This is a genomic window from Ruminococcoides bili, assembly GCF_040093295.1.
Taxonomy (GTDB): Bacteria; Bacillota; Clostridia; order Oscillospirales; family Acutalibacteraceae; genus Ruminococcoides; species Ruminococcoides intestinale_A.
The window spans coordinates 1-57,671 of record NZ_JBBNJY010000012.1 but is presented as its reverse complement, the minus strand read 5'-3'; the positions used below and the strand labels follow the sequence as shown (position 1 = coordinate 57,671).

General features: G+C 32.5%; 48 protein-coding genes, 4 tRNA genes and 1 riboswitch. Of the genes, 2 read left to right on the top strand and 50 right to left on the bottom strand.

From position 1 onward, the window contains the following. Nucleotides 1–104: 104 nt before the first annotated feature. The 50 genes from AAAY30_RS05795 to AAAY30_RS05550 form a co-directional block, all read right to left on the bottom strand. Nucleotides 105–1,100: an RNA-binding domain-containing protein gene (locus AAAY30_RS05795; RefSeq protein WP_499215770.1), complete on the bottom strand. Its 996-nt coding sequence runs from the start codon at nt 1,098–1,100 to the stop codon at nt 105–107. Between the two features lie 5 nt (nt 1,101–1,105). Beyond that, the gene (locus tag AAAY30_RS05790; RefSeq protein ID WP_499215771.1) at nt 1,106–4,189 is read right to left on the bottom strand and encodes an ATP-binding protein; all 3,084 of its coding nucleotides are present in this window, start codon (nt 4,187–4,189) and stop codon (nt 1,106–1,108) included. A gap of 863 nt (nt 4,190–5,052) precedes the next feature. Beyond that, a tRNA-Gln gene (locus AAAY30_RS05785) sits at nt 5,053–5,127 on the bottom strand. A gap of 64 nt (nt 5,128–5,191) precedes the next feature. Further along, nucleotides 5,192–5,267, bottom strand: a tRNA-Lys gene (locus tag AAAY30_RS05780). Between the two features lie 3 nt (nt 5,268–5,270). Continuing rightward, nucleotides 5,271–5,347: transfer RNA gene (locus tag AAAY30_RS05775), tRNA-His, on the bottom strand. Nucleotides 5,348–5,351: 4 nt separating this feature from the next. Beyond that, nucleotides 5,352–5,428: transfer RNA gene (locus AAAY30_RS05770), tRNA-Arg, on the bottom strand. Nucleotides 5,429–5,646: 218 nt separating this feature from the next. Further along, nucleotides 5,647–6,756 carry an AAA family ATPase gene (locus tag AAAY30_RS05765; protein ID WP_337781590.1) on the bottom strand — a complete coding sequence of 370 codons (1,110 nt, stop codon included), beginning with the start codon at nt 6,754–6,756 and terminating at the stop codon, nt 5,647–5,649. A 103-nt stretch (nt 6,757–6,859) separates the two neighbouring features. Then, the gene (locus tag AAAY30_RS05760; RefSeq protein ID WP_499215772.1) at nt 6,860–10,627 is read right to left on the bottom strand and encodes an InlB B-repeat-containing protein; all 3,768 of its coding nucleotides are present in this window, start codon (nt 10,625–10,627) and stop codon (nt 6,860–6,862) included. An 88-nt stretch (nt 10,628–10,715) separates the two neighbouring features. Further along, complete coding sequence (locus AAAY30_RS05755; protein WP_295026880.1) at nt 10,716–11,399, bottom strand: ECF transporter S component; 684 nt, start codon at nt 11,397–11,399, stop codon at nt 10,716–10,718. Between the two features lies 1 nt (nt 11,400). Then, a complete protein-coding gene (locus AAAY30_RS05750) occupies nt 11,401–12,999 on the bottom strand; it encodes an ABC transporter ATP-binding protein (RefSeq protein WP_295026878.1) in 1,599 nt (532 codons plus the stop codon). Further along, nucleotides 12,972–13,835: an energy-coupling factor transporter transmembrane component T gene (locus AAAY30_RS05745; RefSeq protein WP_249376480.1), complete on the bottom strand. Its 864-nt coding sequence runs from the start codon at nt 13,833–13,835 to the stop codon at nt 12,972–12,974. Before AAAY30_RS05745 ends, AAAY30_RS05750 begins: the two co-directional genes overlap by 28 nt. Beyond that, the gene (locus AAAY30_RS05740; RefSeq protein ID WP_022235100.1) at nt 13,835–14,347 is read right to left on the bottom strand and encodes a DUF4430 domain-containing protein; all 513 of its coding nucleotides are present in this window, start codon (nt 14,345–14,347) and stop codon (nt 13,835–13,837) included. Before AAAY30_RS05740 ends, AAAY30_RS05745 begins: the two co-directional genes overlap by 1 nt. After that, nucleotides 14,347–15,759 (bottom strand): prenyltransferase/squalene oxidase repeat-containing protein, encoded by a 1,413-nt coding sequence (locus tag AAAY30_RS05735; RefSeq protein ID WP_295026875.1) that lies wholly within the window; start codon nt 15,757–15,759, stop codon nt 14,347–14,349. The genes AAAY30_RS05740 and AAAY30_RS05735 overlap by 1 nt, the downstream gene beginning before the upstream one ends. A gap of 21 nt (nt 15,760–15,780) precedes the next feature. Beyond that, a complete protein-coding gene (locus AAAY30_RS05730) occupies nt 15,781–17,247 on the bottom strand; it encodes a DUF4430 domain-containing protein (protein WP_302191301.1) in 1,467 nt (488 codons plus the stop codon). 100 nt (nt 17,248–17,347) lie between these two features. After that, nucleotides 17,348–17,530: riboswitch (cobalamin riboswitch) on the bottom strand. Between the two features lie 37 nt (nt 17,531–17,567). Further along, a complete protein-coding gene (locus AAAY30_RS05725) occupies nt 17,568–18,290 on the bottom strand; it encodes a cohesin domain-containing protein (protein WP_252559500.1) in 723 nt (240 codons plus the stop codon). A 17-nt stretch (nt 18,291–18,307) separates the two neighbouring features. Beyond that, on the bottom strand, nt 18,308–19,111 hold the full coding sequence (locus tag AAAY30_RS05720; protein ID WP_499215773.1) for an SDR family NAD(P)-dependent oxidoreductase: 804 nt from the start codon (nt 19,109–19,111) through the stop codon (nt 18,308–18,310). Between the two features lie 18 nt (nt 19,112–19,129). Next, nucleotides 19,130–19,759, bottom strand: coding sequence for a class I SAM-dependent methyltransferase (locus tag AAAY30_RS05715; protein ID WP_022235095.1), 630 nt, complete (start codon nt 19,757–19,759; stop codon nt 19,130–19,132). A gap of 306 nt (nt 19,760–20,065) precedes the next feature. Then, nucleotides 20,066–20,305: a hypothetical protein gene (locus AAAY30_RS05710; RefSeq protein ID WP_295026869.1), complete on the bottom strand. Its 240-nt coding sequence runs from the start codon at nt 20,303–20,305 to the stop codon at nt 20,066–20,068. A gap of 80 nt (nt 20,306–20,385) precedes the next feature. Further along, on the bottom strand, nt 20,386–20,574 hold the full coding sequence (locus tag AAAY30_RS05705; protein ID WP_302484584.1) for a hypothetical protein: 189 nt from the start codon (nt 20,572–20,574) through the stop codon (nt 20,386–20,388). A 699-nt stretch (nt 20,575–21,273) separates the two neighbouring features. Continuing rightward, nucleotides 21,274–21,912, bottom strand: a complete 639-nt coding sequence (locus AAAY30_RS05700) for a zinc ribbon domain-containing protein (RefSeq protein ID WP_499215774.1) — start codon at nt 21,910–21,912, stop codon at nt 21,274–21,276. A gap of 41 nt (nt 21,913–21,953) precedes the next feature. Continuing rightward, nucleotides 21,954–22,475 (bottom strand): hypothetical protein, encoded by a 522-nt coding sequence (locus AAAY30_RS05695; RefSeq protein ID WP_302484586.1) that lies wholly within the window; start codon nt 22,473–22,475, stop codon nt 21,954–21,956. A 15-nt stretch (nt 22,476–22,490) separates the two neighbouring features. Beyond that, entirely contained in the window at nt 22,491–23,681 is a 1,191-nt protein-coding gene (locus AAAY30_RS05690; protein ID WP_302484587.1) for a hypothetical protein, read from the bottom strand. Nucleotides 23,682–23,734: 53 nt separating this feature from the next. After that, nucleotides 23,735–24,010 (bottom strand): DUF4176 domain-containing protein, encoded by a 276-nt coding sequence (locus AAAY30_RS05685; RefSeq protein ID WP_294663650.1) that lies wholly within the window; start codon nt 24,008–24,010, stop codon nt 23,735–23,737. A 38-nt stretch (nt 24,011–24,048) separates the two neighbouring features. Beyond that, nucleotides 24,049–25,173: a hypothetical protein gene (locus AAAY30_RS05680; protein WP_302484588.1), complete on the bottom strand. Its 1,125-nt coding sequence runs from the start codon at nt 25,171–25,173 to the stop codon at nt 24,049–24,051. A gap of 17 nt (nt 25,174–25,190) precedes the next feature. Continuing rightward, the gene (locus AAAY30_RS05675; RefSeq protein WP_302484589.1) at nt 25,191–25,502 is read right to left on the bottom strand and encodes a WXG100 family type VII secretion target; all 312 of its coding nucleotides are present in this window, start codon (nt 25,500–25,502) and stop codon (nt 25,191–25,193) included. 10 nt (nt 25,503–25,512) lie between these two features. Then, nucleotides 25,513–25,857: a WXG100 family type VII secretion target gene (locus AAAY30_RS05670; protein WP_294663644.1), complete on the bottom strand. Its 345-nt coding sequence runs from the start codon at nt 25,855–25,857 to the stop codon at nt 25,513–25,515. An 11-nt stretch (nt 25,858–25,868) separates the two neighbouring features. Then, nucleotides 25,869–26,192, bottom strand: coding sequence for a WXG100 family type VII secretion target (locus AAAY30_RS05665; RefSeq protein ID WP_302484590.1), 324 nt, complete (start codon nt 26,190–26,192; stop codon nt 25,869–25,871). Between the two features lie 11 nt (nt 26,193–26,203). Continuing rightward, on the bottom strand, nt 26,204–26,725 hold the full coding sequence (locus AAAY30_RS05660) for an FHA domain-containing protein (protein ID WP_294667016.1): 522 nt from the start codon (nt 26,723–26,725) through the stop codon (nt 26,204–26,206). Continuing rightward, nucleotides 26,726–27,037 (bottom strand): hypothetical protein, encoded by a 312-nt coding sequence (locus AAAY30_RS05655; protein WP_302484591.1) that lies wholly within the window; start codon nt 27,035–27,037, stop codon nt 26,726–26,728. Nucleotides 27,038–27,049: 12 nt separating this feature from the next. Continuing rightward, the gene (locus AAAY30_RS05650; protein ID WP_302484592.1) at nt 27,050–27,388 is read right to left on the bottom strand and encodes a hypothetical protein; all 339 of its coding nucleotides are present in this window, start codon (nt 27,386–27,388) and stop codon (nt 27,050–27,052) included. A 10-nt stretch (nt 27,389–27,398) separates the two neighbouring features. Then, a complete protein-coding gene (locus tag AAAY30_RS05645) occupies nt 27,399–27,695 on the bottom strand; it encodes an RNA-binding protein (protein WP_337781598.1) in 297 nt (98 codons plus the stop codon). Then, nucleotides 27,679–28,050 (bottom strand): hypothetical protein, encoded by a 372-nt coding sequence (locus tag AAAY30_RS05640; protein ID WP_294663631.1) that lies wholly within the window; start codon nt 28,048–28,050, stop codon nt 27,679–27,681. The genes AAAY30_RS05645 and AAAY30_RS05640 overlap by 17 nt, the downstream gene beginning before the upstream one ends. Before the next feature lie 149 nt (nt 28,051–28,199). Beyond that, complete coding sequence (locus tag AAAY30_RS05635; protein ID WP_294663629.1) at nt 28,200–28,514, bottom strand: WXG100 family type VII secretion target; 315 nt, start codon at nt 28,512–28,514, stop codon at nt 28,200–28,202. A 29-nt stretch (nt 28,515–28,543) separates the two neighbouring features. Continuing rightward, entirely contained in the window at nt 28,544–28,843 is a 300-nt protein-coding gene (locus AAAY30_RS05630; RefSeq protein ID WP_294663628.1) for a WXG100 family type VII secretion target, read from the bottom strand. Nucleotides 28,844–28,981: 138 nt separating this feature from the next. After that, nucleotides 28,982–29,230, bottom strand: a complete 249-nt coding sequence (locus AAAY30_RS05625; RefSeq protein ID WP_302484594.1) for a ubiquitin family protein — start codon at nt 29,228–29,230, stop codon at nt 28,982–28,984. Further along, complete coding sequence (locus AAAY30_RS05620) at nt 29,227–29,904, bottom strand: hypothetical protein (RefSeq protein ID WP_294663624.1); 678 nt, start codon at nt 29,902–29,904, stop codon at nt 29,227–29,229. Before AAAY30_RS05620 ends, AAAY30_RS05625 begins: the two co-directional genes overlap by 4 nt. Continuing rightward, nucleotides 29,901–30,614, bottom strand: a complete 714-nt coding sequence (locus AAAY30_RS05615; protein ID WP_294667006.1) for a LytR/AlgR family response regulator transcription factor — start codon at nt 30,612–30,614, stop codon at nt 29,901–29,903. Before AAAY30_RS05615 ends, AAAY30_RS05620 begins: the two co-directional genes overlap by 4 nt. Continuing rightward, on the bottom strand, nt 30,611–35,584 hold the full coding sequence (locus tag AAAY30_RS05610) for a type VII secretion EssC family protein (RefSeq protein ID WP_499215775.1): 4,974 nt from the start codon (nt 35,582–35,584) through the stop codon (nt 30,611–30,613). Before AAAY30_RS05610 ends, AAAY30_RS05615 begins: the two co-directional genes overlap by 4 nt. Nucleotides 35,585–35,597: 13 nt before the next feature. Further along, complete coding sequence (locus AAAY30_RS05605) at nt 35,598–36,137, bottom strand: FHA domain-containing protein (protein WP_302484596.1); 540 nt, start codon at nt 36,135–36,137, stop codon at nt 35,598–35,600. Then, entirely contained in the window at nt 36,134–37,654 is a 1,521-nt protein-coding gene (locus AAAY30_RS05600; protein ID WP_302484597.1) for a carboxypeptidase regulatory-like domain-containing protein, read from the bottom strand. Before AAAY30_RS05600 ends, AAAY30_RS05605 begins: the two co-directional genes overlap by 4 nt. Nucleotides 37,655–37,671: 17 nt before the next feature. Beyond that, nucleotides 37,672–38,142, bottom strand: coding sequence for a hypothetical protein (locus tag AAAY30_RS05595; RefSeq protein ID WP_499222350.1), 471 nt, complete (start codon nt 38,140–38,142; stop codon nt 37,672–37,674). Nucleotides 38,143–38,151: 9 nt separating this feature from the next. Beyond that, nucleotides 38,152–40,041: a protein kinase domain-containing protein gene (locus AAAY30_RS05590; RefSeq protein WP_302484598.1), complete on the bottom strand. Its 1,890-nt coding sequence runs from the start codon at nt 40,039–40,041 to the stop codon at nt 38,152–38,154. Between the two features lie 62 nt (nt 40,042–40,103). Then, nucleotides 40,104–48,722, bottom strand: a complete 8,619-nt coding sequence (locus AAAY30_RS05585) for an autotransporter outer membrane beta-barrel domain-containing protein (protein WP_499215776.1) — start codon at nt 48,720–48,722, stop codon at nt 40,104–40,106. A 4-nt stretch (nt 48,723–48,726) separates the two neighbouring features. Further along, nucleotides 48,727–49,218: a hypothetical protein gene (locus AAAY30_RS05580; RefSeq protein WP_302484684.1), complete on the bottom strand. Its 492-nt coding sequence runs from the start codon at nt 49,216–49,218 to the stop codon at nt 48,727–48,729. A gap of 20 nt (nt 49,219–49,238) precedes the next feature. Further along, a complete protein-coding gene (locus AAAY30_RS05575) occupies nt 49,239–49,751 on the bottom strand; it encodes a hypothetical protein (protein WP_302484685.1) in 513 nt (170 codons plus the stop codon). A gap of 8 nt (nt 49,752–49,759) precedes the next feature. Next, nucleotides 49,760–51,478 (bottom strand): serine/threonine protein kinase, encoded by a 1,719-nt coding sequence (locus AAAY30_RS05570; protein WP_337781602.1) that lies wholly within the window; start codon nt 51,476–51,478, stop codon nt 49,760–49,762. Nucleotides 51,479–51,502: 24 nt separating this feature from the next. Beyond that, nucleotides 51,503–52,270 (bottom strand): PP2C family protein-serine/threonine phosphatase, encoded by a 768-nt coding sequence (locus tag AAAY30_RS05565; RefSeq protein WP_302484687.1) that lies wholly within the window; start codon nt 52,268–52,270, stop codon nt 51,503–51,505. A 12-nt stretch (nt 52,271–52,282) separates the two neighbouring features. Continuing rightward, nucleotides 52,283–53,836, bottom strand: coding sequence for a trypsin-like peptidase domain-containing protein (locus AAAY30_RS05560; RefSeq protein ID WP_294666987.1), 1,554 nt, complete (start codon nt 53,834–53,836; stop codon nt 52,283–52,285). Nucleotides 53,837–53,878: 42 nt separating this feature from the next. Next, nucleotides 53,879–54,094, bottom strand: a complete 216-nt coding sequence (locus AAAY30_RS05555) for a hypothetical protein (protein WP_337781603.1) — start codon at nt 54,092–54,094, stop codon at nt 53,879–53,881. A 518-nt stretch (nt 54,095–54,612) separates the two neighbouring features. Next, nucleotides 54,613–54,954 (bottom strand): helix-turn-helix domain-containing protein, encoded by a 342-nt coding sequence (locus AAAY30_RS05550; RefSeq protein WP_302484688.1) that lies wholly within the window; start codon nt 54,952–54,954, stop codon nt 54,613–54,615. Between the two features lie 483 nt (nt 54,955–55,437). On the opposite strand from AAAY30_RS05550, the gene AAAY30_RS05545 reads away from it, so the two are divergent. Then, entirely contained in the window at nt 55,438–56,865 is a 1,428-nt protein-coding gene (locus AAAY30_RS05545; RefSeq protein WP_337781604.1) for a hypothetical protein, read from the top strand. A gap of 166 nt (nt 56,866–57,031) precedes the next feature. Then, complete coding sequence (locus tag AAAY30_RS05540; protein ID WP_186935064.1) at nt 57,032–57,574, top strand: stage V sporulation T C-terminal domain-containing protein; 543 nt, start codon at nt 57,032–57,034, stop codon at nt 57,572–57,574. Nucleotides 57,575–57,671: the final 97 nt, after the last annotated feature.

The window sequence follows — 57,671 nt, the reverse complement described above, 5'->3', positions numbered from 1 at the left end:
AAACATCTTTACCACATGTAATTAATTCTAATTTATCTCCAATATTAGTATAATATCTATTCGTTTTCATTGCATTATTTGTTGCAGGGCTCCCTACTATATTTCTATTTCAACCACGCTATAACTTCATCAAAATTGTTTACATATAACTTCTCGAAACTCTTACCATTTTCATCAGACAGAAAGTCCAAAAACTCACTCATATCTTTACGGAATATCTGCCCTATTATTGTTAAATCCACGGAAGCTTTACTAACCGCCTCAAGATCATTGATTTCTCTCATTCTCTTTTTTAAATTATCATAGCGTCTCTTCCAATAATCTACATATTCCAATCGTTCTTCTGGTCCTTTATAAATAGCTGGTCCTATCTTTTCTGGTGCATCCTCACCATAATATTTTCGTTCTTTTTCACTCAGCACAACAAATAATAGCCTGTCTTTATAATGACGGTCCTTAATAATCTCTCCAACTTCATACATACATGCCTGACGTCTCAAATATGTATCACTAACAACAGTCAATACAAAGTCATGATCCTGTATCGTGTTCATAAATGCCATAAAACTGTCTTTGTACTGCAACTCTGTATATCTAGATATCTTAATCCTATCTTTCAGCCTTTCCTTTATTTTATCTTCAATAATATCCACAATTGGTGCATCACACTCCGTATAAGAGATAAATAATGTTATAGGCTCATCATTCTGATTGACAACCTTTTCCTCAACATCATTGTTTTCATATACAAAGCACTTTCCTTCCAGCCAAATCTTTTTGTCACTTTGCGCAACTTCAATAGCAAATATATCAGCACCACCTACCGATACAAAGCCATAATTCATGGATATTTCATTATCTAGCTGAGCTTTTACCATTTCTATTACACCAGCCACATTAAAAGTTTTTTGACACCCAACCTTCTTCATGCATCCATTTTGTTTTTCAACTCCAAGGAATATGTATCCTCCAGTATTATTGGCCAGACCACAAATATATTTTGCAAGCTCTGTCGGACGAAGCTCCAAAGCTCTGCATATCACATTATCCAGCACATTATTCTCAACTATATAGGATACTCTATCCTCATTAACACTCATATTTATCACATTCCTTTCAATGGTATTCTGTTAAGACCAGTAAGTTTAATCATTTTACCGAAAGTAATCTTTTGTGGTTCCTTTTTTCCATCTTCTACCCAAAGTTCCCAGTCCATAGAATAGTCTAAAATATCCATTTCTGTTCGGTAATAAATTCTGACTTCTCCACCATCGGATGGTCTCGCCAAAACATATATCTGCTTTCCATTCTTTTTAACAACATATATTGTGTCCGCAATCTTCTGTTTATCCGAAAGATCATATTCTTCCTGCTTATCTAGAAATGAAAGTATATTTTTCTGTGCTCTATCTAGAATTTTCTTTACATACTCATATGTGCTTATTTCATGCTTAGATTTTCTAATGAATCGGCTTGCAAAATCAGCATTAGAAAAAGCTCTATCTAATGCTTCTTTTGAATCAATTCCATATTGCAACAGAACTTCCTCCGTGACAGCTTCCTTTGACAAAGCCGTATCGACCACAGCACCCTTAGTGCCTTGCATGATAATTGCTTCCAACTGTTCAGGGGAATCAATATCATACTTACTCATTATATTTGTAAATGTTTCTGCCTGCCTAATATTATTGGCTATATCGTCATCATCATACAAATAATGTTTATTTGCATAAATAATTGGCAAAATATCTTCTGCTTCACTTTGATTATCCTTTATCCAAAGTAAAAGTTTATTAAAAGCACTACGTATTTCCGGTTCCTTTGTATTTCTATTCTCTTGCACAAATTTGGTAATGTAACCGGCTATATCCTTATTTGTTTTCTGACGATTTTCCGGAAGTTCCAAATATATATCTTTCATCAACAAATCTTCTCTAATATCATGCCCTGCAATACAAGCTATATCCTTTAAAGTTTCATCCATTTCATTATCAAGAAAAATATTTTCTTTAATTGTAAAATTACCATTCTGATTTGGAAGTATTGGTTTTGTGCTCTTATCAATTAGGTTATCCCATCCCTGCTTGACTACAAATTCTATAAAACCAGTCAAATACTCATCCGCCTCTTCCTTGGAAGTATCCATATATTCTGTAAATCCTTCCAAAGAGTTACATTTGCTTATTCTATCCGCAACCATTGTTGTCATATATTTTAAAGATTCACGTAACAATTTCTCTGATATCGCTTTAACCTCATGCAACTCCAACCCCAATTTCAATATGCTGTTCACATAATGACATATCTTTTTCTGTGAATCTATATCAGCAAAAGAATCGTTATACATAAAAGTTATTTTTTGATAAACCGTTTCTTTTTCTTCTTTTCCCCCCTGTTCTAACTGCGTTTCAATCAGTTCCAGAATTTGACCATTATTAATCTTCCCGCAACAAAACCATTTCCTACGTTCAAACTCCAAATGTAATAGCCTTGCTTTTATATCATTTCCTAAATCCGTTAGAATCTCTTTATATTCTTCCAGAATGTCAATGTCATAATACAAACTATCAACACAGCAGAATTTTTCTCTTTGATTTGGCAGGATATTCAGCTGTTTATGTTGTACAAATGTCTGCCATTTTTCATTTTCATCTATAATTTCATAATATTTATTTAACCAGTCCCTCCAATCAATATGATCCAATTTGGTCACTAATGTATCTACATTTTCGAAATTACTCACTTGTTCCGATAATGTTTCAAATGTATAACTGTTGCATCCTGACCATAAGGACTGATACCACTCATGCAAATCTTCTTTCTGTGGAATCATATCTGGAGTCATATAACTTAATAATGTCCATATTTTTTCACGTGTAGCTACATTTCTATCGGAAATAATATACAACAACTCTTTCTTATTCCAACTGTCAAGCAATGCTTTCATATCTCCACATGCGTTGCGAATAATAGGCGTATGTAATATTACATCTTTATACTTATCAATTATTTCGTCCAACCATTTTTCGTCATACCACTCTTTCTTACTATAAGCATTCACTTTGGTAATATTATAAATGCCATCACACTTTTTCTTTGCTACATATTCCAACAGATGCTCATATAATCCACATGCCTTTTCTATAATACTCCGATTGGCTTCTATTTCTTCATCAATTCTCGCCGTATTTTTACATGTCAAAAACACCCCATCTCTTGGTTCTGTGGGATTAAAATCTGGAGAACTAATTAAAACTGGAAAAGGGAAATCCTCTGTTCCAATCAAAGGGAAATCACAAAACAATTTGGATTGATTCTCAGAAAATGGAAGAATCTTCATATTATCATCCATATGCTCCAATGCTATATAAATAGAAACATTGTCCTCTGTCATTCCTAATACATATTTATTACAACAATGACCTTGCTGCTCCACTTCAATTTCAGATACAGTTGCATTTTCTAATCCACATTTCACTTCTCTCTTATACCGAAACTTCTCTCCAGTATTTTCAACAGTAATTTCCTCAATATCAGGAAGCATAGCAAGAACATATGCTGCTGATACTCTCAAACTCTCCAATCCATCTCGTGCCGTCTTCATCCCGTACTCGTCTAGCTCATACCCGAATACAGTATTATATTCGTCCTCATCAAAATCTAAGGAATCAACAGGTGTACAACTTTCCAAATCACTAACAGCCTTCTCCATAGCAGCTATAATTTCATTTTTTTCCTTTCCTGTGCGGTCTAAAGAAATAGTAAACTTAGAATGTTCGCCACCAATTTCTAGAAGTCCGGAAATATTAACTACTTCTGATAACAGATGTGTAGTAATAAATCCCGTTCCAAACTTTCCGCTTTTTCTCTCACTACCATCATTACGATCCTTAGAAGAAGCCTGATTAATAAGCGATAATATGTTATCCATTGAAAAAGCCTTACCATTGTGTCGAAAAAACACTTTTCTCTGCATTTCATCATAATTAATACTTATTTTCACTTTTCCCGTGGAGTTACAAACATCTTTTGCATTCTGGCATAATTCCCACACCCATCTTTTCGCACTATTCTCATTATTGCTGTAACGCAGCTTCTGCAAGAGCTGTAAGATTCTGTTCGCCGCACCAATTCTCAAAGAATTATTGTCTGCGGCTTGTATATTCATATCAAATTGTTGCTTATTCATCTGTATCTTCCCCCATTCTTTTTATCAAATTTCTTTAATAATTATTTTAGTATATTAACATGTGTTTTTATATAATCAGCCACATCATCTATTTTCGGATAAATCTTTACATTATTTATTCCCATTTTTCCAGTTCATTTAGTAACTCAGTTTTTATCAATAGTGCGAATGTAATTGTAATATTTTTATTATCCAACTTTAAGCATAAATTTGATAATGTATTATAATTTGTACAACTATATGTTTTATCAAGCACTCCAAAATTTAATTTAGATTATCAATAATTTTTCTATTCTTAATTTTTTAAAAGCGCAAACAGTAATATCTCTTATATCAGCTTATTAATACCTCCATCTGTCCCACGGTGGGACACTTAATTAAATAGTAAAACTAAATTTCACTATATTTTCTATTATATATTGACATTTTTCTCTTTAAATGGTAAAATGTGAGTGCAAATAAAATAAGCCCCTCAGCTTATCAGTGACTGCAATCATTGATAAGCGTGCGCCCCGAGTATGACCGTACTCAGAACTTGAGAAGCTAAACAAGCGTATTGTTCTATTTTATGCGCTTTTAGATACTTTGTCAAGACCTGTACTATTTATCCGGTGGTGCAGGTCTTACTTTTTTGCAAATAAAAGTTAATAAAGGACAGATAGGGGTATTTCTTTCCACTGCGGAATCGGTGTGCAACCACCTATCCCTTTGTGTAGTTACCTCGTGGTTGTTATCGGCTTGAACTGATGTTAGCTAATGCGACAATCCAACGAGAGGAAGCGACTATCTGAAACCTATTACTGTTAAATAAACAGCAAAGCGATTTAAGTAGTTTTGCTTAACTATTTAAATCACTTTACTTTTGGCTGGGCTGGCGGGATTCGAACCCACGGGTGACGGAGTCAAAGTCCGTTGCCTTACCGCTTGGCGACAGCCCACCGTTTAAACCCAACTTGTGGTTTTTAAATCAAAAGCCGCACAAAAGTAAAATGTGCGGCTTTATGGTGACCCATCGGAGATTCGAACTCCGGACACCTTGATTAAAAGTCAAGTGCTCTGCCAACTGAGCTAATGAGTCAAATGGGGTGGAATGACGGATTCGAACCGTCGGTCTCCAGTGCCACAAACTGGCGCGTTAACCAACTACGCTAATCCCACCATGTGGCGCGGCAAAAGGGACTCGAACCCCTGACCTACTGCTTAGAAGGCAGTTGCTCTATCCAGCTGAGCTATTGCCGCATACTTAACTTAAAAATTTGTTTTTCCCTTAAGTCAGCTTCATTATTATACATCAGCAAACTCCATTTGTCAACACTTTTTTTAATTTTTTATAATTATTTTCCTGTTTTAATTTGATGATGAAGTTAATGATATTGGCATTTTAACACATTGCAGATAATAATGTCAATATCGCTTGGTATTAATATAGAAGAAATGTTGTTATCAATTAAGTTATCTTAATCAGTCCCTTTATTATGAACCATTCTTTGCGCAAGTGCAATGTTTCTGTATTCGGGTTCGTGACTTACTTCTCTTATAAGTTTAATAAAAGGAGGAAGTTTGTAAGGCTGATCTTCTGACAGCAATTCTATCTCAAGCGTTGCTCTGTCATTCCAAAACGGATATACATCAAGTTCAAAATATTCGTCATCATACACTATGCAATATCTGTCCTTTGAAATAATACCCGTTATACATTCTTTTCTTGAAAGATAATTATTGTATTCGGCTTGTGTCAAATAAGATTCTTTTTCTATCCTTTTCAAATCATTAATCTTGATTTTTACCGTTTTAATATATACTGCGTCTTTGCCGTAACCACGCTTCCGTATTCTGAACATACCTTCCTCGGGAGTGTTTAAATATGCCTGAGTAATCGCAACCTTTCTGCAAGCAGTCATATTATTAAGATAATCAATATCAGGGTATTCTATCAAAAACTTACGCTCAATTTCAAGAGTTTCCGGAACACCGATGAACCCTAATACTTCTTTAAGCAAATCATCGAGCCTTTTATTAAAATCACTGTTATTTGGTATAACTCGCAGGTGTGATGTGCCTGTCCATATAGAAAGTAATTTTTCGTCAAGTTCCTTGGCGAGCTTTACATCTTCTTTTCTGACAGAATTGCAGTTTTTAATGTAAGTGTTTTCATCTGTACAAGCAACACTTTTTAAATGAAATACAGCATCATACGAATTTCTTAATACATCTTCATTTTTATTACTTATTGAAATATATTTTTTAAATTCGGCATCGGTAACATATGCTTTGCTGTCAAGCAATCCTCTGTCAAATAAAATTACAGCCTTTTCCCCATTGTATGCCTTAGCTTTCTCTTCGAGAGAATTTTCTTCTTTTAATTGAGTTTCAAAAAGTTGTTTATGGAACTCATATACACCAAGTTTTTGCGGAGTAATGCCGTTGCTCAATAAATTACTTGCAATTTCTTCTAATATAAAAACTTTTATATTTAACTTTTCAAGTTCATCTTTCAAAAAATTCAAAGCAGTTGTTTTACCGCCACATGGACCGCCTGTCAAAACTATTTTAATTACCTCAGCCATAAATTCACCTCATTTAATTTATTATAACCTTTGAAATATTTATTATTATTCTGTATTTGAAAAAAGGCGATTGCAAAATTAATCTACAATCGCCTTTTTAATATTACTTACTTCGTTTTTTACCGAAAATTATTGTTCCTGCAAAACCTGCTGCACATAAACCGACAAGCACACCTAAGAAAGTGAGATTATCACCTGTTTTTAAGGTAATAGGCTCAACATACTGTGTTTTATAAACCGTTTTTTCCTGAACAACGGTTTTAACTGTAGGAGTCGGCTGTACAGTTGTCGGTTGCGGTTGTGGCTCTGTTCCTGCTATTTTATCAAACAAATAAACATAAACAACATCTTCAATTCCGGATACAATTTCAGTTGGTTCAATATCCCACTTGCCTTTTTCATAACCGTAATTTGCTGTCATACCTGTTGGAATATTGATTTTGGCAGTACCGTTGACATTCCACTTACCCTCTTTATCAAGCAAAGTTACATAGTAAGAAATATCATTTACACTCTTATCTTTCCAAGTACCGTTTACTACTTTAAAGGTAATTTTCTTTTGATATTTATCGGGGATTCCGTCAGGCTTTTCTCCGTCGCCTATCTTATCTACTTCCCATATTGCTGTGAAAATATAGGCTACATCGTCTTTGCCTTTCTGCTTATCCCAACCCATAAATACATAATTTGTTCTTGTCGGGTCTTCGAGTTTTATATTCTTTTCAAGAACGAATATTGCTACATCATCACCCGAATAGGTTTTGTTATCGTGAACCCATACACCACCGTTCGGCTTTACCTGTATTTTCTTTCCGTACTCTACTACCTGTGTAGCAGGTGTTGGTTTATCGTTTTCGTTTGGTTCTTTGTAATCAACTTTCGGGTCGGTTTTCTTTGTAAAAGTATAAGTGTAAGTTTCCGCATTTGTTCCATTTACAGGCGACTTTGGCTCAATATCCCACTTGCCGTTTTCATAACCGTAATCTGCTGTCATACCTGTTGGAATATTGATTTTGGCAGTACCGTTGACATTCCACTTACCCTCTTTGTCAAGCAAAGTTACATAGTATGAAATATCATTTGCACTCTTATCTTCCCAAGTACCGTTTTCAACTTTAAAGGTAATTTTCTTTTGATATTTATCGGGGATTCCGTCAGGTTTCTCTCCGTCACCTATCTTATCTACTTCCCATATTGCTGTGAAGATATAGGCTACATCGTCTTTGCCTTTCTGCTTATCCCAACCCATAAATACATAATTTGTTCTCGTTGGATCTTCGAGTTTTATATTCTTTTCAAGAACAAATATTGCGACATCATCACCCGAATAAGTCTTGTTATCGTGAACCCATACACCGCCGTTCGGCTTTACCTGTATTTTCTTTCCGTACTCTACTACCTGTGTAGCAGGTGTTGGTTTATCGTTTTTGTTTGGTTCTTTGTAATCAACTTTCTGGTCGGTTTTCTTTGTAAAAGTATAAGTGTAAGTTTCCGCATTTGTTCCATTTACAGGCGACTTTGGTTCAACATCCCACTTGCCGTTTTCATAACCGTAATTTGCTGTCATACCTGTTGGAATATTAATTCTTGCAGTACCGTTGACATTCCACTTACCCTCTTTGTCAAGCAAAGTTACATAGTATGAAATATCATTTACACTCTTATCTTCCCAAGTACCGTTTACTACTTTAAAAGTAATCTTCTTTTGATATTTATCGGGTATTCCGTCAGGCTTTTCTCCGTTGCCTATCTTATCTACTTCCCATATTGCTGTGAAGATATAGGCTACATCGTCTTTGCCTTTCTGCTTATCCCAACCCATAAATACATAATTTGTTCTCGTTGGGTCTTCGAGTTTTATATTCTTTTCAAGAACAAATGTTGCTACATCATCACCCGAATAGGTTTTGTTATCGTGAACCCATACACCGCCGTTCGGCTTTACCTGTATTTTCTTTCCGTACTCTACTACCTGTGTAGCAGGTGTTGGTTTATCGTTTTCGTTTGGTTCTTTGAAATCAACTTTCGGGTCGGTTTTCTTTGTAAAAGTATAAGTGTAAGTTTCCTCATTTGTTCCCTTTACAGGCGACTTTGGCTCAATATCCCACTTACCGTTTTCATAACCGTAATTTGCTGTCATACCTGTTGGAATATTGATTCTTGCAGTACCGTTGACATTCCACTTACCCTCTTTGTCAAGCAAAGTTACATAGTAAGAAATATCATTTGCACTCTTATCTTTCCAAGTACCGTTTACTACTTTAAAGGTAATTTTCTTTTGATATTTATCGGGGATTCCGTCAGGCTTTTCTCCGTCGCCTATCTTATCTACTTCCCATATTGCTGTCAATTCATATTTTCTGTCAATTGAATCTGTAATTTGTTGGCTGTTGCTATAAGTGCTTTCACCGCACTTCCAGCCGTCAAATACATACTCATACTTAGTTGGTTTATTATCAACTGTTTTTACGAATTCACCCTCACGGTAAACAAATTTTGTATCGCCGTTGAGTGTACCACCATCAAGATTATAAACTATAGAGTAATATTTTATCTCTATGCTGTTATCATCACTGTCAACGGTAAGAACCGCATTATCAATCTGCTTATAATCATTACCGTCTTTTAAAAATACTTTATAATTGCCTTTAGCAAGTTCTGCAATATAACCGTTATCACCGCTCTGCAAGACAATGTAATCACTGTCAGACTTTACGGCAACCTCGTACGGTTTACCGAATATGCTTTCGGTATCCGCTACAGTATCATCAAGTTTGAAAACCACACTTGATGTATAGCAGTCCTTTGTTGTGTCTTTTACATAGGCGTATGCAGTTTTAGTTGTACCGTTCTCGTCAATATAACTGCCCCGTACCTCTATGGTATATTCAGTAGAGGGAGTAAGACTGCTAAAAGTTATTTTGCCGTCAATCACTTCACCCTTAACACCCTCAAGATAGTATTCACATCTGTCATCAAGATTTGTAAGAGTGAGTGTTGTTGCAGTTGTGGAAGTGTTAGGTTTTTTAAATACTATTACGGTTGTAGTCGAACTGTTTTCCGAGTTTTTATGGAATTTGCAATTTCTCTTTTGAAGATTAATTTTAATTACACCTTCACCGGCTTTTAAACCTGTTATTGAGTAACCGCTTTCTGACTTGCTTAAACTTATGCAATTGCTGCCGGAAATTATTGTTCCCTGACTTACATAACAGGCAGGACATACAACATGAACAACCGAGCTTTGACCTAAGAGATTAAGAATATCAACGCTCTCACCCTCAAACACACCAAACACTGCGTTTGCCATATCTTTTGACAGGTCATAATTTTTGAAATCGTCATCATACGACGCTGTCGCAATGATATTTCCGTCAGAATCCTTTACTGTTACGGAAATGCCGCCTTTTAATTTTTCAGCGTTAACAGATGCACCGTAAACTGCCGCATAAGCAAAGCCTTTGTGCGAATAGCTGCGGTTATAAGATCTGCCGCTCATATTATCAGATGCGAACAAGCCTTTATCCGAATTATAAATTTCAATTTCGCTTTTTGTGCCACGCACCACAGCCATATCGTGCTTGTCAAATACATACAGATAAGTGCCAAGCTTATTTTTCCATTCGTAAGTCAGCTCTTGGGGATTACCGTCGTAATTGCTTACTTTTGCCATTAAAAGCTCACTTGAACGAAGATCTTTACTGTCGCCCCTCATAAATCCGACAATTTCTACTGTCGGATTTGCACCGTCAAGCGCAAGTACGGCCGAGGGAACACCCACCGCACCCAAAATTGTTGCTGCCAATATAAAGCAGAAAACTCTCTGCAATGCTGACAACAACGTTTTTTTGTGTTTTTTTAACATTGCCATATATTACCTCCATGCAAATGATTATATGCAGAAGACAGGCAAATAATACACGGCAAAATAAAAAGGGAAAGCTAAACTTCCCCTTGTCCTAAAAAATTCCGTATTTAGTTTTTAATCGCTGCAATTTACTTCCGATTGGTTTTGTAAGCAGCAACAGGAATATTACATTTGAAACCATATAAACAACGGTAAACGGTGCTGCGGTTGTAATGCTTGCCACAAATCTTGCTATATTAAATGTGCCGTCAGCCCAGAGAGTTGTCCATACATCCATTATAAAAGAAAATACTATGCCCGATAGAGCGCCGTAAATAATAAGCAACACATTACTCTCAACAAGTTTTTTAGCAAGCAAGCCCGCCAAAAATCCGATAAGTCCCCACGCAAGCATTTGAAACGGAGTCCATGGTCCTTGTCCAAAATAGAAATTTGAAACCACAGCAGAAAAAGATCCTGTAATAAAACCTGCTTCACTGCCAAGATAAATAGCGGTAATAATTACAATTGCAGTAACGGGCTTAAAAAACGGAATGGGAGCAAATACAAACCTGCCCGCTACTGACAATGCCGTCATAACAGCTATTATAACAATTCGGCGTGCATCGTTTTTACCTTTTTCAAAAGAAATAAAAAACGGAATACAGGCAACCACCGACAAAACAAGCGATATAAAGGCATATTTGCGGTCGCCGAAGAAAAACACTCCGCAAAGTACAATAAGCGGCGCAACCACAAAAACACATAAGTATTTTATTATCTTTTTAGCAGTCATTTTACTCCTCCTTAACAGCGGAAATCAACTCTTCCGTTGTTATAATGCCGTCTTTTATACCTCGTGAAATTTTATTTGCAGAAGTCGTATAAAATCGTTTTCCGCAATAAAATTCGTGCGGTTCAAGTCTTTTTGAAAGAGTACCGTTAAAAAGCATTGCGCATACGGTGGAAACTTCAGCCGAAAAATCAAGGTCATGTGTAACAAGTAATATTGTAATTTGGTGGTCGGAAAGTTCTTTTAAAGTTTTTGCAAGTTCTGCTTTTGAAAAACTGTCACAACCCTTTGTCGGTTCGTCAAGCAATAATATTTTCGGTTCGAGAAGTAAAAGTTTTACAAAACCTGCACGCTGAATTTCACCTCCGCTAAGGTCATACGGATGGTGATTTAAAAGACGGTGTACATTAAACTTTTCTGACAATTTATTTATTTTTTCCAAATCCCCGCTCACGCTTTTAAAGTCTTCAAGCAAGCTGTCTTTAACAAATAACAATTGTGGATTTTGAGGCATAGTAGCTGTTTTTTCATTTAGTTTTACCTTGCCTCTGTACGGCTTAAGCCTTGCTCCTATTACGGAAAGCAAAGTTGATTTTCCGCTGCCGTTTGCACCGACAACCGAAAAAATTTCTCCTCTGTTTACCGATAAATTAAGACCGAGGAGCACATCATCAGACTTTTTATCATATCTGAAATATACATTTTTAACCGATAATATTTCATCGTCGGAATTATTATTCTGCAATGTATGTTCTGTAAAAGAATTATTTTTGCTATATTTTGCAAAAAGTTCTCTGCCTTCTTTGACCGTAACGGGGCATTGCGATTTACAGTCCGTTACGGAATAAAGCCGTGCAGGCACGGGCAAGGCGAGCATCATAGGATGATTTTTTGAAATTTTGCTAAGAGCATTGCAAGTATCTTTAGGTGCGGTATCGGTAATTATTTTTCCTTGCTCCATAACAATAATTCTGTCCGCAACGGGAAACAGTTTTTCAAGTCTGTGTTCGGTAATAATTACAGTGATACCCAAGTCTTTATTAAGCTTGTCAAGAATTGTAAAAAAGTTTTCTGCCGATACAGGGTCAAGCTGACTTGCGGGTTCGTCAAGAATTAATACATCAGGCTCGGCAACAGATGCCGCCGCAAGATTAAGAATTTGCATCTGACCGCCAGAAAGTGAGTTTGTCTTTTGTTCTATTATTTTTGAAAGTCCAAAGTAAGTAGCCGTTTCACTTATTTTAATATTTATTTCTTCACTCGACATTCCCATATTCTCAAGCGTAAAGGCAAGTTCATGGAGTACGGTATCGGTTACTGTTTGATTTTCGGGATTTTGCGAAACATAGCCAATTTTAAAAGCCGTATCTTCTTCACTGCATTTTTCAATATTTTCGGAACAGAAAAATATTTCTCCCGTTTTTGTGCCGTGAGGAGCTGCCTGCGGCTTTAAAAGTCTTAGCAGTGTTGTTTTTCCGCAGCCGGACTGACCGCAGATAACACAAAACTCTCCCCTTTTCACAGTGAAATTCACATTATCCAAAGCCTTTTCCTGCATCTGCGGATAAGTAAAACTTAAATTTTTGACAGAGAAAATTTCCATACAAGCTCCTCCTTTAACTCAATGATAAACGGCATAAATGACAGTACACCGAAAGCCGACATTCCGATTACGGATAATATTGTAATATCACACATCTCGATATGCGGATATATAAGAAAATCAAGTTGACCTGTCGCTAAAGCAAACAGCACTGTAGTCAACATTCCCAGAGAAAGTACAGTAAAAACCGTATCTGCTTTTGTAAAAGGAAAGCGGCAGTAAAAACTGCGCTTTTTAACTCCGTATCCTCTTGCGCTCATTGAATCGGCAGTTTGAACCGAACCCTCAAGCATTACGGAAACCGAAGCAGAAAATGCACCTATGTATTGTTTAAATTTATTTTTACCGCAAAAATCGGATTGAGCCGCCAATGTGCGCTTAAACACAAGAATAAATTTAGGCACAAAATGAAGTACCATCGAAAACAATAATGCAAGTCTTGGTAAAAATCTTCCGAAAATATATATAAGTTTTTCGGAATCAAACACGCTGTTGAATACCGAAAACCAAAGTATCACGCTCAAAAGCATCAGTCCGAGCACCGCACCGTAAACTATAGCCTCAAGCGTAATAGGAATATCATTTATAAATATAAGCGGTGTTACTCCCTTGTGTGAGAAAAGCGGATTGGTTATTGTTACAAGTAAAAAAATCAGCACATAACCAAAAAAGGATTTTAAAAATAATTTAAAACCCTTTTGTAATACAGAATAAGCCGCCGCTCCGAAAAGCGACAGCAGTAAAATTATATAATTCCATGTAAACATTGATACCAACAGCACAGATACAAAATATATAAGCTGAGCCAGCGGATTAAAGGAATTAAATCTTAGCATTATTCTTCTCCTGTAAATTCGTTTCCGATATCTGCACCCAAATCGCAGGTATATAAGAATTTAATTGTATCTCCGTCATGCAAATCATAAGAATTGCAGCCTACCGACGGAAAAACATCATTTACGCAGTATTCCCAACCCGAAAGCTGACCGCAAGAAAATTCATAAAGATTTGCGATACCCTCAATATAAATATCCGCGTCCGTTCCCTCGTATTCATATTGAATTTTATTCTGACGGCAGGCTTCACTAAGCGCATCATATGCGGTAGCATTTTCGTCAAGAGTAATCTTTGTAGGCTTGAGAATTACGCCGTCACTCGGAACATAGCTTTCAAGACCGCTTTCAAGCTGATCCATATTATTTAAAATGGTTGAGCAGTTGATTGAAAAAGTAACCTCCATTCCCTCTTTTTGAGATGAAGAGGAATAGTAGTCATCGGGAGTCTGAACCGAACAGCCGCATAGCACGGCAGTAATTATCAATACAAGTAATAAAAGTTTTAATTTCATTATTTGTCACCTTTTCTTTTGCCGAATAATCTGAACGGCTCACCGTCTTTTTTCAGCACTGTTAATCTTATAATTAAAAGCACAGCCGCTACTGCCACAAGTCCGATAAGAGAAACATAGAAAATAAAATTATTGTCGTCATCCGAATTTGCCGCCGCTACGGAATCCGGAGTAGATGCAAGCGTAAAAGGCTCATAATTGTCATCTGCCAAAGCCATTACCTGATCATCATAATTTTCCGCATTATTGGATTCGGGCTTTACAGTTGTTTCCTGCTGTCCTTCGTCAACTTGCGAATTATGTTTTTCTGTAATATCACCTGTATTTACAGAATTATTTTTATTGTTGCTGTCTATATTAACCTCAGAACTGTCTGTGTTTGAATTTTCAGTGTTCTGTCGGGAATTTTCGCTATTAGAATTATTTTTCTTTGTATCGTCAAATTCAAAAATCTCGGTATTGCCCTTTGACATATATTTATATAAATCAACAAGTGAGTTTAATGCCTGATAACACGCAATATTATTCGATTTTCCGTTTTCAATATGAGAAAAACCGCCGTCAGAATTTTTGAAAGTCATGAGATTGTCAACAAGAGTGTTGCCGTTTTTAATAAATCTTGAATCCGACTGCACATCTATATCGAGTGCAACAAGCGCAGAAATAACTTGGGAAACACTCTCGGAATTTACTGTGCCGAAAGAAGAATATCCGCCTTTTTCATTTTGTTTTTTAGATAAAACATCAAGTGCTCTGTCAATAGATTCTTTTACCGTACTGTCAGATTTATAAGGAGCAAGTGCCTGTAAGCACATTGCGGTAACATCGGTATCGGCAGACTTTCCCATAAGTGTAAAACCACCGTCCGAAAGCTGTAAGCCTATAATTTTTTTAATAAAATATTCTCTGTCATATTTTGCTTCACTCGGAACTTTTGCATTTGCACAGTCGAGTGACAGCAAGGCATAAACATATGCATTTATGCCTTGCTTGTTCACATTTTCACTGTTATAAACTCCGTCACTGAGCAAATTTTTGCCGTTGATATTTTCAGGATTAAGTCCGCAGGCATAAAGTGCAAGTGAGGTACGCTGAAAATCTGTAGCTTTGCTTTTTGATTTATATAACTTTTCGGCAGATTTTATCATAGAACTTTGTACAGCAGTTACATCTGTACCGTATTTTGACAAAGAAATAATATACCACTGTGTTTCAGAATTATCTGTGGTTTCAGAAAGTTTTTGTACAAACGAAGCTGTATCGTCAGCCTTTAAAATTGCCGATTTATACGAGATAATTCCGTCTATAGTTTTTGAAATATCTTCTTTTGTGTAGTTTTCAGCCGCATTTACTGTTACCGATAAAGATAACATTACTGCGCATATAAGTAAAGCTGTCAGTTTTTTCAGCATAATTATCATTCCTTATTAGAATTATTCTGTTTCACCCGAAAGAATTGTCTGAAGTGCTGTAACATCATTTACATCAACTTTTCCGTCTTTGTTTACATCAGCAATTCTTACTTGTTCTTCGCTAATATTGTTATAATTGCTAAGGTATGTCTGAATAGCTGTAACATCGTTAATGTCTACCTTACTGTCAAGGTTTACATCATTGACAATCTTTGTATCTACAAATACTGTGTAGTCATCTGCGTAACGAAGAACTGCAGGAGCACCGCTGTAACCGTACTTTTCTACCTGTAAGCTGTGAGGACCGAATGTAAGCTGATCCTTATCAATTACAACTACACCGTTATAATCTGTTGTGTATTCTTTGCCGTCAAAATATACTGTCATATTATCAATCGGAAGAACAGCGTCACCGAATGTAGCCTTTGCTGTAAATGTAATTTTACCCTCGCTCGTAAGCAATGAAGTATCTGCAATCGGGAGGTAGCATGGATACTCACCGTAATAAAGAACTACTGTATCATTATTATTAAGTGTATAATCGCTTACTCCTACATTAGGAACTACGCTGTTTACAGCATAATACCAGCCGTCCCAGCCGCCGAATGAACCTGCTGCAATGCCGTTTACCTCTGAAATATAGCCTGCATCTGCACCTACTACTTCGATATTATCAGAAACTTCGTCTGCATATGAGATAAGCTGACCGACATTGCTGTCCTTTGCAATTTCAAATGTGTCTTTAAGGTAGCAAGCCTCCGGACCTTCAATTCTGAGATTTACATTAATTGTGTTTTCTCTTGCAATATTAACTGTAAAGTCGTCAGCATAACGAAGTACGGCAGGAGCACCGTTTGAATTTTTCTTTTCAACCTGAACACTGTGCTCACCTGATGTAAAATCAGCCTTGCTAAGTGAAATTGTACCGTTTTCATCTGTTGTATAAGTATGACCGTCAAAAGTAACTGTCATATCTGCAATAGCAACTGTGCTTACGGTCGGATTCCAGTCGCTGTCATATGTAGTTGACTCTGCATTAAAACTGATTTTGCCGTCACTGTTTAATGCCGAAGTGTCAATCTGCGGAAGAAGACAAGGAAAATCACCGTAATAAAGAACAACTGTATCATTGTCGCTAAGTGTGTAATCACCTACGCCAACATTTGGTGAAACTGAATTTACAATATACTGCCAGCCGTCCCAGCCGCCGAATTTGCCTGCTGTTTCGCCGTTTACATCTGTTATGTAATTATTTTCGGCGCCTGTTACCGTAACATCATCAGAAAGCTTGTCTGCATACTGAATTAAGTCAGCTGCCGTACTACCCTGTGGAATTTCATAATTGTCATAAAGCACACAAGAATTCACACCCTCAATACGGAGTGAAACTGTAATGTCTTTTGTTTCTGCCGCAAATGCCGTAACTGCAGATGCAGAAACAAGCAAAGTAGCAAGTGAAGCAGAAATAAATTTTGCTGTTGTTTTCATAAACATTCTCCTTAAATAAAAAATAGCCCCTTAAAAGAGGCATAGCTATATAAAGGGTAATAATTTACCCAATAACTATTCTCCCACTGCCCAAGAAAGTTTTTCAAACTATGTTATGGCAGGTCTCCTGACTTACAGTCTGCGTTAAAGCAGCCAAGGCGCCTTCTCGGTTTCCCAATGGCATGAGCCAAGGCTATAACTGTTTACAGTAATGGCGGTTGTGACGGACTTGCACCGTCTTCCCTATTAATTAAATGAATAAACCATAACAAATATTAAGTTCAAATTAAATTTTATAGCATAATCGGTGTTATGTCAAGTTAATGCCTGTCTTTTTCCTCTTTTGCCTTATTTTTCCGCTTTATCACAGATAAATACAGCATAAAACACAAAACACCGACAGCAAGTCCGCAAATAACTCCAACTATAAGCATAAATACAGTGTTGTCTGAAAATTTGCCGTTTAATGAACCGAGTTCGTCAATACTGCTTTTTTCTGAATTTCCTGTACTTTCATTGCTTTCGGATTTATATTCCGTTGTATCCGATTTTTCATTATCATTTGATTTTTCACTGCCTTGTTTTGTAACACTTACCTTACCGCTTGAACATTGCGAAATTTCAACGCTTTCTGCCGAAGAATTAACACAATCATAGGCTGTATATTGCAAATTACTCTGACCTTCGGCTGTTGCCTTAAATTCTAAAGTAAGTATTACCGTGTCATTATCAATATTTTTGCCGTCTTTGCAAAGGTAAGATACATTTAATGTACTTCCGTTATCATAAGCATAAGCCAGACTGTCCGAATCGGAACTGATTGAACGGTATTCTATTATATTTCTGTCATAAGTAAATTTTAATAATACGGCAGAGATTTTTTCGGACGATTTTGCCTTTACATCAACCTTAAAAATTCTGCCTTTATCACAATTTATATCTTCTGTTTTGAAAGCTACGCCGTTTGTATCGGCGGCAAAAACAGAAACAGCGGAGAAAATTATGAAAAGAACCGTAAACATTAATAATACAAATCTTTTCATATTTTCTCCGCTCCTTTTTAAGCGTGTTCTGCTTTATTAAAATTTTTTTGTTCGATATCTGACCTTTGTCCCTCTTTTTTGCTCTGCACATTGTAGGAAATGCGTGTAAGCATATTTTCACTCACAAACCGTTGAGCAACTTTTGCTACTTTCATTGTAAAGCCGGGAATAATAACCATTTTGCCTTTCATAGTTTTCTCAATCGCATACTTAGCAACAAAATCCGGCGAAAGTCCGTTAAGGCAAAACTTTACATCCGCAACATTATTAAAATTAGTATTCACAGGACCGGGACAAAGCACGGAAATTTTAACATTACTGCCCTGTCGCCTCAGTTCTTCGTGAACAGCCTCTGTAAGCCTTACAACATAATTTTTTGATGCATAATAACTTGAAAAAGTCGGACCCGCCAAAAAGCCCGCTGACGAACCTACATTAAGAATGTAGCCTTTATTTTTCTTAACCATATCCTGCAAAAAGCATTTTGTCAGAATATGCACTGCACTTATATTTGTGTGAATTAAATCAAGCTCTTTTTTCAGCGGTACATCCAAAAATCTGCCATATGCGCCAAAGCCTGCATTATTGACGAGAAAATCTATATTCTCGTCTTTTAAATGCTCATACAAATCAATAGCGTCTTGTTCCCGTGACAAATCAATGGTGATTACTCTGACATTTACATTTTTAAGTTCAGCCTTAAGCTCTGTCAGCTTATCATAGTTTCTTGACGCAACTATCAAATCATACCCCATTGCAGCCAAGATTCTCGCAATTTCCTTACCAATCCCCGAACTTGCTCCTGTAATTAAAGCCTTCATATATTCACCTGCTTTTATTTATTTTTTGACACCGATGGCACAAAGCCATGTAGTGCCGTCCTTTTTATGGGTTTCAATGTCTTCAAAGCCTGCCTTTGCAAGCATTTCCCGTATCTCCTCCTCTGTCACTGTTTTTATGCCTACCTTGTCCTCTACAGCCTTCCATTTATCAGGTTCTTCGGGAGTTTTCAGCATTTCAAATACAAGCATAATCCTGCCGTTTTGCTTTAACACTCTATAAATTTCTTTTAAATCATTAAGTTTGTCCGGCCAGAAGTAATAGGTTTCTACCGCAGTTACAACATCAAAGCTGCAATCCTCAAACGGCAAAGACGAAACCGAGGCAAGTACGATTTTAACCTTATTACAGAGAATGTTTTTTCTGTTCTGTGCCTTTGAATGTTTGATACAAAGCGCAGAATAATCTATTCCGTAAACCTTGCCGTTACCGATTCTCTCTGCTATTCGTGACACGGTAAGACCGCCGCCGCAGCCAACATCAAGCACACGATAATGTCTTTCAAAATTTATATGATCAAGCGCCCAACCGGTAAGCTCGTAATGTCCTTCATTCATGGAACTAATCATTTTTTTGCCCCAAAAGCCCTTCGGCTTCTTGGCATTTTCCAACAGCTTATGATATTTCACAAGAATCTTCCTTTCCGTAAAACACATATTAACTTTATCAAATATATTAATTTTGCTTTAAACTCATTATTGTGCTATCGATTATAACACATATTTATACATTTTACAATTACTTATTGATTTATTTTATTTGATTTTTGTTCATCAATAAGTTCCTGCACCAAATAATCGTCACTCATACAATACATATCCGATATACCCATTTAGGTTTTATTGTCAAAAGCCAAAATCATATTTAATTTTACAATACTATATTCTTTCCGTCCCATTCAACCGAAACCGCTTTATTATCATTTTCCGAATTAATTAATAATCCCTCATCAAGATTTTTTGTGGAATGGTGAACGGACAGAAGGAATAGAAAGATAGCGAATCAAGGTAACCGTAGCCGATTCGTTTAGCGACCTTGATCTTGTTGTTGAAGTCTTCGAGCTTGTCGGTGTCATCCGAGATATCGGCTACGCTTTTGGGATTGTACTGTTCAATAATTTGCTTTGCGAGGTTCTCGCCCGGTGTGCTTTCTCTCTTTTTTGCCATTTCGTTCATTCCTTTTTCCTTTCTTTCATTGTAGCACACTTTTTCCCAATTGCAAAAAGTGTGCTAGTTATTTTTCTAACTTACACACTTTATTTTACAAGCTCTCCGTTTTCATAAATATATACACTGCCTCCACAATAAGGGCACCGAACTGTCTGCGTTGACCTTACGCTCTCCCAAAACAGTACGCTTTTATCTTTATTAGGGCTGATTCCTATATGTGTTCCTTTAAATTCTTGACTTTCAAATTCAACTTTGATATCATCTAAATATAGCATAGGTTTCTCTCCTTCATTGTTTGTCTTGTCAACTACAATTTTGGAGCTTCCTATGCTCTTTTTCAATATTTATTTTTGATTATCCCACATTTTTCCGTGATGAAGGGAAAAGCCATTGCTTTACTATTATAGATTTTAATTATTAATCCCATCTGAACACAGAACCACAATGTGGGCAAGACTCTATACCGTATTCAATTTCAGCAGAACAAGTAGGACAATAAATTTTTTCATTTTCATAATTGTCTGAAATATATCGACTATCGTTATAATTTTTTTCTTTAACATCAGTCATATTTTCTTTGTAGTTATAACTATTATTATCTAAATTATAATTACTGTCAGAAACATCACTTGTACTTTTTAAGTCAAAATTTTCAGTTGTTTTAACATCAAAACTTTCCTTGATATTTAAATTATTTGATACCGAATTTTCTTTCTTAATTATATTACCGCTTTTTAAATTTGATTCGTTTTTATTCGATAATTCATCAGAAATATTACCTGTTTCGGTGTTATTTTTCGGCGTATCAGATGTTTTGGCAATAGAATTATTATTACTATAATTTTTAGGATTTATATTCTCTGTAGTTATATTACCGCCTTGAGGTTTTTGATTATATCCGTTTACATAATTTCCTGCCAGCGCATAAGAATTATAATTTAATCCTCTGTCATAAAAAGAAGTAGTATGTTTTACTATCCATTTTTTATGTAAACCGAAAAGAAAGCATTACCGAAAACACCTACAAGCAAATCAAATATTACTATAAGGGGTAAAAACGAAAGGAATTTTGTACTGCTAAAATATGTTCCACTATAAAAATAGTCTGAATAATTTACATAACTCATATATCTTGCAACAATAACAGGTGCTATTAAAATTGTACCTAATATTAATCCCCACAAAATTACTTTTCCAAATAACTGTAAAGCTGTACCGTTAAAGTACAATCTTTTACCGTTAATAATCGTATGTTTTGTTTCCCATCTGATTTTTAAACAACAGGCAAAAGGTATACCAAATCCAAATGTTACTACAGAAAGCAATCTACATAAAAAATTCCATCCAGCGAGCTGAATTCCTGTTCCGTCAAAATAAGAATTATTATATTCCGCAGGATAATTTGAATTTATTGGAACGGGCTGTTGATAATTTTGTACAGGTTGTTTGGATACATTGTTATTTTGTTTTTGATTGAAATTCCGATTATTAAACGAATCGGCATAGTTATTATTGGTATTTGAATGATCGGTAACTTTATTAAATTTATAACCGCATTGATTGCAGAATGTATCCTGATCATTACATTTTTTACCGCATTTTGGACAATACATAAATTTCTCCTTATCATTTTAATATACAATATTTTTAAATATTAAATACGAATTAAGCAAATATTATCTCCTGTTTTTTCATGTACAAGTTTTTCATATTGTATTTTTACATTTTCAAAAACAATAGTTTTCTTTTCCTCATTTGGCTGTATATAATTACCGTTACTGTCAAATTCTTTGTTATCTTTAAACTCAAAAATAATAGTGTCTTTTGTTGGGTAATTATTACTGCTATTCAAGCAAAGGCAAAACTTTTCCCGCTCACCGTTTTCTAAAACTTTGTGATAAGTTTCCGCTACAATTTTTAATAAATTCTCTATGTTTTCATTTTCCGGTTGATTAAGAAAATTAATAAAAATTGAATATTCCTTTTTAGGTAGCCTTTCCACATAGGCATTATTAAATAGACAAAAATATTTTAATCCATTGTTTTCCTTATCTTTATCATATAAAAAGATTTTGGATTCATTATCAAATCTATCCTCTAATCTTTTTAAAGAATATCGTTCTATCAACATCTGTTCAGCCAATTGTTTATATAACAATGAACATTTATTAAACATTGCAATCCTCCAAAGCTACTTTTCACTGTATTTAATAGTATATAACTCACACTGTCCCTCATTAGGATCTATAATATATTTTTCACCCCAAGATGAAACAATATATTTTCCATCATAAGTTATACCTGTAACTATCATACCGTGGCCACCATCAATATACTGTTGTATTTCACCATTTTCTTTATAAATATTACCATTATAATAACCCAAAAGGACGCTATTACCACTATCGGTATATTTTTTTAAAATTTCAATTGTCATAGTATTTGATTCTAATTTTGCAACTTCTGAATCTATGCCTCTTTTAGACATAAAACTATTTAAATAGTTCTGGTAGTTTTCAGGATTACTTCCTTGGCCACTTGTATCATTCCAAGGATTATATGTATCATATTCTCCATCTTTATCCGAATTATAGTCATCATACTTATTATATACACCATTTTTTCTATTATCCATAGAAGAATACACATCAGCTATTAATAAATTATAATTCAAATCTCCATTCTTATTGTACATTGAATATCCAAAAGCTTGTTCAAAATCTTTTTCTTTGCCCTGATAATATACAAAAATTGTATTAGCTAATGCAACATAGCCACAGCCTTCACTATTTAGTTTGTTTAGATAATTAGCTAAATTGATATTATCAGATCCATCACAATCTTTAAGGTTTCTTCTAATAATACTTTCGATTTGCTTTCTTTCTTCACTGTTATTTTTTAACTTCTGCGCTGCTCCTTGATCTCCTCCAAAAGAGCCTTTATCATCAAAAACTATAGAATCAATTTCATAACCATTGATTTTATTACCTTTAAATATTTTCCTTATAAGTTCAAGTAAACCGGTATAGAATAAGTTATTTGTAAAAGGCGGAAAAAATTTACTGAAAGGGTTGTTCTCCGATTTACTCACCACATAATTATTATCAGATGAATTATTGGAATTTTTTTCAACATTAATATACAACAAGCATATTTGTTCTAAAGTTTGAGATAAATTATGTGCATTATCCGATAAAGTATTTACATTTTCCTTACTTTTAGCTAAAGCATTTTTCAGCTGAACGGCTGTGTCACCTAAAATCGGCAATACATTTTTTGCAGAATTTATTTTTGATGAATAAGAGGATAACTCACCTTTATAAGAATTATATTTACTCTTTTCATTTTCCAACGCACTGACAAGTACAGAAAATTTTGCCATTATTCTCCCCTCTCCATTACATAAGATTTTACAATAGTCAAAAATATAATTTATTAATTTTGACTATCATAAAATTCTTTTAGCTTTTCAATGAAAATATTTCTTTCTTCATCTGTATAACCTTCAAATACAACTTCTGCTATATCACTGTGATTAAAAAGGAATTGTGAACCTTCGCCCATATTTCCTTCAGGATATACAACACCTATATAATCATAATCTTTATCTTCATTAAGTTGTGTTTGACCCACACCATAAATCATAAGTTTCTTTTTTGCACCTTCCAAAAGCACTACACTTCCAATAGGTAATAATTCTTTAACATTCATAATTAAACCTCCGTACATTAAACAGTTTATAACTTTAATTAACTACTTGCACTTTGAGGTGATTTTGTAATCTTGTTCCACCAACCTCCTATAGCGCCCGTAACTGATTTTGCAATTTTAATTTCAACATCTGTTGTCCAATTTGATAAATCTATAATTCCGTCCGAAATAGTTTCTGTTAAATCTTTGCCGGTAATATTTTTACAGATTCCGTCTGCAGCCCATTTTACTCCGACTGCCGCAACACCAACAGCAACAGCACCCCAACCGACAGGGGTAAAACCAGCAATTGCAGTCACCGCAGCAGTTAAGCCTATATTTATAGCTTTATCAATCGCAAAATCAACAGCTGTTTCCGTTATAGTTTCAGCAATTTTTCTTTCTGTGGTATTATTAACATCATTTGAATCAATATCAACAAAGTTATCGTAACCTCTCGACAATAAGTTCAAGCCTATTCCTGCCCATTTTGTCCCAACTTTTATTTTTTGGGTAACTTTATCAGTATTTTTAAAAGTATAATCTTTAAATTCATCTTTAAATATTGTTCCTATTGATGAGCCTTCTGAGGTTGAATAGCCCCAAAAGGAAGCTTTGCTAAATTTACCACTTTCCAAATCATCAATAATATCCATTGCAGAACCTGCAGCAGATGTTAGGTCTTTGTCGATTGATATCCAATCTTTAAAAGTAAGTGGTTGTCCTGTTAGCACTTTCGCTCCTTTTCCAAAAGCTGATACTATTGAACCGCCCATACCAAATTCACCAACAACGTCCCAAAAAACTGTTCCTTTGTTATTTTTTAATAAATCCCAGACAGCAAACGGCTCAGTTGCAGGATTCATAATTCTTGCAATTGAAGCAGTAGTATTTAAAACATCGTTTAAATTTAATCTGCAAGATTTTGACTCAACCTCTGTATAGCATTTTCCTATAACGTTAAGACCATTGCTTAAATTAAATGAACTTTTTCGTAATTGCTTAATATTTATGTTGCTGTTTTTAAGCGAAATTTTTATTTGAGTGCCGGCATTTCCGTATATCGGTAATACATTTTTTATAGAATTAACTTTTGAAGAATATTCTGATAATTCATTACAATATGTATTAAAATTGCTTGTTTCATTTTCCAACGCACTGACAAGTACAGAAAATCTTGACACTGCTTAGCACCTCCTTTTTATTTGTATGCTCGCTTTCTTGAAATTTCAAGAGCTTTCATTTCGGTATCATAAGTCCTTTTTGCTACACGCCTGATAGTATTTGCAATATCAGAAATACTATCAGCCTCTCTTTTACATTTTTCTGAAAAAGCATTAAGCTTTTTTATAAACTCATTTGACGCATCGCCTGACCAATTAGCTCTGATTTGATTTATATTATCCGAGATTCTTATATTTGCAAGAATTTTTATTGAATTTGCAATTTCATCAAGCTCATCAGCTTTTTTATTTGCAAGATTAAAATTACAATACAGCTGATATTTTGTCATTTTATATCACCTACTCTAATATATTTGACGGTAATTCATTCGTTGCCGTAACAATTGCCGATTCTGTTTGTGCATAATTAGAAGATATGGTTTTAAGTTCGTCTACATATGTCTTAAGATTTTTTATCATATTATTTATGTTATCATTTTGTTTGTTGTAACTCTCAACCTTATCTTCCGATACATATCCTTCCCAGTAACCTCGCATACCGTTAATTTTTTTGCTTATATCAGCAAATAAATTATTTACATTATTTATTTTATTACTGATATTTTCGGCTGTACTATTGAGCTGTTCCGGCGAAACCTCCAGTGTTATATCTCCAAAAGATGATGTAAAAGTATTATTTGCCATAAACACTCACCTCAAATATTAATTTTTGAAATATATGATTTTACATTATTTTCACAAGTTTCATATTCTTTGCTTTTTTCTTTTATTGTTTCAATTAATGCTTTCAGATTATTTATATAGTCTTTTATTTTTGTATAATCTTTAGAAAACTGCTTGGTAAAAGTTTCGTTTGCTTTGCCTTTCCACATAGCATTTAGCCCTGAAACATCTTCATACATTTCATGTACATATCCTTGTACCCTATCTAAATCTGAAATTACATCATATGAATCATAACGCAATCTGTCAGTATCTACAGCAAGCACTTTATTTTTTATTTCTGTTTCCGAAGCCATACTTGTCCTCCTCACATTTGTATCATTAAATTTGTTTGACCTATTCTTATTAAATCGCCGTCATAACATATTTTGGGTTTCATCACTATATCATCATTTAAAAAAGTATGATTAGCCGAATGCAAATCTTCTATATACACATTGCCGCCATTTAAATATAAAGCACAATGCTGATGAGAAATCATAGAATCATTATCTATTGTTAAAATCCCCTTGGCATATACTCTGCCGATAATTATTCTGTTTGAAAGATTTATATTATACTCTTTTCGAGTTTCACTGTTCATATTAATTAGTGTAATATAAACAGATTTTTGACTTTTTGCTCCTACTACAATTGTATCTCTTTGGTCATCACCCATACCAATAAAATAATTGTTGTCAGAAATCATCTGACCTGTGTCTACATCAACACCGCCAGAAATATGTATATCACTTCTGAATTTATTATTTTTTCTTGATTTTAATAAAATTGCAATTGCTATTACTAAAATTAAAATAATAACTGCCGCCGAAATTACTATAACTATCATTTATCTTTGCTCCTGATTATCGTTTGCAATTCTCTTTGATTCATCTTCTATGATCTGCATTCGCCTTGTAAGTTCTTTTAATTCAATATCTACAGATAAAATTTCATCGCCTATTTTTTCTAATTCATTTTGCAAATTGTAAATCTTTCTCATCATAGATTCTGCAAAATCACCTTGCCAACCATATTCTATCAATTGCGTACTATCAACAAATGAATTAAGTACAGTCTTTTTATACTGTTCATAAACATTTTCAATTTCTTTATTTATATATTTGTTCAGCAAAAAATCAAATTTAATTTCTTTGCTCATAGTACCAACCTATCATTCTAAAATTACATTTGGCAGCAAATCTGCTTTTTCTGTGTTCTTTTTTTCAACGCTTTCATAATTAATTATAATTTCTTGTAAATCTTTTTTTCTTTGTTTTAAATTATAAATAATATTCTCTGCAGTTTCTTTATCATAATGATAATTTTCCCGTAATAAATCAGCTGCACTGTCACTCCAGCAATATTCTATATCAGAAAATAAACTATTTATCAAATATAATTTTTGCTCAATATCATTTACTTTTTTCTCAATTTGAGTTGAAATAATTTTTAACTTATCTTCATTTACAACCACAGACGTATCGTTATTTTTATCAGGATTTCTTGTCATTACCGTCACCTTATATTTTGTTTATAATACGAATAGCCTCATCATTATCACTTATATATTCAGCAATAGAAAATTTAACCAAGTCACAATAATTACTATAGCTTTTAGCAAGCTCTTTCAATTCATCAATATCATTTTTTAAATTATTAATAAATATCTGTTGAGATTCACCTTTCCAGTATTGAAGCAAAATTTCGAGTTCTTCCTCAAGGTTTTTTATATCTGTATGTAAACAATCAATAGCTAAACTTAATTGGCTATATAAATACTTCAGATCGTTTATTTCTATATTAATTATCTTCTCCATTGTTCATAATTCCTTGAAAAATATCTATGTTGTTAATTTTTATAAATTCAATTTTGGGTTCTGTATTCTTTTTTGCCGGCTTTTCTTCTAATCTTCTTTCAATATTTTTCTCTGTAGTAATAAATATATCGGATATTCGCTGAACGGCTATACTCATTTTTAATAGAGTATATAAGGAGTTTTCAATATAATCTTCTATTTTAGATATGTGTGTAACTATTCCGTCAACTTCTGTTTGATTATCTGAAAGTTTTATTTTTATCCTATGCAGTTCTTCTTCTATTTCATCTAATTTATATGATGTGTTTTTTATATTTTCAGCAAAAACCTCTGTTTTACCTATATTAATTTTCATAGCTTTTCACTCCATAAAAATCAAATTAATCACAAATCTTTGAATATGACAGGAAAAATATAACTTCTCCTATCATATTTCAAAAATTTGCCCTTTTATAAAAGGATTTATGTTAAAGAAAGATAAGGATAAAAATGAACAAAGTTATATTAAGAAATTATACCCGAGGAAAGTGATGAAGCATCGCTTTCGTTCTGCCTTTCTGTTGTGGCATACGCTTCAGCCATCTGATTAAGATCCGAAACATGCTCGTTAATCATACGAATAAGTGTTTGAATATCTGTTTCAAGACTTTTAAATTTATTTATGTATGCGGTGGCTGCTTCGCCCTCCCAAGCAGAAGAAAGAGCTGAAATCTTATTAAGCATTTCATTTGTCAATGTTTGGATTTTACTACCCTCACTGCTAAAACTTGATGCAGTTTCCTTAAGTTTTTCCGGTGATACTTTAATTGTTCCTGTCATAATAAATACACTCCTTTACATTTATATAATTAATAAGTTCTTCTGTTTGCAATATCTGTATTCATCTGTTCTGTTTGATCATATCTTGTAGCAATTGCATTTAAGCTTGTTGCATATTGGATAATTAATTTATAAAACTCTGTCATTTTTCCTTTATCTGTCATAAAAGCAGCGTGGAATGCATCATTGGCTTCGCCATCCCACATACCGTTAAGACTGCTTTCGTAATTTTCGAGTGCTGAAATTGCTGCCTGAAACTGACCGTTTAAATCAAGCAATTCCTGCGAGCCTCTGTTAAGCTGTGACGATGTTACTCTAAATTCTGACATAATTTTTACCTCCAAAATATTTTTTTGTTTTCCGATGTCTTATCGGATTGTCTTTATTATATTACAATGTAATATTATTTGATTAAAAGCTGACGAACAGCATATTTATATGACGAACGCCCATAAACAGTATTTTTATTAAACTAATATGAGTCTATCTCCATTTTTAATATCATTTTCATATAAACTCAAACTTACCGACAAGGTTTGACTACACTCAATCTTGTAAAGCATAAATTTTTGTGTATTACTAGGTAAAGTAAACTGCTCTTTCTGACAAATCAAAGCAGATACCTCTTCAATAATCCAATAAACAGGTACATCTTCATTAAGTTTAAATTCATATTCTTTATCTATTAACGGTATAAATATGTTAACTAAAATCATTTTTTACTCCCAAACACAATCTCATCAAGTAATAATCTAAAATTATCTTGTGTGTACGATTTTCTCTTAAAAGAATCATTACTTTTAATAAGAAAATAATCATACAAATAATAATTAATTAAAAAAATTTCAGATACAGTTGAATTATTATTACAAAGCAAAATATTTAAAAGAATTTTTTTATTGTTTATACAATTGCGGTTACTGATATCAATTTGTTTTTCAAAATTCTCCAATTCCACATTTTCTATTTCTATTTGACTTTCTGATTTTGGAATGTATGAATTTTCTAAAAGGAAATCTATAAATTGTGTTACAGAAAAAGATGATATTTTAACCTTATTTTGAGAAACAGTTACTCCGCTGCATACAACTATCCGACCGTTTCTTATATAACAACTCAAAGTATTCAAAAAAATGTCGTTTGAATTTATAATCATATAATGTTCAAATTCGCCAATTGTTTTTAAAGCACTGTGAACTTCAGGTTCAATTTTAAATCCGTTTAAATTTTTAATAATTATTTTTTCTTTATACAGATTATTGAAAGCATATCCTGCGCAATCTGCAGAAATAATCTTATTTTCTAAACTATAACCATATAATTTTTTATAACCCGCTAAAGCAAGAAGCATTTTAAATTCATCTTGATTAAATATGTAACTAAATCTCATTTTAATTCCTTAACTCTGCTTTTATATGATCTTGAGATTGGTATAAGTGAATCATCATTTAACACAATTAAATTTTGTGATAATTGAATTTTTTTAATGTAATATCTGGAAACGATATAACTTCTGTGACATCTGATAAATTCACTGCCAAGCTTATTTTCAAGATTATCAAGGGTATCGTAATATGAATATTCCTTATTGCCTACAATCACATATATTTTTTTACTTCGTGATTCCAAATACATTATATTGGTGTAAGGAATAATCTGTCTTTCACCTTTATTCTCTATTACAAGAGCTTTTTCGCCGTCACCTGATGAATATTTCTTTAAATATTCAATTAACAGATTATTAATAACAGTTGATAACATTTCCTTTGAAAAAGGTCTTAACAAAAGAGCACTCGCCATAATTGAAGGTTTTATATATTCCATAGGTGATATATTTTTATCCGCAATTATCATAATAAACATACTTTTATTTTCAGAACGAGCGCTTTCTGCCGCATTAATAGCTCTGTCATTTACTATATCAAATATAGATATATCGTATGACGGAAGACTGCTTGTCAAATTCAAAAAATCCTCATAATTATTAATTAAAACAAACTTCAGGTCATCATCAGTAATTCTGCTGCAAATATTTATTACCGTATCTTTACATAACTTCTGTTCGGATTTCATTTTCGAATATGATAAAAGAGAAATCATCTGTTACCCTCTCCAAACAATGGAATAACAATAGTTTGAGCTATTGATTCATCTTCAGAAGAGGGAACAAGTCCTAAACCTTTTTTCATAGATTTTGACATATCATTAAAATTAATGTTTTGAAATGCAAATACTCTTTGAGCAGAAAGATAGCCTCCAAGATGTACACCTGTTTTGTATGAAGTAAAAATATTATATGCTCTAAAACTGGAAAGAGAAGCTGATTCATCAGTGTTTATGCAAGCAAAGAAAAAGATATTATGCAGAAAACCTTTTTCAAATATGTTTTCAAAAAAAGGATTCATAGCGCTTATATTATTTTCAGGATAATAAATACTTTTTAAAAATATATTCATATCCGCTATAAAAATATAAACCGGTTTATTTATCTGCATCAATTTATAAATTTTGCTTTCATTTTTTCCTTCGTTAAGTAATTGATGCTTTGATTTATTTCTCTTAACAAATTCCGGTACAAGTTTATTAAAATAATCTGAAATCGATTTTTCATCAATAAGATATTCAGCACCTATTGTGTTTGCTATTTGTTTTAATTCACTGCTTGATTTTTCAATAATAACAATTTCACCGTCATTTGCTTTTAATGATGCAGCCATAACAAGTAATTTCATTACATTAGTTTTACCTGTTCTTTTCTTTCCTGTTATGCTGTAACAATAAGTAGCCAATAAATCAATACTATAAATATCAGCATTATCTTTTTCATATGCAAACGGTATTTTTTGACTGTCGTGCAAAGCATTTTTACATTCGTTTTCAGATATTATTTCTTCAAATGTTGGATTTTGAGGAATTGATGGGATTTGTTTAGCCACAAAACCTTTCCAAGAGTTTCTCAAATTCATAACATTTCTTTCTATAATACTGCTTCTTTCATAATCATCTTTAGATTCAACAGCAACAGCAGTCTGAAATTCAAGTATTCGATCACCGACATAACAAATACCTCTGCCCTTTATACCAGGCGCAGGCATTACTTCAAGATGTGTAGTACGCATTATATCCATATACTTATACTTATCACCCATTTCAAGACATACAATAGTTTTTATATTATCGGCAATTCTGTTTTGAATTTCACTCATACCGAAGCCGGCAGATGACATAATAAGATATATACCATATCCTACACCCTCTCTCGAAATACGGATCAAAATATCTTCATATTTATTTTCAGTTTTTTCTTTAAAATTAGCGTAATTATCAATAACAATAAATAAAGAAGGATATTTAATTCCGTTAACCTTAACATATTGTGAATAATTACCTCCGCTAAATGCAAGTTTTCTCTCCTGCATAACGGTCGTTATCATATTAAAAAATCGTTCTGTTTTTTCTGTTTGTGAATCTCTTATTACTCCTCCCGTATGCGGTAAATTTTCAAATAGCGAAAGCATACCGCTGCTAAAATCAAGTATATAAAAATTAACAAATTTCGGTGAATATTTTACGGCAAAAGAGTATAACAAAGTTTGTAAAAAAGTACTTTTACCGCTTACTACCGAGCCGCATACAGCAAAATGTCCTCCATCCGCAAAATCAATACTATATGGCAATTGCAACTGATTTTTCGGGTCATCATATAATCCGATTACTGCATTTAGCGACCATTCGTTTTGTTTTTCCCATTGAGTTGTATAATTATCACTTATATTACAAAGCGTATTAAGCGGAATCATATTACTAAGTAAAGGCAACCATAGTTTCATATTATTTACATAACCGTTTTTCTCTGCAATATCTTTTATATATTCAACAATAGCTTCTAATTGAGTTTTTTCCTTAGGTTCAGGGAGTTTTTTATTTTGCGCTACAAATTTATTGATAATTTTCTCAGATAATTCATCACAATTTTCAATTTTTATCGGAAGTAAATCGACAAAATTACTCATTGTCTGTATATCCGACTCACTTGAACCAAAATTATATCCGAATTGTTTTGCCCTACGGACAAGTACCTCTGCAACTTCAGATTTTGACAAAATTATTTTTGAATTATTTTCTGTATAATCGGAAAGTGTTTTATATTGATTCAGCAAAAAAGAAATCCATTTTTTCTTTTCAATTTCTTTTCTTCTCATCTTTGTATGACTTCCTACAACAGCAGTTTTTCCCGTAGAGGTAATCATAGTTGCTATTTCAGCTTTATTATCATCTGAATTTTCATCATATACAGCTCCGCTCCAACCTGATTGGAAAAGTTCATAAATCTCATCATTTCCAACTTGTAAATAACATCTGCCTGCCTGAGTTATATATGCTGCATCCGGTTTGTGTAACATATCATTACTGTCTTGTTTTCCTTGAACACGCAAGCAAAGTCTGAATTTTGTATTTGACCAGATATTGTCATCTACACTGCCACTCGGTTTTTGTGTTGCAAGTATCAAATGTACACCCAAACTTCTGCCTACCTGCGCAACACTTATAAGTTCACGCATAAAATCAGGTTCTTCTTTTTTTAATTCCGCAAACTCATCAATTATTATAATTAAATGTGGTATAGCGATTTTGGATTCACCGCTTTTATAAAGTCTTGTATAGTTATTTATATTATTTACACCATATTCGCTAAAAATCTTTTGCCGTCTTAAATTCTCACTTTTAATAGAAATCATTGCTCTTACAATTTGATTTCCCGATAAGTTAGAAATTTGTCCGGCAAGATGCGGTAAATCTGAAAATAAATTTGCCATACCGCCACCTTTAAAATCTATAATAAAGAAAGCCATATCTTCAGGGCTAAAATTAATTGCCAAAGACAATACAAGAGTCTGAATTAGCTCACTTTTACCGGAACCTGTAGTTCCTGCAACAAGACCATGAGGTCCGTGGTATTTTTCGTGAATATCAAGGTAACAATTTACTCCGCCCTGTTTTTTACCTATAAGCGCACGCATAGAATTATATGTCTTATTTTTTCTCCAGCGTTCAATTATGTTAAATTCAGATAATTTTGATACACCGTACATTTCAAAAAAGTCAAGGGATGAAACGATACTGTTATCATCTTCAACTTCTTTTACACATATATTAGATAATTTTCGAGCCATATTTATAAGCAAGTTATCATCCACATAATCGAGCTTGATTTTTTTAATATTATTTGTCTGATCGACGGTATTAAAGAATCTGCACCCTTCACCGTCATTTTGAATTATATTAATACAACTGCTCGGTAAATCTCGGCAATATTCAGTTACTATAAAAGTAGTTATTCCAATACTTTTATTTGTATTAAATATATATTTTGAAATAATTTCACCGTCAATTAAAGAATTATCTAAAACAAATAAGAAATAATGCGGTTTGTAACTGCCATTTTTAGTGTATTCATCTTCATTTTCACAGCGTGTTCTCAACACATTTGATATTTCAAAGAAAACATCACTTGCTTCTTGTTTGTTAGTTGCAAAATATCTGTTCTTTTTATTTTCTGACCAAATATGAGGCAATATTTTCATATAATTCCATTTTTCAAAATTATTATTTACTGTATTATTAAAGCAAAAAACAATTTTCGCATCTGTATAACTGATGTTTGAAATAATTTGAGTAATAATTACCTTTAAAACTTCATCTGCTCCGACTTTTTTCTCTCCGCCTACAATGCCATATAAATTGTTATTCTTAAAATCTATTCCTACCGGAATATTTTTAAGTATTTTAAAATTATCATAAATCATTTGCGGTTTGTCTTTTAATGAATCATATTCAAGAGTAAATTTTTCTTTTGGTATTTGGATTTCCGACTGAAAAGCCATATCGCCAAGGCCAAGTCTGCAAAAATAAAAATCACTCTGATTAATATTTCTGTTCCAAAGCTGTTCAGAATTTTCATCATATTTTAAACATTGACCGCAAGAAGGATACATATTATTTAATACATTGTAATTATTTAAATATATTGATTTTATTTCATCTGTAATACTTATAAGATAATTACCGTATATATTAAATCTTTTACTTTCCTCTGCAAATTCTTCTCTGCGGGTAGTTTTTATATTTATATATCCCCACATTGTTCCTATTAAAGCAGAGCCTACAGCCGTAATAATACCGGTAAACATAAATGCACTTGACGCTCCACCTGTCATCGCCTGACTTAAAATAGCAAGTCCACAACCCAACAACATCGGTATTGCCATTGTCAATGACGGTCCGATTGTTTGCAACATAGATCTCCTTTTTGAAAATTGCGGATTTGACGGAGGTTCTATAACTATAGGAGCTGTACTTAAATTAGGTATAAATCGAGGTGATCGATTAAACCATCTTATTTGATGCTTATTATTTGAAAAAGTTTTTAAATTATCACATTTTAATGAATCAATCTTTGCAAGCTTAGAGCTTACTTTATAATCACTGATTACAGAACCTATAGCAATAACATCATCAAAAAACAATATTTTTAATCCAAATACGTCTACTATATCTCCAAATTTTAATTCTTGATAATTATGTACTCTACTACCGTTTATAAAAACTCCGTTAGCACTGTAGTCATATAAAAAGCACAAACCGTCATTGCTTTTTATACTGCAATGGCTTCCCGATACCATACCGTTATATTCGTATTGAATTAAATTCTCCGATGAACGCCCAATATCAATTATTTTTATATGTTTTATAAGGTATTTATCAAACGCTTTAAAAGTAAAGGCATTACTCACAACAATACATTTTAAAAGTTCGTCTTTATCAGTTCTTATATTGAACATTTCAGTATTATTAAGTAAAATTTTATTTTGTTGCTCGTGATTATAAGTAATCGCATAATTTCTGCCGTCACATATATACCACTCCTGATTAACTGATTCAAAGTTCAAATAAAGACTTTTATTTAATAAATAAAGGTCTTTATCAATATAAACTTTATAATCAGAATTATTTATATTAGGAAGCAATACCTCCCTCATAACTTCGTTTTGATAAATAATTAGTATCATAATATTCCCCGATTTACATAACCGTTACATCGTAAAAAAACAAAGTAACCTTAAATTCATTTGAGCCGATTTTTATTATATCTCCGCTTTCGAGTTGTATCATTTCATTATTACTTATAAGAACATTATTAAATAAACCTTTACAAACCATAGTTCCGTTTGCAGATCCTATATCTTGTAAGTACACATCAAAACCCATAGCAAAAATACAACAATGCGTTTTAGAAACAGATGCTTCATTTATAAAAAGATTACATTTTTTCTGATCTCTACCAATAATTATCTTTTTATTTGGATCAAAAACATATTCCATTTTATTTTTCTTATGAAGGCATTTTAAGTAGATCATTGTTTTCTGATCTGCAGGTTTTGAATATTCTAAATTTTCATCAAGCGGATTTTGTAATGAATAATTCAAATAGTCTTCTTTATAAATATTACCTGCTGCAATATAATACTTTTGCTCTTTTTCTTTTTCCTTATTTGTATAAACAGTAGCTGAAACAACTGCAATAACTACCGTTAATAAAACAATAATTACAACTACAATCATAATCTCTTTACCTTTGGATCAATATAACTTATATTTCCGTTACTTATATAAAATGCGGATAAATATGCATAATCAGAAATATATGAAAACGGTTCAGTCGGAACAATTAAATTTTCTTCGCCGGCACCTTCAAATTTTATATTTACCTTATAGTCTTCCGCAGAACAGCTACCGTGAAAATGAAAATCTAACATTGTATTCTTATCATAAACAGTTATAACCTGTGCTGAACCCGTTTCCTCATACTTTGCAATTGTTTTTCCGTTACTTTCAATAATAGGATTATTATACACTTTTGTTTTTCCTACATAACCGTATCCCGTAACAACACAATGAATTTCAGCATATTTACCTTGTGTGCTGCTTGAATTTGGAGTTACCGTAATAACAATTGCTCCTGCCGATTTTTGTAATTTTATATCCATTTCCACATCATTATTTTCTGTTACTGTTACATCAAAATATCCTGTTTCATAATTTTCTGCCGAAACTTCAAAAGTATAATCTCCCTTATCAAGTTCAATCTGGTAGTCTGCATTTGTTACCGATATATTTTTAAAAACAGTGCCGTCATTGTTTGATTTACCTTTTCTTACACTAATCTGTGCATTATTTATAGACTCACCTGATTTTGAATCTATTATTTTTCCTTTTACCTTTTGAAAATTATTTAACTCAACTACGGAGTGTGGAATAATAACATTGTAGTTATTAGAAAAATCAATATTTCCCGATTCATCACAAGCAATTTTTATATCACAACTATTTAATGTAAAAAACATAATATATGAACTTATACTTCTGTCAAATGATTTATTTATATTCACTGCACCAAGCCTTTTTAAATAATCGAAATTAACATTATTTATATCTGTAAAAAGTTCTTTTGCATCATCAAGTATAATTTCATTCGGAGTAGCATTTTTATTCGGTTTTTGACTGCTTGTTTCTATTACTTTCTTATTTTCATCAGTATTATAGTAAACAAACTGCGCATTTAAATTTAAATATCTTACCGTATATTTTCCGTTAAGTGTTTGTTCGGAAGACATTGCATAATTATGCGAATATTTATCATATGTATATGAGTTAAATATATTAAGCAAATTATAGTTTATTTGCTGACTGTTAACACTATCCTCATCAGAATATGTTGTGGCAGACTGACTGTCTTTTAAACTAATGTAATAAGCCAATGTATTTTTCATTTTATCAGAATCAGTATTTTTTATACCAAGATTAAGAATATCCATAAGGCTGTCAAAATCATTTCTTGCATAATAAATCTGTGCAAGTTTAATATAAGGATCTTCCTTTGATTTATCCTCATCTATCGCCTTTTTAAAGTATTCAATAGCCTTATCATAGTCATTATTGTTAATGTATTTTTCTGCCATTTCTATATGCTTTAAATACATACTTTCCGACGGAGTATAATCCATTATAACTAATGCTCCTACTCCACATAAAATAAGTAATACTAACGGTATTGTCAATAAAATAAGTTTATTTTTCATAGTCATACCTCTCAAACTTAAATAATTATAAATACCAAAATAAACAATACAAGTACTATAATTGTAAGAAGTATTGCGTATATAGTATTACTTGACGGTTGATATTCATAAGACTCATCGGAAATGGAATTTTCATCAGAATAATGATTATACCGGCCAGAACTTCTGTATATGTATTGAGCGTCATTATTTTGAGTATTACGATTATAATAATTTTGTTGTTGTAGTCTTTTTCTGTTTAAATTTTGATTTTCATTATAATATGCTGAAATACTGACAGTTTTTGTTTTTCCGGTATCAAGAAAAGCTCCACAATACTCGCATCTTTTCCAACTGTTAAGAACATAACATTTACAATTAGGACAAGTCATCTTTATTCTCCCATTCATCACTAATTTTTTGTACCACCTAAAAAGTAAAACCTCTGCTATTGAAATAAAAACAATGCTGAATACAACTATAATTATTCCAATTATAATAGAAATCATAATTACACCTCACCATTCGGATGAGCAGTAATAACTGTACATCTTTTTTATTTCTATTAAATCATCATCAGGTATTGATGATTTTACATCATCTGTTGCAGTTATAAATAATTCGTGTGCTTTTCTGCAATACATACTAACTTCACTGCTATTTTTGTCATAAGATGTAAACGCAAGATAAATATAAACTCTGCAATCTTGCGGATAATAATCGCTCAACCTTTTCAGCACATTTTCTGCTTCTGTATAATTGTCGTTAAATCTATATATTTGAGCTAAATTAATAGTATCGGTAACACTCGGATAATAATCATTTTGAATTTCAGTATAATATTCTAAAGATTTTTCAATATACTGTCGATTGTTACTGTCAACATAAACCATACAATTAAAATAAGCGCTGCCAAGTTTTCTTAAAACCGAAATATCCTTTTTAACATCCAATGCTTGTTCATAATACTTAACTGCATTTAAGTAATCCTTTTCTTTGAAAAATGAATCACCGTATATTAAATAACCCATATACTCATTTTCTATGCCAATATTCTGACTTAGAATCTCATTAAGTATTTCTCTGCAATTATCGGTGTTGCCAATATATAAATTAAATTGAGCTTCAACTATCCTAATATAATATGAATCTTTATTTTCAGCTTTATCAATCTCATTTTCAACCTTACTTAAATCGTTATTCATTATAAGTGAAATAAGATAATCTCTAAAATACACATCAGCATTTTCATTATTATTTTTAGTGCTACCGGCTGCTTCGTATGCCTTTTTATAGTAAACAGATGCATTTACAAAATCATTTTGTCGGTAGTAGCAATCCCCCACTGAATGTAATAAATTTTCTTTAGTTTCATTGTCTATATATTTTTGGTAATTATCATTATCAAGAATTCTTCTGCCTTCGTCTGTAGCAGAGTAATCATTTTGTTCGTAGCTTTCTACAAACTTTTCGTAATCTTTGTTAAAATTATCTTTTATTATGCTGTTATTTCCGTTTATCATTAATCCGATACCTGAAATAGCAGAAAGTACAGCAATCGAAGAAACACATATCTGAATAGCAACATACTTTTTAAATCTTTTATCCTGTTTTTTTATATTATTAACTGCATCAAGCATTTTTCTTGCTGTTTTAAATCTGTCTGAAAGATTTTTATTCATGGACTTTTGAATAATCGAAACAAAAGCGTCTGAATAAGGAATATCAAATTGTGATATATCAGGTTGCTCCTGATTTTCAATATCAGGTAATATACCTGTCATTAAATAATAAAAAGTTGCTCCCAGACTATATATATCAGATCTTCCGTCAAGCTCAACCATTTCATCATAAGAACCGTTTAATATACTTAATACATTATGGTATTGCTCGGGAGATGAATAATTAACACTAAAACCTTTAATTGTTTCTGACTGTCCTAACGAAATTCCAAAATCTATTAAACATATATTGCCGTCAGAATTAACAATTATATTAGCGGGCTTTATATCCATATGGATAACAGGTATAGGTTTTTCATGCAGATAAACCAGTACCTCACAAAGTTGTTTTAACCATTTTACAAGTTGGTTTTCACTGAAAAACTCACCGTTTTTTATATAATAAGATAAATCATAACCGTTTATATAATCAATTATTGTGTATATATCATTTTCAAATTCAATAAAATCATAAACTTGCGGTAAATAAGGGTGATGTAAACTTTTTAAAATATCAACTTCATTTCTAAGTAAAGAAACATTTGATACATCACCCTTAAATTTTTTCATTACCACATATTTTTCTAATCTTAAATGAAAAGCAAGATATACTACGCCCATTCCGCCGCTTCCAATTTCATTGACAATTTTATATGTATTGTCAATAATTTCTCCACTGTAAAGCATAATCTAAACCTGCCTGTCATTGAATCTATGCATACCGATTAAGGTATGCATAGATTTTAAATTTAATTATTTTTACGTTTTTTTGCAACAATCAATACAACCATAACAATAATTCCTGCAAGTATTACAGCCGAAATTATTACTAATACAGGATTAGCAAAGAAACGCATAAGAACAGTTGCCGAAAGAGTAAAGTTTTCTACAGAACCGTCACCACTGTTTTGAGCCATATCTTTAACAGATACTTTGATATTCTGTGATGATATATCAGAAGTAGCATTAACTTTAATTTTTGCGGTTATTGACGCTACATCCTTTTCTACTGTGTAATCTTTACCTTCTTTTAGAGTTTTATTATCAAGATTGATAACAAGTGAGGATGGATTAATGTAACTGTCTTCACAAACTATAGTTACATCTTTTGAATTTTCTTCATAAAGAGCATTATTCTCAATACCTGCTATATTAACTACAGGTGAAGTCTTATCGACTACAAACTGAACCGCAAGCTTCCTTTTTTCAACAGGACGAATTCTGTTTGTTGAAGTATTCTTAGCTGCGTCTGTAGAAGATAACTCAAGAGTATAATTACCCTCATTTTCAAAGTTAGAAGACTTAACAGTATAATTGTATCTATGCCACTGACCTGTTTTAGTGTCTTCCTGAATTGTATAATCAACATTTTGTTTAAGAGTTTTAAGCGAACTGCTGTCAAGACTAAGACTAATATTTGACTTTGTAAGCTTATCAACATTAATCTCTGAAATTACAATATCCTTTTCTGCATTTGTATAACCGTTATCAAGAAGAGCATTTGTTTCTTCATCGCCACCCATATAAGTTGAGCCAAAACGGTTTACAGAGAATGTAATTGTATCGGCAGAACTGTTACCTGCTTTATCCGTAAGTGTTGCATTAAGTACATAAATACCGTCATTTACTTCTTCACTTGCAAAGTTTGCATATGTAACAACTGCACCAATATTGTTTGTAGGAGCTACAGTGCTTGCAAAATCATTTGTTACATCTGTTTTCTTAGCATTAATATCAACTCTTGTAAGGCTAAGTACATAATCACCTGAATAGTTGTTATCGCTAAGGCTTATTACAGGAGCAACATTACCTGAGTTTGCGGATTCATTTACAACATTTGAAATTTTTACAGTCGGAGCAGTCTTATCAACATAGAAAGTTGTTACAACATTTTCTTTTGCCGCATTATCTGCAAGGTCTGTATAATTAACATCAAATGCATATTTACCGTCTTTTGCAAAACTTATAGTTGCAGTGTGTACATTTCCGTTGTTTGTCCAACTTGAAACACTCGGAGCAGTCGCAGATGTTGAATTATCTGCACCTGTTGCGCTTATATTTACTTTCACATCAGCTGCATTAAAGTTATGCTCATTTACAGTAATTGTTGCAGTTCTGTCAGCTTTAAAATAATTATTATTTTTAGCTGAATTATTATCGAAAGAAACACTGATAACAGGAATGGTTTTATCAATAGTAAACTTATGCTGTGCAACCTTATCTGCCTTGTTGCCTGCCATATCGGTAAAGGCAATGTCGAATGTGTAGTCGCCGTCACTTGCATATACAACAGTAGCTGTATGTGTAGTGCCGTCAGGGTTTTCTCCGTTTGCTACATTGTGTGTTGTCCAACCTGTAATCTGCGTAATAACATTATCGGCATTTGTAATTTTACTGATAACATCTTCCGGTGAGAAGTTTCTTTCTGTAACGGTTATTGTGGCTGTTCTGTTTGCCTTGTAGAACTCTGTACCATTGTGTGTGGTATGATTATTATTATCATACTCAATTTTAATGGTTGGCTTAGTTTTATCAATGCTGAGTGTTTCTTTCTTGGTAGATACATTGCCTGCTCTATCGGTTAATTTAACTTCAATTTTAATATTATTGCTGTTATTCTTAACTGTGATAGTAGAAGACGCCTTTGTAACAAGGTTTTGATCACTTTCTTCTATTTTCCAACCGCTAACAGTACCGTTGCCGTTCATATTAGTTTCAGCTGACTGATCGTTTAAATATTTAATACTGCCGTCCCAGTTATTATCTTTATCGAACTCTGAACTTACGCTATATTCAATTTTTGCAATGCCTGAATAAGTGTCGCTGACATTTAACGCTACATTAACATCATTGTTATAGAGTTTGTTAGAGTTTTCAACATAATTTGTTGCAGGGAGGGAAATATCTATACCAGACATTTGTTCATGCTTACTGCTGTTTTCTACAACAACTCTGTCGGGTGTTACTGGTTGTGAATCGTTCTTATTAGTTGTTGTATCAAAGTTATAGCAGTTACCTGCTTTATCAACTGCATATGCATATACATTTCCCTTGAAATTAGCAGGAACTTCAAATGTTGTGGCTTTGTAACTAGTTTGGTTATATCCCGATACTAAAACTTCCTGAATATTACTTGGAGCAGTTTTGCCCTTTTCTATTGTATAGAAATGAATTTCAGATACACCGGAAACAAGGCTGTCTACTTCGCCGTCAACAGCAGTTACTTCAACCGTAGTAGTGTTTTTAAAGTAATAACCGTATTCAGTTTTAATTACAGAATCAGGATTTTCTGCAGTCTTACCATTTTCAAAGGTAAAATCTCTTATTACCGGAGCTGTGTTGTCTACATAGAATGTTTCATCAAATGTTTTCTTAACACCGGCATTATTTGTTACAGTGTATGTAAGTACATATTTACCTGACTCTTTAGTTGAAATGTTATAATTCAAAGTAACATCAGTAGTTTTCTTATCAGTTACATAATCATAGCTAAAAGTTTCTGATGATAAAAGATTATTGTCATTATCAGTTATCTTTACATTTTCACTATCATTCCACTTACAACTAAAGCCACCGATTTTATTGATGCCTGTGAACTGATCCTTAATATTAGATACTACACTTACTGTATCACCACTTCTGATAATAGGATTACTATTATCGTCAAAATTAGTGCCTTCAAAAGTATTTTTTGCATCAATTTTTGTAGAATCATTATTTGATACTACTTCAAAGCCTTCAATTTTGTCATAATCAACCTTAGTAATATTAGCATTTGCAACTACTACTTTTTCAGTTTTTTCTTTATCTTCTTTTATAAGATCTACCAAAGATTTAGTTGCAGTATTACCTGCATTATCCTTAACAGTAAAGCTGAGAACATATGCACTATCTGAATTTCCAAGGTTATATGAATATGTTACAGTTGAACTGTCTGTTGCATTTGAGGCTAATTTTTCGTCCTTTTTTTCCTTTACATCAAGATTTTCTTTATTATCATTCTTTACTGTAATGGCACTATCTGACGGCAAACCGCTTGTTGGTGCATTGTCGAGTGCTGTAACATTCATTACGATTGTATTGTTTGAATAGATACCAAATGTAAGGAAGTTAAGAATCTGATCTGTTACAGTAGGATTAGTTGTTTTTACAAACTCAACCTTTGTAATTTCAGGTGCTGTGTTGTCTACATAGAATGTTGAGTTAACAACTTCAGTATTTACATTACCGCTGTTATCGGTAACAGTTAAACTCAGCTTGTGACTTCCTCTGTAATTTGGATTATTTGGATTATCTTTTATATTAATATCAAATGTTACGGTAGCTGATTTAACTTTTTCGTTAGTAGCTTGGTTTTTAAATTCTGCTGCCAATTCGTCAAAAGAATTAGCAGAAAAGCTTTGATCTTTTCCATTAATTTTAGTTAATTTAAAATTACTAAAGTTAGAACTTTCAAAACCTCTAACACTCAAATCACTTATTGATTGTAAACCTGAAATATCATTGTTTAAATTCAGTGTTACGGTGAGTTGGTCACCATGATAAATGTTATTATCATTAAAAGCTTTTGTTCCTGTTGCATTATATGAAGATACCTCAGCTGTTGGCTTTTTGGTGCTTGATACTACTTCAAACACATTAGAAACATTTTTCAACTGTTCCTCTGTTAAGGAATTATCGTTAGCTTTTACTTTATTATCTTTTACTAAATCAGCTAAAGCAATGTTTTCATTTACATTATTTGCCTTATCCTTAACAGTAAAGCTGAGATTATATGCACTATCTGAATTTCCAAGGTTATATGAATATGTTACGGTTGAACTCTCTGTTGCATTTGAGGCTAATTTTTCGTCCTTTATTTCCTTTACATCAAGATTTTCTTTATTATCATTCTTTACTGTAATGGCACTATCTGACGGCAAACCGCTTGTTGGTGCATTGTCGGTTGCTGTAACATTCATTACGATTGTATCGTTTGAATAGATACCAAATGTAAGGAAGTTAAGAATCTGATCTGTTACAGTAGGATTAGTCGTTTTTACAAACTCAACCTTTGTAATTTCAGGTGCTGTGTTGTCTACGTAGAATGTTTTATCGACTGTTTTCTCAACACCTGCATTATTTATTACTGTGTATGTAAGTACATATTTACCTGATTTTTCAGTTGAAACAACATAATCAAATTTCAACTCTTGATCTTTAGTGACCCTATCCATTGAAACATATGACTGGTGAACATCGGTTGATGTAAAGTCATTGTTATTATGAGTAATAGTTACATAAGAGGTAGGAGTTGAGGTGATTTCAGCTGCAGGGTCTTGATAATAGGCACATCTAAAATTACCTATTGAGCCAGCGCCGGTTAAATCTTCGCCTAAATTAACAGTTGACTCAACTTTTGTTTCAGCACCGCTAACTATAATATTACTATCATCGCCATAGTTTATACCATTAATGTTAGTTGCAACACTCAAATCATTTTTGTTTGTTAATAAAACTTCAAAAGACTTAGAAATATCATCTAACTGCTCTTCTCTTAGAGTATAACCATTGACAATAACTTTTTTATTTTTTATTAAAGTTATCAAATCAATATCTTTTTCTGTGTTGCCATCATTATCTTTAACAGTAAAGCTGAGTTTATATGCGTTGTATAATTTGTCAAGGTTATATGAATATGTTACAGTTGAATTCTCTGTTGCACTTGCGGCTAATTTTTCGTCATTTATTTCCTTTACATCAAGATTTTCTTTATTATCATTCTTTACTGTAATGGCACTATCTGACGGCAAACCGCTTGTTGGTGCATTGTCGAGTGCTGTAACATTCATTACGATTGTATCGTTTGAATAGATACCAAATGTAAGGAATTTAAGAATCTGATCTGTTACAGTAGGATTAGATGTTTTTACAAACTCAACCTTTGTAATTTTAGGTGCTGTGTTGTCTACATAGAATGTTGAGTTAACAACTTCAGTATTTACATTACCGATGTTATCGGTAACAGTTAAACTCAGCTTGTGACTTTCGCTGTAATTTGGATTATCTTTTATATTAATATCAAATGTTACGGTAGCTGATTTAACTTTTTCGTTAGTAGCTTGGTTTTTAAATTCTGCTGCCAATTCGTCAAAAGAATTAGCAGTAAAGCTTTGATCTTTTCCATTAAATTTAGTTAATTTAAAATTACTAAAGTTAGAATTTTCAAAACCTCTAACACTCAAATCACTTATTGATTGTAAACCTGAAATATCATTGTTTAAATCCAGTGTTACGGTGAGTTGGTCACCATGATAAATGTTATTATCATTAAAAGCATTTGCTCCTCTTGCTTTATATGAAGATACCTTAGCTGTTGGTTCTTTGGTGCTTGATACAACTTCAAACACATCAGAAACATTTTTCAACTGTTCCTCAGTTAAGGATTTATCGTTAGCTTTTACTTTATTATCTTTTACTAAATCAGCTAAAGCAATGTTTTCATTTACATTATTTGCATTATCCTTAACAGTAAAGCTGAGATCATCTGAATTTCCAAGTTCAAATGAATAGGTTACATTACTTTCTTGAGTTGCATTAGAAGCAGCTGTATTAGTTACTTCCCCGTTTTTGGTTGCATTAGAACTATCAGCTTTTTCTATTTTAATTCCGTTACCGTCTACAACCTCAATAGCATCATCAATTTTGTCAAATCCACTTGTAGGCGCACTATCGGTTGCTGTTACTTTCATTACAATTGTATCATTTGAATATATACCAAATGTAAGGAAGTTAAGAATCTGATCCGATACACTGGGATTAGATGTTTTTACAAAATCTACATTAGTAACATTTGGTGCTGTGTTGTCTACATAAAATGTTTCACTTACATCTTTTTTAACACCGGAATTATTGGTTACTGTGTATGAAAGTTCATATTTGCCTGAATTTTCGGTTTTAATAGTATATTTTAATTCTACTTCAGTTGTCTTAGTTGTTTCACCATTATCGACATAACTATACGCAACAGTATCAACCCCTGATAAATCTTTTCCAGAAACATCAGTAATATTAACTGAAGTACCATCACTATATGTACATTTAAAATTACCGATATTATTAATACCTGACAATTTATCTGAAATTACTGATGTCACACTAACTTCTTTACCGCTTCCTATGATATGTTTTTCATCATCATAATTATCTCCGTTAAATGTGTTTTTAACTTCAATATTTTTATCATTGCTATTTGATACTACTTCAAACGACTCATTTATGATTTCTTCATCACCAACAGAAACCTTTGTATTATTTTTGTCAATAAGATCTGATAATGAATATTCTGCTGAATTACTAACTTTATCCTTAACTTTAAATATTTTATTAAATATTTTATTATCGGATGATGTAATAGACTTATTTAATATACAAGTATAAGTTATAGTTTTATCAGTTTCATTATATTCAGGGGGATTAATTTCAAAATAATCATCTGCACAAGATAATGCTTCATTATCTACACCTGCAACATTAACATTATCTTTATCTTTAATTGTTATTTTAAATTCAATTTCATCAGATGAATACAAGCCGTAATTTTTTAATGTATCATTTTCTTTCTTAGTAAAAACAATACTCTCAATTTCCGGAGCATCATTATCGGGTTTGATAGTATATGTTTTTACTTCAAAACCGTCTTCATGAGGGTATTTTACTGTAAATTCAGTATCTTCTGTTAAACCTTGTTGAACAGTTATTATACCTTTTTCATAAGAGATTTTACCACTATTCGAGATAACTGTAATTTCATCAGTTTTTATATCATTAGAAGTAGGTGTGACGATATATTTACATTTCTCGCTACCGTTTTGATAAATATAATTATTTTCACTGTCAATAAATGCATACTTACCGTAATTATCATCAACAGTAACAGATACATCTACAAAATGACTGTTAACTGTGTCAGTAAAATTAAAATTGTATAAATCATTTATTGGGTACTTATATGTTTCACCAAGATATTTTACTTCTTTTATTTGACATTCAAATGTATTTTCTACTGTATTTTCTACTTTATCTTTTTGATATACTGTTTGGGAATTACTAATATTCTTATCAATAATGTTGATTCCTTTTAGGGCTTCACCTTCTAACTTTTCACCGTTCAGTTTTGCCCCTGTAATTTCTAAACTATCTACTGCTAATTCAAATTTTTCACAAGAACTTGGAACATACACATTATTGCCACTTATATGAGAGTTAACATTAGTTTTATAATTCCATTTTATCGAATCAATAGTTAAACCTGTATTTACTTTTACATTTGTATATATTTTTAATGGAATATTACCTAATTTAACAATAACATTAACATCATTGTTTTTAATAATTTCTGATAACTTACCGCCATCAATTATCTTTTCAACATTATTTTCTGTATAATAATATGTAAGTTCTCCAAATTTCTCGGTATCGTATTTTGAACATTCAAAATGTACATCACTTTTATATTTCCAAAAACTTATTTGAATACCATTGCGTAACTGTACTCTATGGTATGAATCGACAATATCAATATTTAAATCAGATTCTTTTAATATCGATATATTATTATCCTGAACAGATACAATCATATCATCAGTAGCTGTGAACTGACTGCCAACTTCTTTTATATTGCCAATAGTTTTACAAGCGTAATTTTTATCATTACCAAAATATACACTTCCGTAATTTAACTCAAAATCATCTGTTTTCATTTGGGGATTATTTTCAACAACACCGGTTTCATTAGCAAAGAAAAGTATATTTTTATAATTTTTATAATTTGAATTATTGGAAAAATCCGCATAATACAACTCATTTTTGTCCGCATTATTTAAATGAGAGAGTGTATTATTTTCTTCACAATAAAAATTATTTTTTTCAGTAGATTTTACAACAGACATTTCTTTTGTAAAATTATTGGCGCCATCCCATACATATGCATAAATTTTATAATTGTCGATGTTCCAATTACTTGGCTTAATGAAATAAACCTTGTTATTATCTACACTGAAATTTGCAAGCCGATAGGTTATGTTAGCTGTATCAGCGGTTGAAGCACTTGATGATTTTTTTACTTTTGCTGAATAATAATCATCCTCCGCATTAGTTTTTGAAATAATCTTATATTCAGAATCAGAAGAACTTTTTATAAAAGGCTGAACATCTGATTTAACATAAAGATTAACTTCGCTGTCGCTATTTTTTGTTTTTGTGCTCTTATTATTGCTGTCGGCAAAAACAGCAACATTACTTGCTGTAAACACAGATAGCAAAAGCATAATAGCAAGAACCAATGAAGTTACTTGTTCAAATTTCTTTGAAAAATTAAAGCTTTTCATTTCTTTATCTCCTTTTCAATAATATATATGTAAAATTCACTCCGTTTAATAAACAGTGCATATGTAAGCAAAAAACAAGTAATGTTAAACTTACTATTACTACTGCTTGATTCATATTCGGAATAAATGAAAATACTATAATTAATATCAAAAAGATTAATGACAAAAAGTCAAAAATTGTAGCATACTTATTTGACAAAATTCGCAATGCTCCAGGCATAAAACGAGTCGGTCGCTTTATTCTATTATGAGAATTGGCTGATTCCTTTTGCGTGATTTTTTCATTCTCTGAAAGAACAGTTCTTTTCTTATTGAATTTATACAACATTACATATGCCGCAATCATTCCGCCCCAGAAAAGCACAGGAATTGTATATGCTATAATTTTATTAAACAGATTTCCGTTGTAATCACCAAAGAAAGAAAGTAATAACGAAAAAGATGAAATAAATAAAAGAATAATTATTGCTCTCATTTTGCTCGTTAGTTTTTCCATAATATCACCTCATTGCGCTGTCAGTTTATAGTTTCACTCGTATTTACAGAAACAATTTTCTTTGTAATTACAAATTTTTTAGCCGGATAATCAGGAGAATTATCATTTAAAACAGTCGTTGCATCTGCTCCCTCATTTGAAGCTAATTTTTCTGTCGGCATACTTGTTCCTTCAAACGGATAGCTTGAAGAAGTCGGCTCGTACTGATTACTTTGATTAGGAGGTATAGGCGGCTGAAGCGGCAAATTATTGTAATTATCTGTTTTATGTTTTTTTCTATTTTTCTTTTCCTCGTTATTAAGTTCAGAAGTAACAGTTTTACCGCCTACTCTCAACCTACCTGTTGTAGCATTTGCTTTTGACATTTCACTGACGGTTTTTGCTTTTGCTCTGCCTGTTCGTATATTAAAAATTTTTCTTATATCAAACAAGAAGAACAAAACAATAGAAATAATAAAAAACAGTATCAGAAAAGCAATGGCTATATGCTGACAGGTTTGTAAAACATTAATTACATCATTTAATCCATTCATTTAATATCTTACCCCCAAACTGAAGCAGATGAGTTATCACCCACTGCTTTTTTTGTCAAAGCTGCACGAGCACTGTCAATAGCATTGTTACAATTTAAAATTAATGCGTCATAAGTGCCTTTATCCGCCGACTCTGTGTAAAGCGTACTATTGTGTGCCTGTTCCACAAAACCTGCTAACTTGTCAAGTTCTGCAAGATATTCGCTCTGCGTCACGCCACCGCTTATAAAGCTGTCATTATTGTTATAAATTTCCATTGCAACCGTATTATAAATATGTAATGCTATTTTTAAATTCTCGGTTTCAGGTAAATCACTTGTGGCAAGCTGTGTAAGCTGATTCCAATAATCTATATAAGACACAACAGAATCTCCGTTCTTTCCAACTGTGCCCAAATTTTTCTTACTGTCAACCATTTTATACAAAAGCTGCGAACGAGTAATTATATGTTCGTCATTGCTGTTTTCTGCTGCTTTTTTAAACCATCTCGCAGATGTGTCAATTCCGCTGCTGTTATTTGAACCGTAGTTAAAATATAAATTTTCAGCAAGAGGATATGCAATTTCATCAGCATAAGCAGCGGGGTCTGCTGATTTTACAATTTCTTCATAATTGTCTTTATTAAGTATATTTTTAAAACTTTCATACTCATCTGCAGTAAAATCATTATTACTGTATAAATCAAGTAAAGCCGAATAGCCGTCAATTCTTGACGGATCTGTTTCGATTGCATTTTTGTACATCTGCGCACTTTCTTCTTCATTCATTGAATTGCCTGCTTGATTCATATAATATTCATATGTAGACGAAGTTTGCATTGACAAAGCTATTGTAAAACCAACTGTTCCTAAAAGCATTACAAGAGTGAGTATTACAGAAGCTATAAAAGTTTTCCATTTTAATGACTGTACTTTTTTATTTTCAATATCCAAATCCTGATAATGATCAAGTGCATATAACAACTCGGCACACGACTGATAACGATCATCAGGATTTTTCTGTGTACACTTAAGTATTATTTCTTCAAGTCCGGAAGAAAGCATAGGATTCCATTGCCTTATAGGATACATTTCATAAGGAGGCAACGCCGGATTATGTCCTGTAATCAAATGGTACATTGTAGCACCAAGGCAATAAATATCAGTACGGGCATCAGTCTGACCATGTCCGCCAAACTGTTCAGGTGCCGCATAACCTTGTGTGCCAAGGCATGTTGTATCTGCCACACTTGTTGATTTAAACTCTCTTGCAGTACCAAAATCAATAAGCATTACATTGCCGTCAGGTTTTAGCATTACATTTGAAGGTTTCATATCACGATAAATAATCGGAGGCTTTCTTGAATGTAAATATCCCAGCACATCACAAAGCTGTTTTGACCATTCAATAACATCGTCCTGATTTTGCGCACCGCTGTTTTTTATCGCCTTACTTAGCGGATTTCCTTCAATGTAATCCATTACAATAAGAAAAGTACCGTCGCCGTCAATTACATCAATAATACTTGGCAAATGTGGGTGATTAAGTCTTTTAAGTAAATCTGTTTCAACAATAAGATTTTGTTTAACGACTTCAAAGTTTTGAACTCCATCTTTGCGGACTTCTTTAATCGCCCACTGCTTATTTGCTCTTTCATTCATGGCAAGGTAAACTACACTCATTCCACCCTTGCCGATTACATTTAGAATTTTGTATTTTCCATCTATAATAGAACCGATTTCAAGCATTCTACCACACTCAATTCAATTTATTTATAATAACTTAATTACAATAACCGAAATATTATCAGGTTCACGCCTGTATTTATTAAGGTCTGTTAAATACACCGCATTTTTTAGCATAATATTTTCATCAATACAAGCATTTGGACAAAGTCGCTCATATATTTCCTGTTCATTAATAATATGTCTGAAACCGTCGGAGCAAATAATATAGGATTGTCCGTTCTGAATTTTTCCGCTAAAGAAATCAGGCACAACATACTGGCTTGCACCTACACATTGCAAAAGCACATTACGCTGAGGACTTGTTTCAGCTTCTTGCGGAGTCATTCTGCCCTCATCCATCTCACGCTGAACATATGTCTGATCTTTTGTCAGCTGATATACATTATCTGACAGACAGTAAACTCTTGAATCTCCGACATTTAAAATATAATAATTATCATTAATAAATAAACAAGCAGCAATAGTAGTCCCCATATTAACTCCGTTGCGCTTGCCATAACTTGCTATAGAAACATTTGCATTTTGAATTATATTGTTCCAAGAATCAAATATTATATCCTGAAGATTTGGAGCACATAAAAATTTTGGTAAATCGTTTTCAAACCAATTACTTAACATTGTAATGAGTGCAGAACTGGCGACCTCACCCTTAGCAAGGCCGCCCATTCCATCACAGATAACAGCAAGTAATATTTTACCAAAGTCTGTATCGGCTTCTAAGATAAGTGCCGAATCCTGATTGGTATTTTTCTTAATACCAATATCGGTATGCATTGCTGTTAAAAATTCCATATTAAACCTCAATTAGCACAAGAATTCAAATTCTTCGTCAGAAATCTTAATCTTGTCACCCTTGTTAAGAGCAATCTCCTGATTAGGATTAAGCTTTGCTCCATTTACATATGTGAAGTTAAGTGAACCGAGGTCACTGATATAATACTTACCTGCACGGCATGTAATCTTAGCGTGTGTTCTGCTGACCGAACTGTTATCAGCTACACAATAGTCAACTCTTCTTCTTTCTTTACCGATAATAAAGCTTGGCTTGTCAATCTTAATTCTTTCGCCGTTGCCCTTTCTTAATAATGTAGCTCCTGTCGACTGAAGTCCTAACACAGAAGTTTCTCCTGCACCTTCGTTCAATACTGTTGTACTGTCTGTACCGTCATCAGGCTGATTGTATGCAGGTGATGTCGGAGGAGTCTGGCGCGATACAACTACCGGACCTCTGTTTTGAGCATTAGGAACATTCTGATGAGCCATTGAACCCGGTATCGGCTGTGCAGGTCTGACAGCTGTCTGAACATTATTTGAAGCAATCTTCTTAGTTGACTTCTTTTTGTTACCCATAATAATAAAGATGATAACAATTACAAGCACAACAACTACAACAAGGATAGCTGCAATAATAATGATTTTTGTAGTATCCATACCATTATCAGTTTCTGTTGTATTTGTATCTTCTGTAACCGACTGTGTTGCAGGAGCTATTGTTTCAGGCTGCTGTGTTACAGGAGCTACTGTTTCAGCTGTTGTAGCGGAAGTGTCATTATTTATATTTGAATCAGAAGTTGAACCTGATGTATATTCAATACCGAGTGCCTTTAAAATATCTGTAACCTGATTAATACAAATAGCATAATTATAATCGCTCTTTGTAGCATTATTAATACCGATTACTGTTCCGTTTTCATCTACAAGAGGGCCACCGGAATTACCGCTTGTTAAAGTAGCACCATGCTGAATCATATCTGTGCCGCTTACATTAATAAGTTTTGAAACTTTACCGTCAGTAATGGTTACATCATTTCTTGTATATGTATTTTTATTCTGAATTTCTGATACAGAAGCAGGGAAACCGAGAGCATATACCATTTGAGTAGCGGTAACATCATCGCTGTCACCAAGAGCTACAACTTCTCTGTCATAAATAGCTTCTGTAAGATTTAAAATAGCAAAATCGTTTTCCTGACTTTCCTTTTTAATTGTAGCAGTAATCGTAACATCACCTGAAACTACAACCTGGAGTGAAATTTTATCTTCACTGTAATCCTTACCTGCAACAGCAACAAGTGCTTCCTTTGTTTCTGTATCAACATCGACAACATGAGCACATGTAAGAATTGTGTTTGAGTTAATCAAAAATCCTGTACCACCCTGAATAGGAATAACAGAACCGTTTAAATCATAAACCATTCTTACCTGCATAAGACTGTTATTAACCCTTGTAACAGCCTCATTGGTAGTTTCTGCCATTGCCGAATAGCTGGAACCTACAGCAAGGCAGCTCAACATTACAAAGCAAATAATTACGCTTAATAAATGCTGGATTCTGTGTCTTTTTCTTTGCATTTTCATAGTATTTCCTCCTGAAAATATAATTATATGTAAATTTAATATTTACCCTGTTTGATTTTCACTAAACAACTGTTCAAACGAATACTGCGGCAAAAGTTCAATATTAATATTCATTGCTTCATTAATTGTAAATTCACCTGTGCCTTGCAATTTATCAATAACGGTTCTTTCATCAGAATCAATTAATTTTGCAATTTTTTTAATCGAAACTCTGCCGGATTTAATCTCACGTGTAAGAACCGGATAAATAGTTTTCATATAAATACCTCCTGATTGACAAATAATATATATCTGAATCTTTATTCCAATTATATCAATTACGGATGTATTGTTTTAAATAACTGATAAAACGCACAAATAATTGACAGATAACAAAACAACGAATTAATTACATAAAAAATATATTTTTAATAAAACATACAGTTGTCACGAATTTTCGTTGTAATTGTCGCTTTACTACTTTATTTTACACGATTTTTCGTTTAATGTCAATAATATTCTACACCTTTTACTATCTTTTTACTATTAATTTGTCGATTTTAATAAGAAAAGATATTAATAATGCTTTATTAGATTTATAAAAGCGTTTAATGAGATAAAACAATACATAATAATATAAAATACATTTTCTACAAAATTATACTATATATGATACGCCTCTTACAATAAGTGCAAATCTGTGTGCTTAATTTTTCAAATGTTTTTTTAATTTTAAAAAAATGCAGTGTAAAAAGCATTTACACTGCATGAACGAATTTTCATTCATTTAATTTTTATCATTTAGAATTAATAAAATCAAGTTGTTGGTCAATGACGTTAATTACGGTTTGTTTTCCTCTTTCGTCAAGTTTATTAAACTTTTTAATTAACTCATTATTCTGTGAATTTAACTCAAATTTGTTTTTTAAGCCCTCGCTACACAGATCATTTACAGAAACATTAAAATAATCGGCTATTTTTATTAATGAGCTAATAGAAACGCCCTTCTTACTTTTTAACGAATCATTTAATGTTGTTGCTGCAATACCAATTATATCGGCTAATTGTCTTACTGACAAATTATTTTCCGTTAATAAAAATCTGATATTTGAAGATGAAATAAAAGCGTAATCTACCATAACTAATTTGCTCCTTTTTATATCAGCATACAGCAAAACTAACAAAAAAATAAAAAAACGATTTTTATGTAAACAATTTTGTTTTATGTTGACATTTGGGATTTTTTCATATAAAATACATTTGTATTTGGGTTTATATAATATTAAATTTTTTATTAATATATACAAAGTTGTTTATACTATTATCTATCAAATAAAAAATAAAATCAAGTATTTTAGCATATATTATGTTTATTTTGTAAATATAAACATATTTTAATTAATTTTTCATACAAGATAAAACCGTGTGAATTCATATATGTTTTCTACACGGTTTTTATTATGCCCAATCCAATTATATATACGCTACTGCATTTCGTCAATAAAACATGCGTTTTATCAATAACTGATTTTTTATCTTTTAAAGTCAAGTATTATTTATTTGTAATCAAAAGTAACATTAAAATTTTGATTACAATAAAATTTATACAAGGAGAGACTATTATGACATTTCGGGATGATTTTTTAAGACTGATTGATTCCACTACAATATACCGTCTTAGCAAATCTACAGGTATTGAAAGAACAAAACTGCAAAGAATAAAAAGTGGTCAAAAACTTCCGACAAAGGAAGAACTTGAAATAATTTCAAGAGAACTTTCATTGACACCCGATGAAAAAGAAAATATATTTACAGAATTGGAAATAGCATTAATTGGTGAAGATAAATACAAAAGCAGAATACATACTAAAAGATTTATAGAACAACTGTACAATATTTTTAACAATGAATCAGCTAACTCAATCAGTACATCTGAAATAAACCTAAATACAAATAGTATATATACAACAAATACAACAACCGAAACCAACGCTTTAATTAACAGCTTTATGAATGCAGAAACAAGTAAAGAAAATCACATTTATATTTATAACAGCGTAACCGCAGGAGAAATGTTTGAAAATATTTATTCAAAAATAATAAATCATCCGAAACTGTCAGTTACGCATATAATCGGATTCAAACCGCATAATGATACTTATGAAAGTTACTATGCAAATGTAAATATTATAAGTAAAATCTATCCGGTTTTCTTAAGCCAAACAAACTACTATGTATATTACTATTATGATAAAGTAAAAGAAAATTCGATGTTTCCATATACTGTTATCAGTGATAATTATACACTTATGCTTTCATATAATTTTAAGTATGCAATACTTACAAATAATGAAAATGTTGTTAAAACTGCAAAACTGGTTTTTGAAGAAAAAATTAAAAATACCTATCCTTTAATAAGTGATATCACAGATGTATTAAGCTATAGTAATATATATGTTGAACATCATTCAAAGTACAAGCAAAATGACACTCAACTAATAACAATCGAATATGAACCTTGCGTATTTCCTTACTTAGATTCTGAACTTGTTAAATTATTATTAAAAAAAGATATTCCAAATTATAACACAATAGTAGAACGATGTTTAAATATCAAAGATTCTTATAGTAAAATTAAATTAAGCCAATCGTATTTTACAAAAGCAGGTGTTCAAAATTTTATTGATAACGGTAGAATAAATGAAATACCTGAATTTGTTTATGACCCCATACCTTTTGAAATCCGTATAGAATTATTAGAAAAATTATGCTATGATGCAAAAATCAGCAAAATAAAAGAACTGCATCTAATAAATGATAATAAACTGAAAGTACCGGAGAACCTAAGATATTGCGGAAACGGTCAGCTTAATGACTTTTTCCTTTTATTATCTAAAAAAGCGCAAAAGCCATCAATAATCAGACTTAACGAATGTGGCTTTGCAAAACCGTTTTATGATTTTGCATCACACTTACGAGAAACTGACATGGTGTTTTCAAACGATGAAACTGTCGATTACATAGAAAGTTGTATCCAAAAATATAAATAAAGTAAAAACGAAGGTGTAGCAATAAAAATTCTACACTTTTATTTTCCCATAAATTAACAAAATCAAAACGGCTTTATTTTGTAAAAAAGCGGAATAAAAGAGATTACAAGTCAAACAATATTAATGCAATATTTTGCAAATATTACAAATTCAGGGGAGTTTTGATATGAAGGCAACAGGTATTGTCAGAAGAATTGACGACCTCGGTCGTGTTGTTATACCAAAAGAAATTCGTCGCACCCTGCGTATTCGTGAGGGCGACCCGCTTGAGATATATACTGCTACCGACGGCGAAGTTATATTTAAAAAATATTCACCTGTAGGAGAATTATCGGCATTTGCCTCACAATATGCGGAAGTTCTCTCAAGAGTAAGCGGTTTACCCGTTATTATTTGCGACAAAGACCATGTTATTGCCGCATCGGGAGTATCTAAAAGAGAATTACTTGAACGACGGGTTTCACCTGTTCTTGAAAATTATATGGAAAGCCGTAAAAGTTATACTGCAACACAGGCAACGGTCGGTGATATTCAACCGGTTGAAGGTGTGGAACACAGAGCGGCAGTCATATACCCTATTATTGCCGCAGGCGATGTTACGGGTGCAGTTGTAATGCTGATGGGCGAAGATAATAAAGTTCCTACTGAAACAGAAGTTAAACTTGCTCATTCAGCGGCCGCTTTTTTAGGAAAACAAATGGAAGAATAAAATATAAGGGTTGCCACAGGCTTGTGTGACAACCCTTATTATATGAAAATATGGTTTATCACACGAGTTAAGTGAAATAATAAAAAATTTAGGAGAT

Bases quoted from the DNA above. Each gene is read 5' to 3' on its own strand.
- AAAY30_RS05795 (WP_499215770.1), bottom strand. From the start codon at position 1,100: ATGAGTGTTAATGAGGATAGAGTATCCTATATAGTTGAGAATAATGTG.
- AAAY30_RS05790 (WP_499215771.1), bottom strand. From the start codon at position 4,189: ATGAATAAGCAACAATTTGATATGAATATACAAGCCGCAGACAATAAT.
- AAAY30_RS05765 (WP_337781590.1), bottom strand. From the start codon at position 6,756: ATGGCTGAGGTAATTAAAATAGTTTTGACAGGCGGTCCATGTGGCGGT.
- AAAY30_RS05760 (WP_499215772.1), bottom strand. From the start codon at position 10,627: ATGGCAATGTTAAAAAAACACAAAAAAACGTTGTTGTCAGCATTGCAG.
- AAAY30_RS05755 (WP_295026880.1), bottom strand. From the start codon at position 11,399: ATGACTGCTAAAAAGATAATAAAATACTTATGTGTTTTTGTGGTTGCG.
- AAAY30_RS05750 (WP_295026878.1), bottom strand. From the start codon at position 12,999: ATGGAAATTTTCTCTGTCAAAAATTTAAGTTTTACTTATCCGCAGATG.
- AAAY30_RS05745 (WP_249376480.1), bottom strand. From the start codon at position 13,835: ATGCTAAGATTTAATTCCTTTAATCCGCTGGCTCAGCTTATATATTTT.
- AAAY30_RS05740 (WP_022235100.1), bottom strand. From the start codon at position 14,347: ATGAAATTAAAACTTTTATTACTTGTATTGATAATTACTGCCGTGCTA.
- AAAY30_RS05735 (WP_295026875.1), bottom strand. From the start codon at position 15,759: ATGCTGAAAAAACTGACAGCTTTACTTATATGCGCAGTAATGTTATCT.
- AAAY30_RS05730 (WP_302191301.1), bottom strand. From the start codon at position 17,247: ATGAAAACAACAGCAAAATTTATTTCTGCTTCACTTGCTACTTTGCTT.
- AAAY30_RS05725 (WP_252559500.1), bottom strand. From the start codon at position 18,290: ATGAAAAGATTTGTATTATTAATGTTTACGGTTCTTTTCATAATTTTC.
- AAAY30_RS05720 (WP_499215773.1), bottom strand. From the start codon at position 19,111: ATGAAGGCTTTAATTACAGGAGCAAGTTCGGGGATTGGTAAGGAAATT.
- AAAY30_RS05710 (WP_295026869.1), bottom strand. From the start codon at position 20,305: ATGAACGAAATGGCAAAAAAGAGAGAAAGCACACCGGGCGAGAACCTC.
- AAAY30_RS05705 (WP_302484584.1), bottom strand. From the start codon at position 20,574: ATGCTATATTTAGATGATATCAAAGTTGAATTTGAAAGTCAAGAATTT.
- AAAY30_RS05700 (WP_499215774.1), bottom strand. From the start codon at position 21,912: ATGTATTGTCCAAAATGCGGTAAAAAATGTAATGATCAGGATACATTC.
- AAAY30_RS05695 (WP_302484586.1), bottom strand. From the start codon at position 22,475: ATGTTTAATAAATGTTCATTGTTATATAAACAATTGGCTGAACAGATG.
- AAAY30_RS05690 (WP_302484587.1), bottom strand. From the start codon at position 23,681: ATGGCAAAATTTTCTGTACTTGTCAGTGCGTTGGAAAATGAAAAGAGT.
- AAAY30_RS05685 (WP_294663650.1), bottom strand. From the start codon at position 24,010: ATGAATGTTAAAGAATTATTACCTATTGGAAGTGTAGTGCTTTTGGAA.
- AAAY30_RS05675 (WP_302484589.1), bottom strand. From the start codon at position 25,502: ATGACAAAATATCAGCTGTATTGTAATTTTAATCTTGCAAATAAAAAA.
- AAAY30_RS05670 (WP_294663644.1), bottom strand. From the start codon at position 25,857: ATGGCAAATAATACTTTTACATCATCTTTTGGAGATATAACACTGGAG.
- AAAY30_RS05665 (WP_302484590.1), bottom strand. From the start codon at position 26,192: ATGGCTTCGGAAACAGAAATAAAAAATAAAGTGCTTGCTGTAGATACT.
- AAAY30_RS05660 (WP_294667016.1), bottom strand. From the start codon at position 26,725: ATGATAGTTATAGTAATTTCGGCGGCAGTTATTATTTTAATTTTAGTA.
- AAAY30_RS05655 (WP_302484591.1), bottom strand. From the start codon at position 27,037: ATGAGCAAAGAAATTAAATTTGATTTTTTGCTGAACAAATATATAAAT.
- AAAY30_RS05650 (WP_302484592.1), bottom strand. From the start codon at position 27,388: ATGACAAGAAATCCTGATAAAAATAACGATACGTCTGTGGTTGTAAAT.
- AAAY30_RS05645 (WP_337781598.1), bottom strand. From the start codon at position 27,695: ATGGAGAAGATAATTAATATAGAAATAAACGATCTGAAGTATTTATAT.
- AAAY30_RS05640 (WP_294663631.1), bottom strand. From the start codon at position 28,050: ATGAAAATTAATATAGGTAAAACAGAGGTTTTTGCTGAAAATATAAAA.
- AAAY30_RS05635 (WP_294663629.1), bottom strand. From the start codon at position 28,514: ATGACAGGAACAATTAAAGTATCACCGGAAAAACTTAAGGAAACTGCA.
- AAAY30_RS05630 (WP_294663628.1), bottom strand. From the start codon at position 28,843: ATGTCAGAATTTAGAGTAACATCGTCACAGCTTAACAGAGGCTCGCAG.
- AAAY30_RS05625 (WP_302484594.1), bottom strand. From the start codon at position 29,230: ATGATTTTAGTTAACATATTTATACCGTTAATAGATAAAGAATATGAA.
- AAAY30_RS05620 (WP_294663624.1), bottom strand. From the start codon at position 29,904: ATGAGATTTAGTTACATATTTAATCAAGATGAATTTAAAATGCTTCTT.
- AAAY30_RS05615 (WP_294667006.1), bottom strand. From the start codon at position 30,614: ATGATTTCTCTTTTATCATATTCGAAAATGAAATCCGAACAGAAGTTA.
- AAAY30_RS05610 (WP_499215775.1), bottom strand. From the start codon at position 35,584: ATGATACTAATTATTTATCAAAACGAAGTTATGAGGGAGGTATTGCTT.
- AAAY30_RS05605 (WP_302484596.1), bottom strand. From the start codon at position 36,137: ATGATTGTAGTTGTAATTATTGTTTTATTAACGGTAGTTATTGCAGTT.
- AAAY30_RS05600 (WP_302484597.1), bottom strand. From the start codon at position 37,654: ATGAAAAATAAACTTATTTTATTGACAATACCGTTAGTATTACTTATT.
- AAAY30_RS05595 (WP_499222350.1), bottom strand. From the start codon at position 38,142: ATGATTTCTATTATAATTGGAATAATTATAGTTGTATTCAGCATTGTT.
- AAAY30_RS05590 (WP_302484598.1), bottom strand. From the start codon at position 40,041: ATGCTTTACAGTGGAGAAATTATTGACAATACATATAAAATTGTCAAT.
- AAAY30_RS05585 (WP_499215776.1), bottom strand. From the start codon at position 48,722: ATGAAAAGCTTTAATTTTTCAAAGAAATTTGAACAAGTAACTTCATTG.
- AAAY30_RS05580 (WP_302484684.1), bottom strand. From the start codon at position 49,218: ATGGAAAAACTAACGAGCAAAATGAGAGCAATAATTATTCTTTTATTT.
- AAAY30_RS05575 (WP_302484685.1), bottom strand. From the start codon at position 49,751: ATGAATGGATTAAATGATGTAATTAATGTTTTACAAACCTGTCAGCAT.
- AAAY30_RS05570 (WP_337781602.1), bottom strand. From the start codon at position 51,478: ATGCTTGAAATCGGTTCTATTATAGATGGAAAATACAAAATTCTAAAT.
- AAAY30_RS05565 (WP_302484687.1), bottom strand. From the start codon at position 52,270: ATGGAATTTTTAACAGCAATGCATACCGATATTGGTATTAAGAAAAAT.
- AAAY30_RS05560 (WP_294666987.1), bottom strand. From the start codon at position 53,836: ATGAAAATGCAAAGAAAAAGACACAGAATCCAGCATTTATTAAGCGTA.
- AAAY30_RS05555 (WP_337781603.1), bottom strand. From the start codon at position 54,094: ATGAAAACTATTTATCCGGTTCTTACACGTGAGATTAAATCCGGCAGA.
- AAAY30_RS05550 (WP_302484688.1), bottom strand. From the start codon at position 54,954: ATGGTAGATTACGCTTTTATTTCATCTTCAAATATCAGATTTTTATTA.
- AAAY30_RS05545 (WP_337781604.1), top strand. From the start codon at position 55,438: ATGACATTTCGGGATGATTTTTTAAGACTGATTGATTCCACTACAATA.
- AAAY30_RS05540 (WP_186935064.1), top strand. From the start codon at position 57,032: ATGAAGGCAACAGGTATTGTCAGAAGAATTGACGACCTCGGTCGTGTT.